The sequence below is a fragment of the Achromobacter sp. GD03932 genome (genome assembly GCF_029839485.1).
GTDB lineage: Bacteria > Pseudomonadota > Gammaproteobacteria > Burkholderiales > Burkholderiaceae_B > Achromobacter > Achromobacter bronchisepticus_A.
The window spans coordinates 1-51,395 of the sequence record NZ_JAOCAT010000042.1; the positions used below are offsets into that span (position 1 = coordinate 1).

Genomic DNA, 51,395 nt, shown 5'->3' on the forward strand with positions numbered 1-51,395 from the left:
GCGTCGAGACCACGACCGGCACCGAGCCGGCGGCTGGCGCACCCAGGAGACAAGCACAGTGATACGGCTACACGACGTCCGGCGTACCGGTCCGCGCACCGGCAACCTGCCCGAAATGCCCGCCCGACGGCCCTTGTTGCGTCCGGTTCTGCGTCATGTCGCGGCTTGCGTGGCGGCGGTGGCCGCACTGGCCGCACTGGCCGCGAGTCCTGCGGCCAGCGCGGAAACCTGGCCGGCGCGGCCGGTGACGCTGCTGGTCAATGGCGGCCCAGGAAGCCTGCCGGACCTGTTCGCGCGGCCCTTGGCCGAACGCCTGCACCGCTCCCTGGGCCAGCCCGTCGTGGTCGAAAACAAGCCGGGCGCTGGCGGCATGCTGGCAATGCAGCAGCTCAAATCCGCGCCGGCCGACGGCCACACGCTGGCCCTGGTCACCAATGCCCACCTGGTGTGGAATCCCTACATCTTCCCGGTCCTGACCTACGATCCGGCGCGCGACCTGCAGCCCGTCAGTCCGCTGGCGGTCATTCCCATGGCGCTGACGGTCAACGACAAGCTGCAAGCCCAGTCCCTGGACCAGCTGCTGGCGCTGGCGCGCCAGAAGCCCGGCCGCCTGAACTACGCGTCCTCGGGCAACGGCAGCCCGCCCCACGTGCTGTTCGAGATGCTGCGTGAACAGGCCGGCGTCGACATCCTGCACGTCCCGTTCAAGACCGGCACCGCCGCGCTGAATTCGGTGCTGGCGGGCGATACCGAAATCTATTTCGCCGGCACCGCGCTGGTCGAGCCCATGGTCAAGGACGGCCGCTTGCGCGCGCTGGCGATGAGCGAGACCGTGCCCGACGCCGCCTTCGGCAAGACGCCCACGCTGGCCGCCAGCAACTTCCGCGGCTTCGAAGGCGCGGTGTGGCTGGGCGTGGCTGCGCGCGCCGGCACGCCGGACGCCATCGTGCAGCGGCTCAACGAAGAAATCGGCCGCGCGCAGCAGGACGGCGCGCTCAAGCAGATGTACGCCAGCCACGGCTCCTTGCCGTACCATCTGGCGGCGGCGGCCTTCGCCCAGCGCGTTGCGGCCGAGCGGGACACTTCCGGTCCCGTGCTGCGCAAGCTGGGCATCAAGCCCGATTGAACCTCCTACTTCCAACCCTGGTATTCGGGGCTCCGCTTGCGGGGCCCGCAGCAGCTTATGAACCTGATCGAAGAGATTGTTGAAAACTCCCCGTCCATCCGCGACATCCGCAGGGACATCCATGCGCATCCGGAACTGGCGTTCGAAGAGAACCGCACCTCCGACCTGGTGGCGCAGCTGCTGGAAAGCTGGGGCATCCCGGTGCATCGCGGCTTCGGCAAGACCGGCTTGGTGGGTGTGATCCGCAACGGCGACTCCGGGCGCACGCTGGGACTGCGCGCCGACATGGACGCGCTGCCCATGCACGAGGTCAACCAGTTCAGCCACGCCAGCAAGCATCCTGGCGTGATGCACGCCTGCGGCCACGATGGCCATACCGCCATGCTGCTGGGCGCGGCCCAGCACCTGGCGCACCATCGCAACTTCGACGGCACCGTCTACCTGATCTTCCAGCCCGCCGAAGAGCGCGGCGGCGGCGCGCGCGAGATGATGCGCGACGGCTTGTTCGAGAAATTCCCCATGGAAGCGGTCTTCGGCATGCACAACATGCCGGGTATTCCCGTGGGCTGCTTCGCCTCGTCCGCGGGGCCGGTGCTGGCGTCCAACAGCGAATTCCATGTGACCGTGCGCGGCAAGGGCGGCCACGCGGCCATGCCGCACCTGTCCATCGATCCCATCCCTGCAGCGGCGCAGATGATCGAGGCCTTCCAGACCATCATCAGCCGCAACAAGAAACCGCTGGAGACGGCAGTCATCTCCGTGACCACGGTGCAGGCGGGCGGCGTGGTCAACGTCATCCCCGACACCTGCGAGCTGCGCGGCACCGTGCGCGCCTACACCCGCGAAACCCTGGACCTGATCGAGCGCCGCATGGGCGAGATCGCCGAGCACGTGGCCGGCATGTTCGGCGCGCAATGCGAATTCGTCTTCACGCGGCACTATCCCTCGACCATCAACCACGAGGCCGAGACCGCCTTCATGCGCAACGCGCTGACGCAGGTGGTGGGGCAGGAGCGCGTGCTGGTGCAGGCGCCCATCATGGCGGCCGAGGACTTCTCTTTCATGCTGGAAGAGGTGCCGGGCAGCTATTGCTTCATCGGCAACGGCGAAGGCGACCACCGCGAACCCGGCCATGGCGAAGGCCCGTGCCTGGTCCACAACACCAGCTACGACTTCAACGACGCGCTGCTGCCGATCGGCGCGAGCGCCTTCGTGAAGCTGGCTGAGAACTGGATGCCGCGCAAGTAGCGGCGCTACAGCCCCGGCGGCGGTCGCGCCGGGGCCATGCGGCCATCGGCTTCAGTTGCCGGAATCGGCCTGGACCGATAGTTCGTGGTTGCGTGTGCGCACCAGTAGCGCGCTGAGCGCAGCGGCCAGCCCCGCGATCAGGGCGCCCGCCAGGAAGGTCAGCTGATAGCCGCCATTCAGCGCCAGGGTCGGCGCCGCGCCAGCCGCCGCCAACCCGGCGCTGCGCGCTGCGGCCAGGCTGGCCAGCACCGCCAGCCCCAGGGCGCCGCCCATCATGAAAGCCGTGTTCACTACGCCCGAGGCCAGGCCGGACTGGCTGGGTTCCACATCGCTCATCGCGGCCAGCAGCATCGGGTTGAAGGCCACGCCCGCGCCCAGTCCCAGCAACAGCATGGCGGGCAGAACGTCGACAGCAAAGCTGCCGTCCGCCGGCGCGCGCGCGAACAACGCCAGCCCCAGCGCGGCAATGAACAGGCCTATGGCCAGCGGCGCGCGGATGCCAAAGCGCATCACCAGCTTGGCCGACAGTCCCAGCGAGAACGCCGCCATGATGAGGTTGGCCGGCAAGAAGGCCAAGCCGACTTCCATGGGGCTGTAGCCCAGCACCAGCTGCATGTACAGCGCCGACACGAAAAACCACGCAAACATCGCCGCGGCCCATAGCACGCCAACGATGTTGGCCGTGGCCACATTGCGCAGGCGGAACAGCCCCAGCGGCATCAGCGGCGATTCGACGCGCGCCTCGATGGTCAGGAACAGCACCATCAGCGCGGCCGCCGCGCCCAGCAGGGTCAGCGATTGCGTCGACGTCCAGCCGGCCTCGTTGCCATTGACCACCGCATACACGGCCAGCATCAGCGAGGCGGTGACGCTCAGCGCACCGGCCACGTCCAGCCGGGCGCCCGCGGCGGCAGGCGGCGCTGCCGGAATCAGCCGCAGGCACAGCGCATAGACCACCACCCCGATGGGCAGGTTGACCAGGAAGATCCAGTGCCAGGACAGCGCGCTGGTCAGCAGCCCGCCCAACAGCACGCCGATGCTGCCGCCGCCCGCGCAGACAAAGCCATACACGCCCATGGCGCGCGCCCGTTCGCCGGTTTCGGTGAATAGGTTCATGATGAGCGACAGCGACACCGCCGACACCACCGCGCCGCCCAGGCCCTGCGCGGCGCGCGCGGCGATCAGCAGGGTCTGGCCCTGGGCCAGCCCGCAGGCCAGCGACGCCACCGTGAAGACCACCAGGCCCGCCAGGAACATGCGGCGGTGGCCGAACAAGTCGCCCAGCCTGCCGCCCAGCAGCAGGAAACCGCCGAAGGTCAGCATGTAGGCATTCACCACCCAGACCAGCGAGGTCTCGGTGAAATGCAGGTCTTCGCGGATGGAGGGCAGGGCGACGTTCACGATGGTGGTGTCCAGCACGATCATCAACACGCCCAGGCAAAGCACCATCAGCGCCCACCAGCGTTGCTTGCCATGTATTCCGTGCGTCATCGAGTCTTGCTCCGTGAATGGCGGCAGTCGGGTGCGCCGCCTTGTTCCAGGTTCTTAGTGCGAAACGCGCCCGCCGCTGACCATCCAGCGCGTGCCATAGCGGTCTATCAGCGCGCCATAAGCCTCTACCCAGAAAGTCTTCTGCAAGGGCATGGTGATGCTGCCGCCTTCGGCCAGCAGGTCGAAGACGCGTTGCGCGTCCGAGACCGTGGGATAGGCCAGGGACAGCGCCACGCCCTGCTTGCCGGGATAGGGATGCCCGGCGGTGGCGTCGCTGCCCATCAGGGTCTGCTCGTCCAGGCCCAGGCGGGCGTGCATGATACGGCCCGCGTCCTCGTCCGACAAGACCGGCATGGCGGCGTCGGGCGGGGCGTCAGCATAGCGGATCATGGCCTCCATCCGTCCGCCCAGCACGCGCTCGTAGAAGTGCATGGCCTCGGCGCAATTGCCGTCAAAGCTGAGGTAGGCGGATAGTTGGGGCATGATGTCTCCAGGGTGACGGGCGGACAGTGCCAGGAGGGCGGCGCCGCTCTATGATGGAAGCCTGACCCCACGTAAAAAGGAGCCCGGCCATGCTGAAAGGAAGCTGCCATTGCGGACAGATCGCGTTCGAAGTCGATGGCGCACCGTCCCAGGTACTGGAATGCAATTGCTCGCACTGCAGCCGCAAAGGCTATCTGCTGTGGTTCGTGCCCCGCGCCAGCGTGCGCCTTGCCACGCCCGCCAGCGGCATGTCGACCTACCGGTTCAACAAGCACGTGATTTCACACCACTTCTGCGCCAATTGCGGCTGCGCGCCATTCGGTTTCGGCGTGGGCGCCAAGGGCGAAGAGACAGCAGCGGTGAACGTGCGCTGCCTGGAAAACGTGGATCTGAACGCCTGGCCCCGCATCCCGTACGACGGCCGCAGCGTCTGAGCGCCGCGGACCGCGCTACATCATAGGGCAAGGCCGCGCCGCGCGATATGGCGAGTGCGTGACATGTCTTTTCATCGATTTGAACTAGTTTCAGGGAAGCGCCGCATGAGCACCGTAAAACTGCTGTCCGACGAGGAAGTCCGCCAAAACCCGCAAGCCTGGGCCGTGTTCCAAGACATCCGCGCCACGCGCAAGTCGGACTTCGTCAACAACTTCTGGCGCGCCCTGGCCAACGATCCGCCGCAGCTGGAACGGGTCTGGGGCCAACTCAAGCAGGTCATGATGGCCGACGGCGAACTCTCGCCGCTGGTGCGCGAAATGATCTACATCGCCGTGTCCACCGCCAATGGCTGCTCCTACTGCATCCATTCCCACACCGCCGCCGCCCGCGCCAAAGGCATGACCGACGGCCAGCATGCCGAACTGCTGGGCGTGATCGGCATGGCCGCGCAAACCAACGCCATGGTCACCGCCATGCAGGTACCCGTCGACGAGGCATTCATCGTGAAATAGGAGGCCGCCATGTCTCTGATCCCGCTGTTTCCGCTATCCAACGCGCTGTTCCCCGCAGGCGTGCTGCACCTGCGCATCTTCGAGGTGCGCTACCTGGACATGATCCGCCGCTGCATCGCGGACGGCAGCGAATTCGGCGTGGTCGGCCTGTTGTCGGGCCAGGAGGTCCGCACCCCCGAAGGCGTGGAGACCCTGGCCCCCGTCGGCACCATGGCGCGCATCGCAGACTGGGACGCGCCCATGCCGGCCCTGCTGGAGCTGCGCTGCGTCGGCACCAGCCGCTTCCGGCTGCTTTCCAGCGAGGTGGCAAAATACGGCCTTTGGATGGGCCAGGCCGAGCCCATCCCCGACGACCCGCCCGCGCCCGTGCCGGCCGCCATGCAGCCCAGCGCCGACGCGCTGGGACGCCTGGTGGCCCAATGGCAGCAAGATGGCGTGTCCCCCGAAAGAATGCCCCTGGGCCCGCCGTTCCGGCTGGATGACAGCGGCTGGGTCGCCGACCGCTGGTGCGAACTGCTGCCGCTGCCGCCCGACGACAAAGCCGCCTTGCTCGCCATGACCGATCCGGTGGCGCGCCTGGCGGCGATTCAGGACGTGCTGCGGGGGCAGGGGCTGGCTTAGGACAGATGCCAGGGGCCGCGTATTGCTATGGCGTACCGGACCTGGGCGTAACCGTATTTGGACACCATGGAAATCAGGATAGACGAGGGCCTGCGCGCCTACATAGACCCCTTGACCGACGACGAGCGCGAAGCGCTGGAACGCAGCCTGCTCGCCGAAGGCTGTCGCGACGCCCTGGTGCTATGGGGCGACCTGCTGGTCGACGGCCACAATCGCCATGCCCTTTGCATGAAGCACGGCATCCCCTTCGAGACCCGCCAGAACACCTCGTTCAAATCCATCGAGGACGTGCACCTCTGGATGATCGAAAACCACCTGGGCCGGCGCAGCGTGTCGGATTTCCAGCGTGGGGTGCTGGCGTTGCGCAAGAAGGAAATCCTGCAGGCGCGCACCGCCTCGGCGCCCGCGCCTGACGATCCACCCTGGGATGAAGACTCCGGCGAACCGCCGCCATTGCCTGCCGCAGTCGTGTCGCAGGCGCTGAGCCGGCAGGCCCTGGCTCGGGCTGCGCGTATCAGCAGCAATACCTTGGGGCAGATCGAGAAGATACAGAAGGCTGCGGCGCCGGAATTGGTGCGGGCTGTCAAGGATGGGGCTATCTCCATCAATGCTGCGGCGGCGGTGGCGACGTTGCCGCCGGAGCGGCAGGCTGCGGCTGTGGCCGGCGGCAGGAAGGAATTGCAGCAGGCTGCCCGGGAAGTCCGCCAGGCCAAGGCGCCGCCGCCGCGGGAGGCTGTGCCGGATATTCCTATTGAGAATATTGCGGATTTGCCGGCGGAGGTGGCGCGGTTACGGGAGTTGCTGACTCGGCTGACGGATGAAAGGGATCAGTTGAAGAAGAAGGTGATGCATTTGACGGTGGCGCTGGCCGAGGCTAGGAATGCGTCAGGGGGAGGGGATGATTGAAGGCAGGAGCAATTGCCAAGGGCGAGCGTTGCTTCGTGTGGTCTGGCAACCTGGCGATGTAAGCCGTTGATGGACTTGCTCCAACCTTGCGAAATTTCTGCTTTCCGCCAAGAGCGGCGATTTCACGCTTGCGGGTCTATACTCGGCACCCGCCAATTTGCGTGATACGACAAGGCCAAATGAAAGCACGAGAAATGCTCATCGCTACGCTGGGAGCGTTGGTGTTGAGTCAACCATCGCCATCCTTCGCACAAAGCATCAACGGGAAGAATCTCTACACGCAGAGATGCGCGATGTGCCACGGCGCAGATATCAAGGGTACGGGGCCTTTGGCCAAGAAAAGCAATCCTCCCACGCCCGATCTCACAACTGCTGCGTTCAAGAAGCGGCTCAATGACTATCCGGGCGTCATCGTCTCATCGGTAATCCTTCGTCCGAACGGAGACCTGATTCCGAGAACGTTGAGGGAGAACGGCGTGAAGCTGGCACCGCACGCCTGGACCGTTCAGGATTTTCGCGATTTGAACAAATACATGAGCGATGTGATTGCAAAAAGCCGATGAGGGCGCGTTGGCCGTCTGACTGCGCGGCAACTTCGCGATCCGGATCAAAGCGAACAAGACGGTCCGTATCAGATTCGACGGACTGGATGAATTGCAGCGGGATGGGGGCTACCGCTACGCCGTCGTATCGCTTGGCAGGATCGGATTGCTCCTTCCGGGCTAGTTACTTACGACGCGATCACGAATAACCTAGATCCGATTTTAGGCAAGCGTCTAAAGGGAGGGGCTATGCTTGAACGTAGCTATCTCAGCAACCGCTACACCATCTCGGATCCCGATGCGCGGCTGAGGCGAGAAGACAATCTCATGGCTTTCGAAACGGCCAATGGAGAGATTCAAAAAATACCGCAAGGGATCGTCATACGTGTTGACGCGATTCAGCGCTTGCAGACGGGAGCAAAGAAGGTCGCGCTGTTTGCGCATGCCGTCCGAGAAAACGGCGAGCCACTTGGCTGGACCTCGACAAAGAACTTCGAAGGCTCGTTTATCAATGAGACCCTTGATCTGCTCAAACCCGGGGCTGGAAGCGGAAAGTTCGGTCCTAACGCCGCATGGTCGCATGGCGCCTACATTGGCCAGATCGACCTCGTCGAAATAGTCGATTCGACAATGGAGATTGAGCGTCTTTCTATTGATACCGTTACGCCATATCTGGAAATGGTAGGGAAGGCGAAGTCGTCAGGTGTAAACCTCACCATCAATAGCGGGTTCCGATCCTATCCGGAGCAGAAGATGCTGTGGGATGGGTATGTTAAGCGTCTTCCCGGATTCAATTTGGCTGCGAAGCCCGGCAACTCGAACCACCAGAACGGGATCGCCATCGATATCGCTGTCGCGGGCGCGGACGGCAACGAGGTCTATGAGTGGCTAAAACAAAACGCGCCTCGCTTTGGGTTCGTTCGCACTGTCAGCGGTGAGCCATGGCATTGGGAACACGATCCCATACGCGCTCAGCAGGCGGTTCAAAATGGGACCTACAAAATTCCATCTGTGACTGGCTGACAGGGCGAATCTCTTTGGAACTGCCCGTGAAGCCGTAAGCAGAGAAAGGTTCAAACTACGGGCGGTCCCGTCCTAGGTAGCTTCCAGCTTTGCAGTGCGCTTGCGTCGCAGCTCAACCACCTGTTCCGCGCCTACAGCCCGAGCCCGAGCCCGAGCCCGCAACTGCCCACAGCCCCCATCCACATCCTGCCCAGCGCTATTTCTCACCTTGGTCAGCACGCCACGGCTTTGCAGGGAGCGGACGATCTCGTGGATGCGCTCGGTTTCGGGGCGCTGGTAGTCATCCCCTTCAAGGCTATTGAAGGGGATGACGTTGAGTACCCCATATTTGCCTTTCAGCAGACGCACGACCGCATCGAGTTCGTCGTCGCCGTCGTTGATGCCCTTGAGCAGCGTCCACTGATACTGGATCGGATAGTCGGTGTCGCGAGCGTATCTCTCGCCCAGTTCGATCAGTTCTTCCGGCGCAATTTTCGGCGCGCGCGGCAGCAGGTGTGCGCGCAGTTCGGCCTTGGTCGTGTGCAGCGACAGCGCCAGCGCGGGCTTGACGCGTTGTTGCGGCAGGGCCTCGAACACGCGCAGGTCGCCCACGGTTGAGAACACGAGATTTTTGTGGCCGATATTGCCCTCGGTGCCGAGCAGGTCGATGGCTTCGAGCACGTTGTCGAGGTTGTGCGCCGGTTCACCCATGCCCATGAAGACGACTTTTTTCACTACGCGCTGACGCCGCGCCAGCACGACCTGGGCCAGGATTTCCATGCTCGTGACCTGGCGGATCAGGCCGCTCTTGCCGGTCATACAGAAGCGGCAGCCGACCGCGCAACCGACCTGGGTGGAGACGCAGAGTCCGTCGCGCGGCAACAGCACGCTTTCCACCATCTGCCCGTCGGCGAGTTCGACCAGCAAGCGCGAGCCGTCGTTGCCTGCGTGTTCGGAGCGGACGCGGGCGAGGGCGTCCAGCTCCGCCGTCAAAGCCGGGACGGCGTCACGTAGCGCGAGAGGCAGAAAGTGCTCGGCGCTCCGGCGTCGCGTGCCGGTGTCGAGCGCTTGCCCTTGCAGCCAGACGCGCACGAGGCGGCCACGGTGGACGGGCAGGGCGCCGAGAGCGGCGAGGCGTTGGTCGAAGTCGGAGTAGCGCATGGGGGGCGCATTTTACCCTGCCGCTGGAACGAGCTGTCGTAGGGTAGGTGGTCTCGTTGCCGACTACTGCCGAGATTTCGAAGGTCGGTAACTGCCGTTTGGTCTGCTACCGGCAAGTGGCAGTCCTCCACGGATTGCGTCACGTGGGAATCACACCCTGAGGATTTATCCGCGTCATTTCAACGTGCGCGTGCCGCTTTGGGTTTGATTTTGCGCTCGATCAAGTCGCACGTTGCACTTGACCTGGCTCGGGTTTCCCTGGTTAATGTCGCTGCCTATGATTTAGCGGCTCCAGCGCAGGATTATTTCCGTTTCTCCACGTCAAGGTTATGGTTGCATCCACTCTCGTTGCCATGCTGTGTGCACATCTATTGTGCTTTTCGGGCATGTTTTTGCTGATTAGCCGCCGCTTGCCCGGCAACAGGATGGGAATGGACTTTTTCGCCGCGGGCAATCTCCTGCTGGCGTTGGCCTATATCCTGCAACTGGTTGAAGGCGGACCCGCCTGGAGTGTGATGAGCGTCGTTAATCACACCCTCACGCTGGCTGCCCCGATCGCCTACTGGCTAGGCGCCATGCGCTTCTTTGGGCGTCAGGTCCGATTGTGGCGCACGTTGATCATTTTTTCCGTGGTCTATGGCATTGCGCAATGCCTGGTGCAATGGGGCGCAGGACCCACCGCGCGTTACGCAATGCTTGCGGCGATGGCGAGCGTGCTCTTCTTTGCAATGACCATAACCGTGATCTATGGCGTTCGCACTTTCGCGAAAGATCTGCACGGGGAGATGTTCTTCTTCGCGTTCCTGATAGGCGGAATCTGCATTCTGAATGCGCTGAAGTTCTTGAAAATCGTAGATGGCGGCCTGGATGCGCTGCATATGGATAGTCGATTTCAGATGATCTTCTACATCTACATGTCGACCCTGGCGACCATAGTCCCACCTTCCATTGTCTGGCTGGTACTGCGGCGGCTGACGGATAGTCTGCGCAATATGGCGGCGCGCGATCCCATGACGGACCTGCTCAATCGCAGGGGGCTTCAGGAGGCGCTGACCCGGTCTTTTAATTCTCGGAATGCCGGGGCGGCTCGATTGCTGCTGCTGGACGTCGACCATTTCAAGCGTATCAATGACACCTATGGGCATCAAGCTGGCGATGAAGTGATATGCCAAGTCGCGGACATACTTCGTTCCACGGTTCGCAACGGGGACTTGACGGGGCGTATTGGCGGGGAAGAGTTTGTGGCTGTTTTTCTGGAAGCTGATGGGGACCGTGTAATCCACTTGGCGGAACGTCTGCGTGCCTGCGTTGAGAACCGGGCAATCAAAGTGACGGGTTCCGACGATGTGCTGCGCTGCACGGTCACCATTGGAGTTTCACCACCGTTTCATGGTGTGCATGAGTTGGAGGATGCGCTTCGCGAGGCTGATGCCGCTCTGTACAGAGGAAAAGCAGCGGGACGTAATCGGATTGAATCAGTTGATGTCGTTATCAGTGGTTCGGTAAAAAGTCCTGAATCAGCGATCGCGTGAAATAAAAGTGCAGATAGAACTGAAACGAACTAGTCATTTTGTTTGGGGGCTGGGTCGTCTTCAAGCGGTTCAGATAAAATGTTTCTGATTTTCAAAATTAGGGGAATTGAATGGGGTGGGAATTAAATAATTTGGTGGTTGTGGTAGGGGGTGTAGGCGTGACGCTTGGGTACCTTATCTCTTGGCTCAATTCAAGGCGGCACTTAATCGAGGCGAATGCGTTAATGGAGAGAAAATCAGCAGAGCATGCGAAAATCGTATTGTCTGAGTATAAGGATTCCTCCGAATGGACTGCGCTACTTGATTTGCGCTTTAGGGATGGTCATCAAGCTGGCTCTGCTGAGGCAATCAACCAGTACAAGAAATCCGAAGGATATGAAGCTCTTTTTTCTCTGGAGCATTCCAAAGGGAGAGCGGCAGGCATTGATGAGGAGAGAAACCGTTGGCAACTAATTTATACTCCTATCGTTATCAGCGATGATGGATTTTTTAGCTACACGGTGGAAACTGGATATGAGATGCAGATATTTTATGCCGGCTTTCCAATCAATGATCCGTTAAGACGAATTACTGATTATCACAAAAAATCCAAAGATGAGAACATTAATAAGTTTTTTGGTATTGCGGAAAAGGCTGTTGATGTGGCGGTAGCAATTGCTTCAAAAAATAAAATTCCTGTCTCGATACAAAAGCCAAGACAAGAAAAAAAAGCTGAGTAGCCGAAGAAAAAGTGTCGGCCTAAAGGAAAATAGGTGTCCGACTACCATTTTGCTACCTAGGAACAGTGAAATTGCAGTCCGATACTTTTATTTATACGTAGAGACTGCGAAAGTTTATTCTGAAATCTCTTTTCTCAATTGATAAGAAGTCTGGGCGGTGGGCAGCATATTCGAGTGGCGGCTGTCTAGCCAGAATTCACATTCGTACTCTCGGCCAGTATCGCGCGTTCGATTCGAGGTCAGCGCACCGGGCGGGGGGTTAGAAATTATCTCTCTCTTGATGCACTTAATCAGAAACCCTGTTAGAAAGGAGAATTTAATGACCACAATGTGGATGGTACGAGCAAAAGGCGGTCTGCTGTACGAAGAGTTCCGCGACAAGGCCGTTGCCGCCATCGGTTGGGTCCGAATCGCTGAGGAAGCGAGCAAGGGTGCAACGCGGGAGCAGCTGGCCGACGCTTACCGACTAGTTTCACCGGGTACCAAGGAGGGAACTATCATCGCGGGCGTGTCGCAAGTGTATCGGTTCATCCATGAAATTAAGAACGATGACTGGGTGGTAACGTATTCGACCGAAAATCGGACGTATCTCGTAGGGCAGGTAAAAGGGCCGTGTGAGTACCACCCTGAATGGACAGATTTGAACATGGCATTGGCGCGACGGGTGGCTTGGTTGCAAAAAGAGGTAGATCGCGACTTGCTCCTTACTAGCAGTAAGAACAGTCTTGGCTCGGTTCTCACTATATTTAAGGTGCCGGAGTCGGCGCAGAATGAACTACTCGCAATCGCGAAAGGGGCGATCCAAATGCCTCAGCCGACAAAAGAGGAACTCGTTGAGGTTGAAGTCAACGACCCTCTGCAACAGACTGAGGTCATCGCATTTGAGCGCATCAAGGACCAAATCAACAGGCTCGATTGGGACGAAATACAAGAACTCGTTGCTGGGATCTTGCGGGCGATGGGTTACAAGACCCAAGTGTCCCCTGCAGGTCCTGACAGGGGGAAGGACATCCTCGCTTCCCCGGATGGATTCGGATTCCAACAGCCGCGTATCGTGGTGGAGGTAAAGCATCGCGATGGGAAGATGGGAAGTGCACAACTCCGAAGCTTCCTTGGCGGCAGGCATAAAGACGACCGAGGCCTTTACGTCAGCACCGGTGGGTTTACGAAGGATGCATTATATGAAGCTGACCGGGCGGCGGTTCCTCTCATGCTCTGGAGCTTGGACGAAATTGCGCGAGCACTGACGGACAACTATCAGGCCGCTGATACCAAAACCAAGCAACTGATGCCGCTGCGATACTTTTACATGCCGGCGTAGATTCGGTGCGGCGAGGCGAACTTCTCTGCAATTCGGACGCGAGAGCAGCGATGACGCCAATAGTGCGGAGCGGGATCTGCTTAGTTGCACGGTAGACATATTCCGCGCCAAGTGGATTCACCCCCCTCATCGATGTGAGGGCGGAGGTACGGCCGGAAACCGCTCATCGAGGATGGCGGGGCGTCGCGTTTCGAATTGGCTCGGTCGTGGTCGGCGACGCGCATTACCGCTTCTGCGCAAGACGAGACAAAAGCGGCCCGCCGTTATCGAATGGCAGGGAAGGGGTGGAAGCGGCCCGTCACCAGCGTCGGTTCGTGGCAACGAACGATCATTCGGAAGACATCGCGGAAACCGGTCATTCGCCAGCATTGACCTGCATAGCCAAAAGCCGCTAGGATCGTAGACATGACTAATCGCTCCAAATCCCTCTTTTCGCTGGTCCGTGCATGTTGTCAGAACGTGCCCGGGGGGAACTGCGCCTAGCAATTAGCTATACGTTGAATCAATCGCCTCTGGCCGCCCGTTGCAAAACCGGCGGCTTTTTTGTTTTTTGCCTGCACCCTTCGATACGGAGAGAGTTGATGCCACTTGCGTTGTATGACACCTGGTCGCGTACCGTGCGCCCGTTCACGCCTATCCACGCTGGCCACGTCGGCATGTATTGCTGCGGACCCACCGTCTACGACCACGCGCATATTGGCAATCTAAGAACTTATGTGTTTGAAGACATTCTGCGCAGGGTACTCATACGCAATGGCTACGAGGTCCGTCATGTCGTTAATATCACCGACGTCGGTCATCTGACTTCGGATGCCGACGAAGGCGAAGACAAGATGGAAAAAGGTAGCAGGCGGACCGGGGAGTCCGCCTATGCTATTGCTCAGCGCTACACCGAGGCCTTCGTTGCCGATTGGCATGCCCTCAACTTGCTGGAGCCGACGGTATGGTGCCGCGCGACCGATCATATCGCCGAACAGATCGCATTTATCGGCGAGTTGGACCGGTCCGGCTACGTGTATAGGACCGACGACGGTCTTTATTTCGACACAAGCAAGCAGGATGACTACGGCTTTCTGGCGCGGCTCGACCGTGCCGGTCTGCAAGCGGGCAAGCGCGTAGCACTTGGCGCGAAGCGGAACATCACGGATTTTGCGCTATGGAAGTTCAGCCCGGAGGGCGTAGCGCGGCAGATGGAATGGGATAGCCCATGGGGGCGTGGATTTCCGGGCTGGCATATTGAGTGCTCGGCCATGTCGGCGAAACATCTCGGCATCTGGTTCGACATCCACTGTGGCGGAGAAGACCATATCGCCGTGCATCACAGCAACGAAATTGCACAAACACAGGCAGCTTACGGCACTCGCCTTGCGAACTTCTGGATACACGGACATTTTCTGACGCTCAATGCCGACAGCAAGATGTCGAAATCGAGCGGGGATTTTGTGCGCTTGCAGACCTTGCGCAGTCGGAACATAGATCCGCTTGCCTACCGCTACCTGTGCATGACAGCTCACTACCGGAGCAAGCTGCATTTCAGTTGGGCGTCTCTTGGTGCAGCGCAGACCGCGTTGAACCGGCTGCGGCAGCTCTATTCCGGCTGGTCGGACGGTGGCCGCATCGATCCGGATTTCGCCGCGCGCTTCAACGCCGAATTGAATGATGACTTGAATCTGCCGAGGGCATTGGCCGTGCTATGGGAACTCGTCAAGAGCGAGCTCCCGCCTGCCACCTTGAAAGCGACTGTGGACAGCTTTGATTTGGTACTGGGCCTCGGGCTACGCGATTGGAGGCCAGTAGCGTCTGACATTCCGGAAAGTATCCGGGCGCTGCTCGGTGAACGCGCTCAAGCCCGAGAGGCAAAGAACTGGGCAAGAGCCGATGAGATACGGAAGGTGTTAAACGCCCGAGGCTGGAGAGTCGAGGATGGCAACGACGGGCAACGCCTGACTGAAATCGCCACGCCCCTCACCGATATCGCAAGCTAGTGGTGACAGCATGGGCGTCGCGTACTTAAATGGGTGTCAGACTACAATTCTCATCGAGGTTCGACCGCAGCCGCCGAAATCAAGAAAGGCCACGGAAACGCAAGCGGCTGCGGGGGCGATCATCCGACGATCGGAGCGGAAACCGATCACCCCCGGCGAGGGCGTTCAGGCGGTCAGGAAGCGCAAGACTTCGGCCCAATCGTTCGTCGACAGGGCGACGTCTTCGTAGTCGCCAGCTTCTTCGTCGTAGCGCGAAACGCAGAAGCGCTGGCTTCTGCCGGATTCGCGGTCGGCGTAGTTGGCGTAGTCGACATAGACTTTCAAGCTGCGCTCCTCGTTCTCGAATGAGGGAGCAGCGTCGATGTAGCTCGATGTATCGAAATACCCTTCGGGCAGGGGCGGCAGGGTTGCTATGTCGAAGTCGGGAAATTCGCGGCGCAGTCGTTCAAGGTTCATAAGGGAAGCAAGTGGAGGCTGGAGACCTGACATTTTACGTTGCTCCGTGTCAGTCGCCACGATGGCTCCCGAAACCGAGTTTGGAAATGACGTTTATGACCGTCCAGACAGAAGCCGTTACACGAAAATCTCGAACATGACAGGCAGAACTCTCAATCAATCAGAGCTCGACTTCTTCCATGGCGAAGGGTACTTACGATTGAGCGGTGCACATTCCAAGCGCTGTCTGACGCCGCTTCGGGAGCGCATTCTGCGAGAGCTATCGCGGCTCAAGGTCTGGGCCGGCGGAAAAAGTCTTGGCAGTTCACTGAACAATTTGTCGCCGTTTCAGCAGATCGCAAAGCTATCCTCGATGGTGAAGATTGCGGATCTGGATGAAACGCTGAACACGGCGGAAATTCGCAGCGCAATCGCTGACCTTACCGGCAGAGTCCCGCAATCCAGCCTGGGCACGCAGCCCTTGCTGTCGCTGCCTCATCAAGGACCATGGTCTCTGGGCAGCCTGAACTGGCACGTTGACCTGGCTGCGAAATCCGGCGCTGAGATCCCCGGCATCCAGGTGTTCTATCTGATCGACGACGTTGTTGAACACGGGGGCGCAACTTTAGCGCTGGCCCGTTCTCATCGCGTGGCGGGTGTAGCGGCTGGGAGGCTTCGTGGATCGTTGAAATCGCCAGGGGATCTCGAAGCTGTTCTCAGCACGTCCGACGTCAAGATCATCGAGATGTCGGGACGGGCTGGCGATGTTTTCTTGATGGATATGCGCGTGCTGCACACCCCATCCGTCAATTCGTCCAGCCGTATCAGGATGATGGCCACGACGCGTTTCGGTCTGCGCACGAGCAGATAGGGCGGGATCTGCTGGGAGTTGCGGCGTCAACCGCTCGTCTTTTGTGCCGGGAAAAATTGGTGTCAGACTACAATTTCGATGTTCATGCCCGCGTTCGGTTTTTGCATTACCAAAGACCAAGTCGGTGAGTTGACGGCGTGGCTAAATAAATCCGGCGATTTCGCAATGATCGCAAGCGACGGGCAGGGACGATGGCGTGCCGTGCAGCCCGTGACCTGGACCATTGGGAAACGCCTATGCCTCTGGCACACGCCCGATGGGCCCTTGCCACTCCTCCCGGCAGACCCACGCCAGAAAAAAGGTACCGTACCTGACCCCTGGCCCGGGTGGGCGGAATTGCGTTCGCGCGATCGCAGCCACTTGCCACCGGAATACCAAGCGGGGCAGTTGATGCCGAGGCCGACGCGGACATCACTTTCTCCTTCCGACAGTGGTGTTGGCGGAGGTGCGCAGTCCCAACGGCGGCGACCAAACGCCGAAGTGCGAATAAGGGATAACCCTATCCACCATCATCCACGAATAAAATTCCTACATAACCGGGAATTTATATCGTTTTGAGGAACACCCCCTGGGGCCTTGTAATGCGTGTTCGCTTAACGCTGTCCACGCATTTACCCCAGACTTATGAATCCCATCGGATACCGCATTCTTCCCCGTACCGGCCCGGCCGTCGCTGCTGACGTGCTGGCCGGTTTCGCAGCCATCGGCTCGGCCCAGATCAGCGATTGCATGAACCGCCTGTACGGCGTCAGCGGGCTGCGTCCGCTGCATGCCTGCAATCAGCGCACGGTGGGCCTGGCGCTGACCGTCAAGACCCGGCCGGGCGACAACCTGATGATCCACAAGGCGATTTCGCTGGGCGGCGCGGGCGACGTGATTGTTGTCGATGGCGCGGGCGATACCAGCAATGCGCTGGTGGGCGAGCTGATGATGATGGATGCGCAGTCGCGCGGCATTGAAGGTTTTGTGATCGATGGCGCGGTGCGCGATCTGGATGTGTTCGCGCAGGGCGAGTTCGGTTGCTATGCGCGGGCCGTGTCGCACAAGGGACCGTACAAGGATGGTCCGGGCGAGATCAATGTGCCGGTATCGGTGGGTGGCCAGGTGGTCAACCCGGGCGACGTGGTGGTGGGTGACGCGGATGGCGTGGTGGTGATTCCCGCCGAGCATGCGGCGGCCGTGCTGGCTTTGGCTCAGAAGAAGGAGTCCGACGAGGCGGTGGCGAAGGAAAAGCTGCGCGCCGGCACCTATACCAAGCCCTGGCTGGAGAAGACTTTGGCCGAGAAGACGGGAGCCGCGAAATGAGCCAGACCCCGAGCCAAACCCAAACCCCGCAGCCCACCAGCATCGTCGCTGACCGCATCAAGCGCATCAAACTTTCGCCCAGCGTCGCTGCGCGCGCCATCATCGCCGAACTGCGCGAACAGGGCCGTCGCATCATCGATCTGACCATCGGCGAGCCGGACTTCTCCACACCGGAGCACATCCGCCTGGCAGCCACCGCCGCCATGAACCGCGGCGAAACCAAGTATCCGCCGGCCCAGGGCACAGTGCCGCTGCGCCGCGCCGCCGCCCAGCATTTGCTGGAAGCGACGGGCGTCGATTATCCAGCGGGGCGCATCATCGTCAGCACGGGCGCCAAGCAGGTGATCTTCAACGGTCTGGCGGCGACGCTGAATGATGGCGACGAGGTGCTGATCCCGGCGCCGTTCTGGGTGTCGTACCCGGACATGGTGCTGGTCAATGGCGGCGTGCCGGTGGCGGTGGAGACTACGCCGGCGACGGGTTATAAGGTCACGCCCGAGGCGCTGGAGCGCGCGATTACGCCGCGCACCAAGTGGCTGATGATGAACGCGCCCAGCAATCCGACCGGCTCGGTCTACACTGCGGACGAGCTGCGCGGCCTGGCCGAGGTGCTGAAGCGCCATCCGCATGTATGGCTGATGACGGACGATATCTACGCCCGCCTGAATTTCACGGACGAGCCGACGGTGCATCCGCTGCAGGTCGCGCCGGAGCTGGCGGCGCGCACGCTGGTGGTCAATGGCGTGTCCAAGGCTTATGCCATGACGGGCTGGCGCATCGGTTACGGCGCGGGTCCTGACGAGTTGATCAAGGCGATGGCGATTCTGCAGTCGCAGAGCACGTCGGGCGCGTCGTCGGTGAGTCAGGCGGCCGCGCTTGAGGCCTTGTCGGGTCCGCAGGATTGCGTGGCCGAGTTTGCCCAGGTGTTCCGCCAGCGCCGCGATCTGGCGATTGCGGAATTGGCGGGTACGCCGGGCCTGGAGATCGTCGTGCCGCAGGGCGCGTTCTACGTGTTCCCGGACTGCTCGGGCCTGTTGGGCAAGAAGACGCCGGCGGGCGACGTGATCGCGACCGATACCGACCTGACGCACTATCTGCTGCGCGAAGCCGGCGTGGCCGTGATCGACGGCCATGCCTATGGCGCGCCGGGCACGTTCCGGCTGTCGTTCGCGGCGTCGCTGGACGATATCAAGCAGGGCTGCTCGGCCATCCGGGAAGCCTGCGCCAAGCTGGCCTGAGGGCAGGGCGGGCATTCCGTACACCACACAACCACACAACCACACAAGGGGAATCAAGCATGAAACGCCATACTCTTTTCGCTGCCTGCCTGGGCCTGGCTACGCTGGTCCTGGGCGCCTCGGCCCAGGCCGACCAGGTGGATGACATCAAGGCGCGCGGCGAGCTGATTTGCGGCACGCTGGGCACGTCGCAGCCGTTCAGCTTCCAGGACGCGGCGACGCGCCAGCTGGTGGGCTACGACGTGGATGTCTGCAAGCTGGTTGCGGACAAGCTGGGCGTGAAGATCAGCTACAAGCTGCTGTCGGTGGCGGCGCGGGTGCCGGAATTGAATGAAGGTCGGGTCGACATCCTGGCGGCCAACCTGGGTTTTTCGCCCGACCGCGCGCAGCAGATCGCTTTCAGCCACGCCTACTACGTGAGCCCGCAGAAGCTGCTGGTGCGCAAGGATTCGGGCCTGGAGACGGTGGAATCGCTGAACGGCCGCCGCATCGGCGCGACCAAGGGTTCCAGCTCGGAACGCGAGATCAAGCGCATCCTGGATAAGTCGCAGGTGATTGGCTATGGCGACAGCTCGGCCACTTATCTGGCCCTGCAGCAGAAGAAGGTGGACGCGCAGTTCGCTTCCGAATTGGTGTTGGTGCGCCTGGTGCTGCAAAGTCCGCCCACGGCGCCCGTCAGCGTGATCGCCAAGTCGGTGTTCGACGAGCCTTGGGGCCTGGGCGTGCGCAAGACGGAGCCGCGCTTCCTGGAAACGGTGAACCAGGCGCTGGACGAGGCCGAGGCCTCGGGCGTGGCCGCCAAGCTGTTCGACAAGTGGTTTGGTCCGGAGACGCCGTACAAGCTGGAGCGCGGCTTCAAGATCGGCCCGATCGCGGGCTGAGCAGGGTCCGGAAGTACCACCGCGAGTCCCACGTCACGGGTTCCGGCGCCGCATCCAGCGGGCGGCCGGAACCCGTGGCGTTTGGCCTGAGCCTCGCGATAGCAGGAGATTGATTGTTTTATGAGCCTACTTGACGCTTCCCAATACCAGCTGCTGCTGAGCGGCATGGCGGTGACCGTACAGCTGTTCCTGGTTGCCTGGGTCATGGCCTTTGCCATCGCGGTGACGCTGGTGGTGGTGCGCGCGACCAATCTGGCGCCTTGCCGCTGGCTGGTCGACGCCTATGTGGAATACCACCGCAACGTGCCGTTGCTGGTGCAGGTGTTGTTCTGGTACTTCGGCATGCCCGAGCTGCTGCCGGAAGGTTTCCGCATGTGGCTGTACCAGCACAACGCCGAGATGTCGCTGGCGGCGATTGCGCTGGCGCTGGGGTCGGCCGCTTATATCGCGGAGGACATCCGCAGCGGTTTGCGCGCCATTCCCTTTACGCAGTTCGAGGCTGCCCGCGCGCTGGGTGCGAGCTATCTGCAATGCATGCGTTTCGTGATCGTGCCGCAGGCGGTGCGGATTTCGATTCCCCCGCTAGTGGGGCGCGCGCTGCTGCTGTTCAAAAACACCAGCGTGGCCATGGCCATCGGCGTGATGGAGCTGACCTACCAGGCGCGCGAGATCGAAAACGAAACCTACCGCACCTTTGCCACCTTTGGCGCGGCCACGATCATGTACCTGCTGGGATCGTTCCTCATCATGCTGATTGGATCGCGCGTCTATGACCGCTATCGCCTGAACCGGGGAGGCCACGGTGCTTGATCTACTGTCTCAATACTGGCCCACGCTGCTGGTCGGCCAATATCCCAACGGGCCGCTGGGCGGCCTGGCGCTGACGCTGATCCTGGCCGCTTGCGGCCTGGCCCTGTCGCTGCCGCTGGCGCTGTTGATTGCGCTGGCCCGGGTCAGCCCCTACGGCTGGCTGCGTACGGCCAGCAAGGCGCTGGTCAACGTGGTGCGCGGCATGCCGCTGCTGATGCTGATCTTCTGGGCGTACTTCGTGGTGCCCAAGCTGACCGGCCAGGTGATCAGCGGCTTCTGGACGCTGATCTTCGCGCTGGTGGTCTATGAAAGCGCCTATCTGTCGGAAGTGATCCGCTCAGGCATCGAGGCGGTGCCGCGCGGCCAGATCGAGGCCTCGCGCTCGTTGGGCGTGGGCTACTGGACCACGATGCGCCGGGTAGTGCTGCCGCAGGCGCTGTTCAACGTGCTGCCCAGCATGACCAGCCAGTTCGTCTCCACCATCAAGGAGACGTCGCTGGGCTATGTCATCAGCGTCAACGAGCTGACCTTCGCGGCCAATCAGGTCAACAACCTGGTGCTGACCAAGCCGCTGCAGGTTTTCGGCATCCTGGCCATCATTTATTTCCTGGTGTGCTTCAGCCTGAGCCGCGGGCTGAGCTGGCTGGACCTGCGTATCCGCCGCTCGCGCGCCATGGCTTGAAGGAACAAAACATGATCAATCTTGAAAAAGTGAACAAGTGGTACGGCGCGCATCATGTGCTGAAGGACGTGGATCTTTCGGTGGCGCGCGGCGAGGTGCTGGTGGTCTGCGGCCCGTCGGGCTCGGGCAAGTCGACCATGATCCGCACCATCAACCGGCTGGAGCCGATCGAGAAGGGGCGCATCCTGATCGACGGCAAGGACATCTACGCCAAGGGTTCGGACCTGAACGCGCTGCGCCAGCAGATCGGTTTCGTGTTCCAGCAGTTCAATCTGTTTCCCCATATGAGCGTGCTGGAAAACGTGATTTTTGCGCCGGTCAGCATCCGCAAGCAGCCGCGCAAGGCGGCCGTCGAATTGGCGCGCGGCCTGCTGGCGCGGGTGGGTCTGGAGCACAAGATCGACGCCTATCCGGGTTCGCTGTCGGGCGGCCAGCAGCAGCGCGTGGCGATCGCCCGGGCGCTGGCCTTGCAGCCGCCAGTGATGCTGTTCGACGAACCGACCAGCGCGCTTGACCCGGAGATGGTGGGCGAGGTGCTGCAGGTGATGAAGGGCCTGGCCAAGGACGGCATGACCATGGTGTGCGTGACCCACGAAATGGGCTTTGCGCGCGACGTGTGCGACCGGGTGGTCTTCATGGACGCGGGCGAGATCCTGGAGATGGACACGCCCGAGCGCTTCTTCAGCGCGCCCTCGCATCCGCGGGCGCAGCGCTTCCTGGCCGACATCCTGCATCCGCGCGGCTGAGGCGGGGGCGGCGGGCGTTGCCATGATGGTAAGGTGAGGGTTTCCATGCGCTTCGCATCGACCGCCGCGATGTACACCCTCAAACAGCTAGAGGCTTTCTACTGGAGTTCCCAGCTGGGCAGCTTCAGCGCGTCTTCCCGCAAATTGCACACCACCCAGTCGGCGGTCGCCAAACGGGTGGGCGAACTGGAAGCCTTCGCCGGCGCGCCGCTGTTCGAGCGCCGCGCCAAGAAGCTGATCATGACCGCGCAGGGCCGCAAGCTGTACGAGCTGGCGCGCGAGATGCTGGACCTGAATAGCCGCATCGTGCAGAACATGGCCGATCCGGCCAGCTTCGAAGGCGTGGTGCGGCTGGGCGTGACGGAACTGGTGGGCATGACCTGGCTGGCGCGGCTGATCAGCCAGATCAGCCTGCGCTATCCGCGCGTGCAGCTGATGCCGGAGATCGACGGCGGCATCACGCTGTACGAAAGGTTGGAGCAGGATGAACTGGACCTGGCCATCATGCCCGGCCCGTTCTGGGGCTACCAATACGATTGCGTGCACCTGGGCGCGGTCACCAACGTCTGGATGGCCAGCCCGGCCCTGGACATCGATTTTTCCGCGAAGCTGACGCCGCAGGACCTGGCGCCGTATCCGGTGATTTCGCAACCCACCAATTCGGCCTTGTCGCATCTGTACGATGCCTGGTTCGCGGAACAGGGCCTGCCGGTCAAGCGCGTGCTGACCTGTAATAGTTTGGGGATGATGGCGCAGCTGACGATGCTGGGCCTGGGCATCAGCTATCTGCCGGGTGCGTATTTCGCGCCGCTGGTGGAGCGCGGCGCGCTATGCCAGCTGGACGTGCAGCCCGACCTGCCCACGATCAATTACTACGCGGTGCACAAGAAGAACATCGTCAACCCGGTGGTGGCCCGGGTGATCGATATTGCGCGCGAGGAATGCGCTTTCGAGGTGGCGGGGGCATTCCTGCCCCATGTGCCGCCGGCGGTCGGGCCGCCGCAGGCGTAGCGCGGGGCCGGCGTTGCACCGGCCCCGCCTTTGGTCATCAACCGCAGCGAATCGCGGTCATGACGTCCTTATCATCCACGATCAAATTCAAGCGCGTAGCGTTGTACTCCATCGTGACCAACTGCCCTGGACGCAGCATGCGCGCAGTGCTGCTGCCGCTGCGGGTACGCAGGTCTTCCATCACGGACGCAGTGGCTTTCTGGCCGATCTGGGATTGCAGCGAAGATGCGTCGCAGGTCTTGCCGCCGCCCATGGACGACGAAGAACCGTAGGACGACCCGCCATAGCTGGTTCCGGCGTCAGCAGCGGACGAGGAGCTGGAGGAGCTGGACGCTGCCGGCGCGCTGGATGAGCGCGGGGCGCCGGTGTTGGCGCACGCGGTCAGGCTGGCGACCAGCAGGAAAGGGATCAGCTTTCGGATCATGTAACGCTCCTTACAACAACACGTCTGAAAAAAGCCATGATAGACCAGCGCGGGCGCGCTGTGACCGACGCCGGGCAGGGCCGCAAGCGCCATTCCTGAGCGCGGCTTCGATGATCCAAATTTTGCATTGACACTAAAGTTTCATGGGAATATATTTCTGAAACCATAGTTTCATAGACGGGATCATCATGACTTCGGTGTTGCAGGAGCGCATCCTCGCGCTGCAGGACAGCTTCACGGACAGCGAGCAGCGGTTGGCCAGCGTGACCCTGGAGTGCCTGGGCAATATCGCGGCCTATTCGGGCGCCGAGCTGGCGCAGAAGGCGGGCGTGTCCAAGGCGACGGCGGGGCGGTTCTTCCGGCGCCTGGGCTACGAGAACTTCAACGAGGTGCGGGCGCAGGCGCGCGACGAGGCCGACCGTGGGTCTCCGCTGTACGAGATGGCGGGCGTGCGTCCGCCGGACGCGACGGGGGATGCGTTGGCGGAGCATCTGGCCACGGACTTGCAGAACCTGGCGCAGACCTTCGAGCGCCTGGACAGCCGCGACGTGGAGCGGGCCATCGAGCTGTTCGCTGGCGCTCGCCGCATCTGCATTGCGGGCTTTCGCAATGGGCGGGTGCTGGCGCAGTACGCCTGGGCCTTGCTGACGCAGCTGCGCGACGGGGTCGCGCTGGTGCCGGGCGCGGGTTTGAACCTGGCGGAGGATCTGGCTGATCTGGGGCCTGACGACGTGCTGCTGGTGATGGATTTCCGGCGTCGCGTCACGCTGCTCAAGCCCATTGTCGAACATGCGAACCGGGTGGGCGCGAAGGTCGTGGTGTTGACCGATCCCACCGCCACCGAATTGCCCGCGCGCTCGGACCTGGTGCTGCGATGCGTGAACAGCGGCGCGGCCGTGTTCGATTCCTACGTCGCGGCCACCAGCGTCATCAATCATCTGTGCTCGGCCCTGGCCCGAAAACTCGGGGCGGCCGCGCGCGAACGTCTGCAGAACATAGAACGCCTGCACGAACACTACGGCGACTTGCATCGCTGAATTCCAAGAGGAGACTGACTTGAACCATCCCATTCCGAACGTCCGGCTGCAGTACGCGCCCAATCCGGCCTTCGAACCCGCCGCGCCTTACGGCCAACGGCAGCTGGACGTGCTGGGCGGCCAGGCCTATGCGCAGGCCGAGGCGCAGATCCGCCGCTGGCCCGGCTATCAGCCTACGCCGTTGCGCGATCTGTCGGGCCTGGCGCGCGCCGTGGGCGTGGCGGGCATCCGGTACAAGGACGAGGGCGGCCGCTTCGGGCTGGGCAGCTTCAAGGCCTTGGGCGGCGCCTATGCCGTCAGCCGCCAATTGCTGCGGGAATTGGCGGTCAAGCTGGGGCGCGACGATCTGTCGGTGGACGACTTGCTGTCCGGCCGCTACCGGGAGCTGACGCAGGCCATGACGGTGACCTGCGCGACGGACGGCAACCACGGCCGTTCGGTGGCCTGGGGCGCGCAACGCTTCGGTTGCCAGTGCGTGATCTACATCCACGCGACGGTCAGCGAAGGCCGCAAGCGGGCGATCGAGCAATACGGCGCGCAGGTCGTGCGTACGCCGGGGAACTACGACGACTCGGTGCGCCAGGCGGCGCAAGACGCGGCGCGGCTTGGGCGATATGTGGTCTCGGATACGTCGTATCCCGGCTATATGGAGGTGCCCAAGGACGTGATGCAGGGGTACGCCGTGATGGCGGACGAGGCCTTGCGCCAGTTGCGCGAGGCGGGCGATGGCGAATTGCCGACGCACGTGTTCCTGCAGGGCGGCGTGGGCGGGCTGGCCGCCGCGGTCTGCGCGCATTTCTGGGAGCAATTGGGCGAGCGCCGTCCGCGTTTCATCGTGGTTGAGCCGGACAAGGCGGCCTGCCTGTACGAGAGCGCCCGCGCCGGCAAGCCGGTGGCGGTGCACGGCGATCTGGATACCGTAATGGCCGGGCTGGCCTGCGGGGAAGTGTCGCTGCTGGCGTGGGAGGTGCTGCATCCCGGCGCGCAGGCTTTCCTGACGGTTGACGACGAGGCGGCGCTGGAGACGGTGCGTTTGCTGGCAAGCGGCAAGTATGGCGACGCGCCCATCGTCGCGGGCGAGTCGGCCGTGGCGGGGCTGACCGGCTGCCTGGCGGCGCTGGCCGATCCGGCGGTGCGCGATGCGCTGGGCCTGGACGCTGACAGCCGCGTGCTGGTGTTCGGCAGCGAAGGGGCGACCGACCCGGAACTGTATCAACGCATCGTCGGCCGGAGCGCCGCCGAAGTCGAAGCCGAGGCCATGGCATGACTGGCGTCACGCTTGAGGCCGGCCGCGAGGCCGTGCGGATCGATGGCGCCCGCCTGTTGCGCCGCATCGCCGATCTGGCGCAGGTCGGCGCCATCGAGGGCGGCGGCGTGTGCCGCCTGGCGCTGACGGACGCGGACCGGCAGGGACGCGACCTGGTGGTGCAGTGGATGCGCGAACTGGGCCTGGCCGTGACGGTGGACGGCATCGGCAATGTGGTGGGCCTGCGGGCCGGGCGCAAGGCCGGTCCGCCCGTGATGACGGGGTCGCACATCGACACGGTGCGCACCGGCGGCCGCTATGACGGCAACCTGGGGGTGCTGGCGGGGCTGGAAGTGGTGGCGGCGTTGAACGACGCGGGCGTGGTCACTGAAAGGCCGATAGCGGTGGCGTTCTTCACCAACGAGGAAGGCGCGCGCTTTGCGCCGGACATGATGGGCAGCCTGGTGTTCCAGGGCGACCTGGCGCTGGAGGACGCGCTGGCCACGGTCGGCATAGACGGCACCTCGGTGGGTGAGAACCTGGCCCGCATCGGCTATGCCGGGACGGCCCCGGTAGGCAATAACCAGGTGCATGCCTTTGTCGAACTGCATGTGGAGCAGGGGCCGGTGCTGGAACATGAGGGCTACACCATCGGCGCGGTGACGGGCGTGCAGGGCATCCACTGGATCGAGTTCACCGTGCGCGGGGTGTCCAACCATGCCGGCACCACGCCGATGGCGTTGCGCCATGACGCCGGCATCGTGGCGGCGCGCATCGCGTGCTTTGCGCGGGATCTGACCGTCGAGTTCGGGGCGGGCCAGTTGGCGACTGTGGGGCAGGTGAATCTGTTTCCCAACCTGATCAACGTCATCCCCAACCGCGCGACCTTCACGCTGGACCTGCGCAACACCGACGGCGCGGCCTTGCAGGAGGCGATCGCACGCTGCATGACGTATGCGGCGCAGGTTGCTGCGGATGAAGGGGTGGAGCTGAGCCATCGGGTGCTGGCCGATTTTGCGCCGGTGGCGTTCGACGAGGCCATCGTCGGCCGGGTCGAGGACATCGCCCGCAGCCGCGGGCACCGCGTGCGGCGGCTGCCCAGCGGCGCCGGGCACGATGCCCAGATGCTGGCGCGCATGTGCCCGACGGGCATGGTGTTCGTGCCCAGCGTGGGCGGGCTGTCGCACAACGTCGCCGAATTCACGCAGGACCAGGATATCGAGGCGGGCGCCGGCGTGTTGCTGGAACTGATGCTCGAACTCGCAGAACAATGAAACCGTAGGAGACTGAACATGTCACGCATCATCAATGTCGCGGCCGCGCAGTTGGGGCCGATCCAGCGCAGCGACACGCGTCGCGACGTCATCGAGCGCCTGCTCGCGCATCTGCGCCAGGCCCATGCCATGGGCTGCCAGCTGGTGGTTTTCCCGGAGCTGGCGCTGACGACTTTCTTTCCGCGCTGGTACATGGAAGATCCGGCCGAGATCGACGCGTTCTATGAAAGCGAGATGCCCGGTCCGCAGACCCGGGTGCTGTTCGAGACCGCGCGCAAGCTGGGCATAGGCTTTTACCTGGGCTATGCGGAGCTGGCGGTGGAGCAGGGCGTCAAGCGCCGCTTCAACACGTCGATCCTGGTGAACCAGAACGGCGACATCATCGGCAAGTACCGCAAGGTGCATTTGCCCGGGCATGCCGAGCACGAGCCGTGGCGCGCTTTCCAGCACCTGGAAAAGCACTACTTCGAGCCGGGCGACTCGTTCGACGTCTGGCGCGGCTTTGGCGGCGTGATGGGCATGGCCTTGTGCAATGACCGCCGCTGGTCCGAGACCTATCGGGTCATGGGCTTGCAAGGCGCGGAAATGATCCTGCTGGGCTACAACACGCCGGTGCACAACCCGCCGGCGCCCGAGCACGACGACCTGTCCATGTTCCACAACCATCTGGTGATGCAGGCGGGCGCCTATCAGAACGGTACCTGGGTGGTGGGCGTGGCCAAGGCCGGCAAGGAAGAGGGCTGCGAGATGATAGGCGGCAGCTGCATCATCGCGCCGTCGGGCGAGATCGTCGCCGCCTGCTCGACCAAGGGCGATGAGCTGGCGATCGCGCGCTGCGACCTGGATCTGTGCCTGTCCTACAAGAGCACGACTTTCAATTTCGACCGCCACCGGCGTCCCGAGGCTTACGGCCTGATCACGGAACGCAGAGGCGCGGTGGAACCTGCGCCGGAGGCGGCGGTAACCGCCTGACCTGCGGCGCGGCCAGCGCGGACGGTCGATAGACCGTCCGCATAACCGGCCCGGACGTTCCCTTCCCATAAAAAACAGCATGCGGGCGCCCCGAGCGCCTGCAGGGGAGCGTTCGGCCTAAAAAAATACAGACCCCAAGGTGAAAATATGGACCAGTCAGTCGAGAGCATTGCGGCGCCTCCGGTTGCCGCAGACAAGGATCCCCTGGCGGCGCGGGATGATGCGCTGTATCGGAAGGTGGCGTGGCGGCTGCTGCCGTTCTTGATGGTGTGCTACATCGCGGCGTTCCTGGACCGGGTGAACGTCGGCTTTGCCAAGCTGCAGATGCTGGACGACCTGAAGTTCAGCGAAACGGTGTACGGCCTGGGCGCGGGCATTTTCTTCATCGGCTATTTCCTGTTCGAGGTGCCGAGCAATGTGCTGATGCACCGCATCGGCGCGAAGAAGACGCTGGCGCGCATCATGATCCTGTGGGGCATCATCTCGGCCGCCATGGCCCTGACGCAGACGCCGACGCAGTTCTACATCCTGCGCTTCCTGCTGGGGGCGGCCGAGGCCGGGTTCTATCCCGGCATCATCCTGTACCTGACCTATTGGTTTCCGTCGAACCGGCGCGGGCAGATCGTGGCGGTGTTCATGACGGCGGTGCCGTTTGCCGGCATCCTGGGCGGGCCGCTGTCGGGCTGGGTGATGGAGGCGTTCCATGACACGCACGGCATGGCCGGCTGGCAGTGGATGTTCATCATCGAGGCGATTCCTTCGGTGCTGCTGGGCCTGGCGGTGTTCTGGTACCTGGATGACCGCATCGACGACGCGCGCTGGCTGTCGCCCGCGGAGAAGTCGCGGCTGGGCCAGAACCTGCAGAGCGAGAAGACCGCCAAGACCGAGCACGTGTCCATGCTGACCTTGCTCAAGGACAGGCGCGTCGTGCATATGGCGCTGATCTGCTATTGCACGGTGTCCAGCTTGTCGGGCCTGGCGTTCTGGATTCCGTCGGTAATCCGTTCGACCGGCGTGGTGTCGCTGCTGGACATCGGCCTGTTGACGGCGGTGCCGAACGTCTGCGCGGTGATCTCGATGGTGCTGGTGTGCCGCCATTCGGACGCGGTGCGGGAGCGCCGCTGGCACATGATCGTGCCGTTTCTGGTGGGCGGGACGGGCCTGGCGCTGAGCACGCTGTTCAGCCATAACCCGATGCTGGCCGTGGCCATGCTGTCGGTGGCGGCCGCCGGCTGCATGGTGTGCTCGCCCTTGTTCTGGAGCCTGCCGACGGCGTTCCTGGAAGGCAAGAGCGCGGCGGCGGGCATAGCCGGGATCAATTCCTTCGCCGGCTTGGCGGCCTTTGTCAGCCCGTATGCGATCGGCTGGATCAAGGACCTGACCGGCTCGACGGATTGGGGCATGTACTTCCTGGCCAGCTTCACGCTGATCGGGGCGGTGCTGGTGTACCGCGTGCCGAAGAGCCTGGTCAACCGCTAGGCGGCTTCTCTACATCGGCGGGCGCGCCGCGCCCGCCACTTTCAGACAGGAATGATGATGACTCTGGACGTAGTTGCGTTGACCCAGGCCATGGTGCGTATTCCCAGCCTTTCCGGCAAGGAAGGCGAGATGGCGGCGCTGATGGCCGCGACGATGCGCGAGGCGGGTTTCAGTTCGGTCACGACCGATGGCAATGGCTCGGTGCTGGGGCTGATCGGCCCCGCGGACGCGGACGTGGCCTTGCTGTTCGACGGACACATGGACGTGGTGCCGGTGGCGGGCGACTGGCGCTTCGATCCGTTCGGCGCCGAGATCCGGGATGGCCGGCTGTATGGGCGCGGCAGCACCGACATGAAGGGCGGCATCGCGGCGGCGATCTGCGGCGTGGCGCAGGCGGCGCGGGACGGCTTGAAGCGCCGCGTGGCGGTGTCGGCCAGCGTGCTGGAGGAAGTCATCGAAGGGCATGCGCTGGCTTCGGTGCTGGACATCTGCACGCCGCAGGCGGTCGTCATCTGCGAGCCCTCCAAGCTGCAGATCAAGGCCGGCCAGAAGGGGCGGGTGGAACTGCTGCTGACTTTCCACGGTAAGCCGGCGCACGCGGCGACGCCGCATATCGGTGTCAATCCCCTGCACGCGGCGGCCCGGGCGCTGAACGCGCTGGAGAGCCTGTCGCTGCCGCATGACGAGGTGCTGGGCCAAGCGCTGCTGGTGCCGACGGACATCGTGTCGCATCCCTATCCGTCGATCTCCATGATTCCGATTTCGACGACGATACGCTTTGACCGGCGTACCGTGTCGGGCGAACGCCTGGAGGATGTGCTGGCGCAGATCCGCGCGCATCTGGCGGCCCATGGCTTGTCCGATTTCACCCTGCAGGTCAGCGAGGATCAAGTGGCGACCTATACCGGGCAGCACGCCACGCCGCCGCGCTGGTTGCCGGCTTGGCGTTGCGATGCGGAGGCCGGGTTATTGCAGGCTGCGCGCGCGGCCGTCAGCGCCAGCGGCCGGGATCCGGTGGTGGGCAGTTGGGCGTTCTGCACCAATGGCTCGGAATCGGCCGGACGCCGCGGCATTCCGACGATAGGGTTGGGGCCGGGCAACGAGGAAGATGCGCACACGATCGACGAGTCCATCGCGTTGGAGCAGTTGGAAGGCGCGCGCGACATCTACCGGAATCTGGTGCGCGCCGTCTGCGGTTAGGGCGTTTGCATGCCGGGCAGGCGCGCCAGCCGGTCATTGAGGAAGTCGATCAACAGCCGTGCCCGCAGCGACTGGTAGCGGCGCGACGGGTAGATGAGGAAAGCCTCCTGCGGCGTGGCGCTCCATTTGGGCAGGACGCGCAGCAGTTCACCGCTGGCGATCAGGTCCTGCACCAGCCAGGCAGGGCAGAGTCCGATGCCGGCGCCCATGGCCAGGCTTTCGCGGATGGCCAGGGCGTTGTTGACACGGAAGCGCCCTTGGGTCTGGACCGTGGCGAGGGTGGCGCCCTGGTGCAGTTCCAGGGTGTCGCCGGCAGCCAGCCAGGCAAAGCGCACGTACTCGTGCGCGGCCAGATCGCGGGGCGCGCGGGGCTTGCCGCGCTGTGCCAGGTAGGAGGGGGCGGCCACCAGGTAGCGCGGCGACATGGCCGCCTTGCGGGCGATGGCGTTGGGCGGCAGGTTGCCGCCCAGGCGCAGCGCCACGTCCACGCCTTCTTCCACCAGGTCCACGAACCGGTCGTTCAGGATCAGTTCGACCTGGATGTCGGGATATTCGTCCAGGAATTCGCGGACCAGCGCGTTCAGGCGGAACTGGCCCAGCGCCACGGGCGCGTTGATGCGCAGGAAACCGGCGGGCTTTTCGGTCTGGCCGCGGGCGTCGGCGACGGCCTCGGAGTATTCCTCCAGCACGCGGGTGGCGCGTTCGTAGAAGCGTTTGCCTTGTTCGGTGGGCACGACGCGCGTGGTGCTGCGTTCCAGCAGCCGCACGTTCAGGTCCTTTTCCAGCGCGGCGACGATCTTGCTCAGGGCAGGCTGGCTCAGCGCTTGTTCGCGGGCGACGGCCGACAGGGTGCCCAGCTCCACGGCGCGGACGAAGGCCCGCATGGCGCGCAGGGTGTCCATGGTCATTCCTTTTTGGAAGAAGTGGTATGCAGTTTAGGGTTCTACCGGTGGAATTGAGAAGAACCTATCGTGACGTCACTTTCTCTTTTTCTGGAGTCGTCATGAATCGCTTCAATCTTCATTCCCTGGTTTCGGCCGTTGCGTTGGCCGGCGGCCTTGCGGTCCTGGCCCCGTCCGCCGCCATCGCGGCGCGGCCTTCTGTTCAAGCCGATGCCGCGCGTTCCAACTGGGTCAGTTCCTGGTTCGCCAGCCCGCAACCGCTGTGGGAGGATTCCTTCGTGCTGCCCACGGAAATGCCGGCCGAATTGCGCGGCCAGACTCTGCGCCAGACCTTGATGCTCAGCGTGGGCGGACCGCGCTTGCGGGTGGTGTTGTCCAACCGCTATGGCACGCAGCCCCTGGAGATCGGGGCGGCCAGCGTGGCGCTGGCCTCGGGCCAGTCCAAGATCCGTCCGGCGTCCAGCCGCGGGCTGGCCTTTGGCGGTCGGCCGAGCGTGACGGTGGCGCCGGGGGCGCAGGTGGTCAGCGATCCCGTGGACCTGCCGGTATCCGCGCTGGCCGAACTGGCCGTCAGCCTTTACTTCCCCCAGGCGACGCCGGTGACGACCTTCCATTGGGGGGCGCAGCAGACCGGCGCCCTGGTCCGGGGCGATGCCACGGTGGCGGCGGAGCTGCCTGATGCGCAGGCGCTGCAAGGCCGGGCCTTCCTGGCGGGGATCTGGGTCGAAAGCCCGTCGCGCGCGCCGGTGGTGGTGGCGTTTGGGGATTCCCTGACCGATGGCAACGGCTCGACGCCGGGGGCCAACCGCCGCTGGCCGGATTTCCTGGCGCGCCGCCTGGCCCCGCAGGGCATGGGCGTGGCCAATGCAGGCATTTCGGGCGCGCGGGTCTGGGGCGACAAGATGGGGGTGAACGCGATGGCGCGCTTCGATGCCGACGTGCTGTCGCAGCCGGGCGTGCGCACGGTGGTGATGATGATGGGCATCAATGACATCGGCTGGCCGGACAGCGGCTTCGCGCCGGCGGACGCGCCCATGACGGCCGCAAGATTGACCGAGGGCTACCGGCAGCTGGCGGAGGCCGCCCGCCTGCGCGGCGTGCGCATCGTGGGCGGCACCATTGCGCCGTATGAAGGTTCGCTGCATGGCACGCCGTTGTCGGGCCACTACAACCCGGCCAAGGACGCGGTGCGGCGGGAGGTGAACCGCTGGATCCGCGAAAGCGGCGTGTTCGACGCGGTGGTGGATTTTGACGCGGTGCTGCGCGATCCGGCGCATCCGGCGCGGCTGCTGCCCGCGTATGACTCGGGCGACAACCTGCATCCCAACGATGCCGGCTACCAGGCCATGGCGCAGGCCTTGGATATGGCCACGCTGTTCGGCGATTGAGAAGCGTCCGGGACGGTTAGTGGAAATTGCGGCTCTGGGTGTTCAAGTCGCCCAGCAGCTCGGACAGGTCCACCAGCCGTTGCGCGATCAGGTGGCGCACGCCGTCCACGCTTTGCCAGGACCCGTAGACGCCCAGCAGCGAGGCCCCCAGCAATTCGCGGCGCTGGCGTTCGATGAGTTCCGTACGCACGACCACGTTGACGGGACCGGTCTCGTCTTCCAGGGTGACGAAGATCACCCCCTTGGCAGTCTGCGGGCGCTGGCGCACGGTGACGATGCCGCAGGCGCGCGCGACGCGCTTGTCGGGGTAGCCGTTGAGCACCGAGGCGGGCTGGAAGTTGCGCGCCGCGAGCTGGGGGCGCAGCAAGGCCACGGGGTGGCTGCGCAGCGTCAGGCCCACGCTGCGGTAGTCGGCCGCCACGGTCTGGCCTTCGGAAGGGGCGGACAATTGCGGCGCCTGGGTTTCCTGGATGGCGGCGTCGCGCAGCAGGTCGCGGCTCTGCACGCTGGCGGCCGCTTCCCAGCTGGCCTGGCGGCGATGGCCGGCCAGGGTGCGCAGGGCGTCGCCGGCCGCCAGCGCGTTGAGGTCATGGCGGGTGAGCGCGGCGCGGCGGGCCAGGTCGCCGGTGTCGGCAAAGGGCGCGGCGGCGCGCGCGTCTTCGATGCGCCGGGCGGCGTCCTCGCGCATGCCCTGGATCAGGCTCAGCCCCAGCCTGACGGCGGGGCGGGAGCCGTCGGTGGCGGGCGCGTGCGGATGCGCGGTCCGGCGGGCGCCGGGGTGGCCTTCGGGCAGGGTTTCCAGGGCCGAGTTCCAGCCGCTGACCGTCACGTCCGGCGGCAGCACGCAAACGCCGTGGCGGCGGGCGTCCTGCACCAGTTGCGCGGGGGCGTAGAAGCCCATGGGCTGGGAGTTGAGCAGGGCGGCCAGGAAGGCTTCGGGCTCGTGCCGCTTGAGCCACGAACTGGCGTACGCCAGCAGCGCGAAGCTGGCGGCATGGCTTTCGGGGAAACCGTATTCGCCGAAGCCTTCGATCTGGCGGAACAGCGCCTCGGCGAAATCCAGTTTGTAGCCGTGGGCCAGCAGGCCGCCGACCAGCTTGGTACGGTACTTGTCCACGCCGCCCTTGCGCTTCCAGGCTGCCATGGAGCGGCGCAACTGGTCGGATTCGCCCGGCGTGAAGCCCGCGGCCACCACGGCGATCTGCATGACCTGTTCCTGGAAGATGGGCACGCCCATGGTGCGGCTGAGCACGCCGCGCACTTTTTCGCTGGGATAGGTTTCGGGCTCCTTGCCCTGGCGGCGGCGCAGGTAGGGATGGACCATGCCGCCCTGGATCGGGCCTGGGCGCACGATGGCCACCTGCACCACCAGGTCGTAGTATTCGCGCGGACGCAGGCGCGGCAGCATGGTCATCTGGGCGCGGGATTCGATCTGGAACACGCCTACGGTGTCGGCGTCGCAGATCATGTCGTAGGTGGGCGCGTCGCTGGGGGGAATGTCCTGCAGCCGCAAGGGCTGGCCGCGGCGCTGGCCGGCCAGTTCCAGCGTGCGACGCAGTGCCGACAGCATGCCCAGCGCCAGCACGTCCACTTTCAGCAGGCCCAGCGCGTCCAGGTCGTCCTTGTCCCATTGCACGACGCTGCGGTCCGCCATGGCGGCGTTTTCGATGGGCACCAGGCGCGACAGCTTGCCGCGTGAAATCACGAAGCCGCCGGGATGCTGCGACAGGTGGCGCGGAAAGCCCATCAGGGTCTGCGCCAGCGCCGCCCACTGCCGCGCCACCTGCGATTCGGGGTCCAGTCCGCAGGCGCCCAGCGTGCGCAGCATTTCTTTCTTGCCGTCCCACCATTGGTGGGCGCGCGCCACGGCGTCGATGACGCCCGCGTCCACGCCCAGCGCGCAGCCGGTATCGCGCAGCACGCTGCGCGGCCGGTAGGAAATGACCACGGCGGTGAGCGCGGCGCGTTCGCGGCCGTATTTGCGGTAGATGTACTGGATGACTTCTTCGCGGCGCTGGTGCTCGAAGTCCACGTCGATGTCGGGCGGCTCGTTGCGTTCCTTGCTGATGAAGCGTTCGAACAGGTTGTTGCCGCGCACCGGATCCACTTCGGTGATGCCCAGGCAGTAGCAGACCGCGGAGTTGGCGGCGGACCCGCGGCCCTGGCACAGAATGCCTTCGCCGCGGGCGTACTGGACGATGTCGTAGACCGTGAGGAAATAGGCTTCGTAGTGCAGGTCGGTGATCAGCGCCAGCTCTTTTTCGATCTGCGTGGTGACGCTGTCCGGCGTGCCGGAAGGAAAGCGGCGGGCGGCCCCGGCCAGGGTTTCCTGGCGCAGATAGGTGGCCGGCGTGTGGCCGCGCGGAATGATCTCGTCCGGGTATTCGTAGCGCAGCTCGTCCAATGAGAAGGCGCAGCGGCGGGCTATGGCCAGCGTCTGGGCCAGCGCTTGCGGCGGGTACAGGTTGGCCAGGCGCATGCGCGTGCGCAGGTGCTGTTCGGCGTTGCCGGACAGTTCGTAGCCGCACTGCGATACGGGCTGGCGGGTGCGAATGCCGGTCAGCGTGTCGTGCAGCGGTTTGCGCGAGCGCAGGTGCATCTGCACCTGGCCCAGCGCCACGATGGGCAGTTCCGCGGCCTGCGCGGCGTGTTCGACCGCGGCGCGGTGCAGGTCGTCGCGCGAGCGGTGCAGCAGGGTCAGTCCGACCCAGGCGCGGTGGGGGAAGACGCGCGCCAGCCAGCGCGCCTGCTCGGCCATGCGGTCGGCGTCGGTGCCGTAGGCGGGGCTCAGGATGGCCAGGCATTCGGGCAGGTGGCGCAGATGGGCGTGGCCCGCGGGCGGGTGGGTAAGGTCTTCGGGCGCCAGCTGGTATTCGCCCTTGGGGGCGCGGGTGCGGGCCAGGGTGATCAGTTCGGACAGGTTGCCGTAGCCCTCGCGCGTCTGCGCCAGCAGGGTCAGGCCCAGCGGCGCGGCGTCGGGCGCGGCGCGCAGTTGGAAGGTGGCGCCGATGATGAGCGGCAGCTTGCGGGTCTTGGCTTCGACGTGGGCGCGGACCACGCCCGCCAGCGAGCATTCGTCGGTGATGGCGAGCGCGGCGTAGCCCAGTTCGGCGGCGCGTTCGACCAGTTCCTCGGGGTGCGAAGCGCCCTGCAGGAAAGAGAAATTGGACTGGCATTGCAGCTCGGCGTAACCGGGCAGCTGCGCCAGGAGGCCGGGGGTGTCGTCGTCCATGCGCATGACGCTTCAGGCGTAGAGCCCATGCAGGAACCAGCGGGCGTGCTCGTCGTCGCGCTCGCGGTAGATCCAGTAGCGCGCGGCGGCGGCGTCCTCGGCGACGAAATAGTCGCGCACCGTCAGGGCCGGGTCCCACCAGCCGCTTTCGATGCGTTCGGGGCCGCGCATCAGGCGCAGCGCCTGGCCGCCGTATTGCGGCCGGTGGCCGGAAAGCTTCAAGGGGAGCGGCGGGTCCAGCAGCCAGAAGGGGCGGTCCAGCAGGGCGGGCAGGGGCGCGGGACGTTGGGGCGGCGACAGCGCGTCGCCCCAGGCGTTGGCGGCCTCGGGGCGGTGGTCGGGAACCGGGTGGGCGTGGCGCACCTGGTCGCGGCCCAGCCGCGCCACCAGCAGGTCCAGCAGCCGGGCATGGTCGGCGGGCGTGCCGCCGGGCTCGGGGAACAAGGTAGTGCTGGCGGCGGGCTGTTCCACCGTGTCGGGCGCCAGCAGCGCCACGGCGATCACGGGCGCTTCCAGCGTGAAGCGGGCCAGCTTTTCCCGCAGCAGGTGGAGGATCTGCGGCGCCTGCCAGACCGGCTGGGCCAGGGCCAGTTCCAGTTCGGTGGGCGGCCGGGCGTGGCGGCCGCGTTCGTGTTCCATGCTGAGCACCACGCGGCGCACCGCCAGTTGCCGGGCGCTGAGCCAGCCGCCCAGCTGTTCGGCCAGCCGGCGCGCCACCGCCAGCACCGCGTCGGTGTGCTCGACGTAGTCGGTGAGTTCGATGCGGCGCGAGAACTGGTGCGGCGGCTCGATCCAGCGGTGGAGCTCGGGCGCCAGGCCGTAGGCGGCGTCCAGGGCCTGCAGCAGTTCGGGCGCGCTGCGCCGCTGCAGGCCCGCGCGCGGCAGGGCGCGCAGGTCCGCCAGGGTATGGCAGCCGATGTCGTCGAGCCAGTCGCGGCGGGCCTGCGCCTGCGGCAGCAGGGCCAGCGGCAGTGCGTCCAGCCGCCGGGTCAGCGTGGGCAGCGTCAGGGTGCGCCGGGGTGCGCGCCGGCCGGGGCTGCGCGCCAGCAGCCAGGCGCCGGCGGCGGTCGGCGCCATGCCTAGCGAGACGCGCAGGTCCAGGGCGCGCAAGGTGGCGGCGACCCGCCGGTGCAGCGCCTTCGGACCGCGGAAGAGCATCAGGCTGGCGCTTACGTTCAGCAGCAACGTGTCGCCGTCGGCCAGGGCGATTTCGGGTGTGTATTGCAGCAGCGCCAGCGCCGCGCCCTGCAAGGCTTCGGACTCGGCCAGGACATCGCGGGGCAGCAGCTCGACCTCGGGGGCGATGGCGGCCGCGCCCGCGCGGCGCATGCCCGGCTTGACCCCGGCGCGGCGGGCGGCGGGCGTCAGGGCGGCGACGCGTTCCTGTTCCAGGACCGCGAACGCCTGCCCCTCAAGCGGCCAGTGCGGGCGCAGTGCGTCCAGCGGCAGGCAGCGCAGGAAGGCGGCGATCCAGAGGCGCATGGCGGGGAGAAACAGGTGTGGTGGCGCCCGGTTCCAGGCCCACGTATAGCGGCGTATCGCAGGCGGGCCCGCGGCGCTTCAGGATGTGGACGGACAAGCCGCCCGCGGCCGGCGCGAGCGCCAGCCGCAAGGGCGCGGGCGTGGCGTTTTGCGCCGCGCTGCTGGGGCGCACCGCGATGAACAGCAGGTCGCTGGCCTGGGCGGCCAGGTGCAGGCGGCGCAGGGATTCGGGGCGCACATGGGGCAGCCAGCAGATCAGGGCGCCGCAGCTGCCGTTCTTCAGGATCTGTTCGGCGGCCCAAAGCGCGTCCACGGGTTTTTCCGGCGCCACCCAGAGCAATTGGCGCGGATCCAGCCGCCAGCTCATCCAGCTGGCGATGTGGGGCGCGTGCGGCGGCTGCACCAGCGCGATGGCGCGGCGGGTTTCCAGCTGGGCCAGCGCCGGACGCAGCAGGCGGATTTCGCCGATGCCGGGGTGCGGCACCAGCAGTTCGGTCAGCGAACCCAGCGGCCAGCCGCCGTCCGGCAGCTCGGGCGAAAGCGCGGCATGCCCGGTGGGCAGGGTGCGGGCGGCGCCTTGAGCCAACTGGGTGGCGCGCCACAACGCGGGATGGATACGTTCTGGGGACTGCATGGCGATCGGTTCCGGCTTGCGGGGACCCGGGGTAGTGGCCGATGCGTCATTATAGCTGTATATATATACAGTATTTAAAAGGGGCAGAGCGCGCCGCGAATAGTTTTGCGCCGGTAACGCGGTAGCCCAAAAGAAAACCCGCCCGTACACCTTTCGATGCAGAGGAGCGGGCCGTGTTGAACACGATTTTAGCCGCTTCAGGCAGGCGGATCGCAATCAAGCGCGGGCGTTCTGCGCAGTAGATACCGAGGCCTCCACACCCGCCGCGCGATCCAGATCCAACCCATAAAACCGCATATCCTCGTACCGGATCCAGTGCGACTTGCGCACCAGCCGGTGGCCGATCCACAAGGCCAGGAACAGCGGGATCGCCAGGTAGGTGGAGATCACGCCGATCCAGTCGATGCGGTCTTGCAGGAAGGCCTGGTAGTTCTGGCCCAGCGTGACCGCCAGGCACAGGACGAAGGCCAGCAGCGGGCCGAAGGGGAACAGGCCGGCCTTGTAGGGCAGGTCGGCGGTGTCGTAGCCGTGCTTCACATAGCCCTGGCGGAAGCGGTAATGGCTGACCGCGATGCTCAGCCAGACGATGAATTCGGTCATGCCGGCGAAGTTCAGCAGCCAGATGTAGACGGCCTTGGGGCTGTACACCAGGCTGAACAGGCACAGGCAGGCCAGCAGCGCGGTGGCCATCAGCGCGTACAGCGGCACGCCGCCGCGGGTGACGCGCCGGAACAGGGCGGGCGCCTGGCCCTCCACCGCCATGTTGAACAGCATCCGCGTCGCCGCGTACATGCCGGAATTGCCGGCCGACAGCACCGAGGTCAGGATCACGGCGTTCATCACGGTAGCCGCCGACAGCAGCCCCGCGTGCTGGAACACCAGCGTGAAGGGGCTGACCGCGATGTCTTCCACTTCGTTGCGCAGCAGCTGCGGGTCGGTATAGGGCAGCAGCAGGCCGATGATCAGGATGGCCAGCACGTAGAACAGCAGGATGCGCCAGAACACGTGGTTGATCGCGCGCGGCACGTTGCGGCGGGGATTCTCGGATTCGCCGGCGGCCACGGCCACCAGTTCGGTGCCCTGGAACGAATAGGCCACCACCATCGCCACGCCCACCCAGGTGGCCGCATTGCCCACGAAGGGCGCGTCGCCGACCGACCAGTTGACCAGGCCCACGGGCGTGCCGCTGTGGATGATGCCCACCAGCATCGCCAGCCCGACGCCGATGAAGCACAGCACGGCCACGACCTTGATGATGGCGAACCAGTACTCGGCTTCGCCGAAGCTGCGCGCCGAGAAGGCATTCAGCCCGAAGGTCAGGGCCAGGAAGGCCACGCTCCATATCCAGCCGGGCGTATCGGGGAACCAATAGGCCATGACCAGTTGCGCGGCCACCACGTCCACCGCCACCACCGTGGCCCAGCTGATCCAGAAGTTCCAGCCCAGCGCGAAGCCGAAGCCGCCGTCGACGTAGCGCGAGGCATAGGTGCAGAAGGAACCCGATACCGGCATGAAGGTGGCCAGTTCGCCCAGGCTGGTCATGATGAAGTAGACCATCAGGCCGATGGCCAGGTAGACCAGCAGCGCGCCGCCCGGGCCGGCCTGGGCGATGGCGGCGCCGGAGGCCACGAACAGGCCGGTGCCGATGGCCCCGCCCAACGCTATCATCGTGAGGTGGCGCGCCTTGAGCACGCGATGCAGCTGGTTCTGGCCGGCAGGCGTGGCGCCGGATTCTGTTGTCGGAGTTTGCATTACTGGGGTAGGAAGTTGCCGCGGCGGCGGACCATCAGGCACGGGCGTGCGGGCCTGCCCGCCAGGCAATGCCGCGCAAGCCAGCCGGTCCGTGGCGGTGCGGCAAAGGTTGCTTCAAGGCGCGCATTTTACAATGCGGCTATTCCGGGGCCGTTCGGCGGCCCCAGCCAGCACGGAGCAGTTTCATGGCGTCTTCCACTTCTATCGAGTTTCTTCCCAACGCCGGCGTCGACGTGCGCCAGCTGTTTATCCTGCTGCACGGCGTGGGCGGCACCCCCGACGACATGGAGCCGTTGGCAAAAGCGGTGCGCGCGGCGTTCCCCAGCGCGGCGGTGCTGGTGCCCCAGGGGTTCGAGCCCTACGACGGCGGCGGCGACGGCCGGCAGTGGTTCTCGGTGCGCGGCGTGACCGAGGAAAACCGCCCGGAACGCGTGGCGCGGGCCTTGCCGCCCCTGGAAAACTATGTGCGCGAGGCGCAGGCGCGTTTCGGCCTGCTGCAGTCGGACACGGCGCTGGCGGGCTTTTCGCAGGGCGCCATCATGGCGCTGGAACTGGTGCAGGCGCACGACGGCATCGCCGGCCGCGTCATCGCCTTCTCGGGCCGCTACGCCCAGATGCCCAAGCTCGCGCCGCAGTTCACCACGCTGCACCTGCTGCACGGCGCCGCCGATCCGATCATGAACGTGGAGCTCATCCAGGCCGCCCAGGCGCGCCTGACCGAGCTGCACGGCGACTCGACCATCGACATCGCGACCCAGGTGGGGCACGCATTGCACCCGGCGCTGATCGAGCGCGCCATCGTGCGCTTGAAGACCTGCGTGCCGTTGCGCAGCTGGGAGGCCGCGCTGGGTCTTAACCAGACGCCGCCCGACGGCACCCCGGTGCATTGATCATTTTTCCCAGCCGCCGCCCAGCGCCAGGAACAGCGCGATCTGGTCGCTGCTGAGGTCGGCCTGCGAAGCCGCCAGCGCGCTTTCGTTGCTGGCCAGCGTGCGCTCGGCATCCAGCACGGTCAGGTAGTCGGTCTTGCCGTACTGGAACAGGCGGCTTGCCTGCGAGGCGGCCTCGGCGCTCTGGTCGCGCGCGGCGCGCAAGGCGGTGTCGCGATCCAGTTGGCGCGCGTAGACCACCAGCGCGCTCTCCGTTTCCCGCAGGGCATTCAGCACGGTGGCGTCGAAACGCGCCGCCGCGGCCTTGGTGCTGGCCTGCGCCTCGGCGATGCGGGCCTGCGCGGCGCCGGTGTTGGGTATGGTCCAGGAGATCAGCGGACCGACGCTCCAGCTGAAGGTGCCGCGGTCGCCGAACATGGCAGCCGGGCCGCCCGAGGCCGCCGACAAGCCCAGCGAGATCTTCGGATACAGGTCCGCGGTAGCCACGCCGATGCGCGCGGTGGCCGCGGCCAGCGTGCGTTCGGCCTGGCGGATGTCGGGACGGCGGCGCAGCAGTTCGGCGCCGTCGCCCACGGGGATGGTTTCGGTCAGGCGCGGAGCCTGGGCGCATTGCAGCAGCGCGGGCGGGATTTCGCCCGGCGTCTGGCCGGTCAGCGCCGCCAGGCGGTACAGCGCGGTGCGCTGCTGGGCCTGGAACGGCGGCAGGTTGGCCTGCAGCTGTTCAAGCTGGCTGCGGGCGCGGGTCACGTCCAGCGTGGTGCCGCGGCCGGCGCGTTGCAGCCGGTCCACCGCGTCCAGCGATTGCTTCTGCACCTGCACCGAATGCTGGGCCGAAGCCAGCTGCATGCCGGCCGCGCACATATTGGCGTAGGCCCGGGCGGTCTCGGCGGCCACGGTGACGCGGGTGGCGTCATAGGCGGCCTGCGCGGCCTGCTCGTCGCCGCTGGCCGCTTCCACGGCGCGGCGGATCTGGCCGAACAGGTCCAGCTGGTATGCCACGCTGGCGCCCATGGAGTAGGACCAGCGGTTGGGCGGATCGATGCCGGGCTGCAGTTCCTGCAGGCCGGACACGTGGCCGAAAGTGGGCGAGGCATTGACGCCGATGGACGGCTGCTGCTGCGCCTGCGCTTCGCGCACGGCGGCCTGGGCGCGTTCCAGGTTGGCGCTGGCCACGCGCAGGTCGGTGTTGGCGGCCAGGGCTTTTTCCACCAGACCATCCAGCACGGGATCGTCGTACAGGCGCCACCAGTGGCCAGGCACCGCATCCTGCCGGAACGCCGCCTCGCGCGCCTGCGTGAAGGGCGCCTGCGCGCTCTGCCGCTCGGCCGCCGATCCGGCGGGCACCTGGTAGTCCGGGCCCACGGCGGCGCATCCGGCCAGCGCAAGGGCCAGCGTAAGAGGCAGGAGGTATCTGGTGTTCATGGCGGTTACGGCTGTGCGTCGATAAGAGAGTAGGGGTGGAAGAAAGGAACGATCAGGACGGCTGGCGCGCCCCGGCCTGCGAGTGGGACGGGCCGGAATCCACCGACACGGTGGCGGTTTGTCCCGCCACCAGGCGCACGCCTGCGGGCACGTCGTCGATCTTCACGCGCACCGGGATGCGCTGCGCCAGGCGGACCCAGTTGAACGTGGGATTGACGTTGGGCAGCAGGTTGGCGCCGGTGCTGCGGTCGCGGTCGGCGATGCCCATGGCAATGCTCTCCACGTGGCCGCGGATATGGTGCGAATCGCCCATCAGCGTCACGGTGACGGGGTCGCCTTCGTGGATACCAGGCAGCTTGGTTTCCTCGAAATAGCCTTCGACGTAGAACGAACTGGAATCCACCAGCGCCATCACGCCGCGGCCAGCGGTGGCGTAGGAACCCGCGCGCAGGTCCAGGTTGGTGATGCGGCCGTCATTCACCGCCAGCACGCGGCTGCGTTCCAGGTTCAGGCGTGCGGTATTGAGCTGCACTTCGGCCTGGGCCAGCGCGGCTTCGGTCTGCTGCAGCTTGGTCTGGCTTTGTTCCAGCGCCTCGGCGGCCACCAGTTGGCCCAAAGAGCGGTTGCGCTTGGCGTCGCGCACGGCCTGGTCGCGCGCCACTTGCGCGGAACGCACCGAGGCCTGGGCCTGGTCGTAGGCCAGCTGGAAGCGCGCGCGGTCGATTTCGAACAGCACGTCGCCGGCCTTCACGTCCTGGTTGTCGTGCACCGGCACGCTGGTCACCAGGCCGGAGACATCGGGCGCGACCTGCACCACATAGGCCTTGACGCGGCCGTCGCGGGTCCAGGGTTCGACTTCATAGTGCACCCAGAGCTGCCAGCCGGCGTAGGCGGCCGCGGCGACGACGACGGCGGTCACCGCGAACTTGCCGATGGCTGCGGGGCGCAGGGCGTTGGGGAGTTTCATGCTTATCTCTGGAGTAAATAGGGGGAAATGAGGGATACGCCGTACAGCAGCACCACGAACAGCGCCAGGTCGAACAGCGCGGGGTGCCACACCAGGCGGTACAGCCCGGCGCGGGCCAGCACGCGTCGCACTGCCCAGGCCACGCCCAGGGTCACCACGCCGAGCACCAGCAGCCAGGGGAAATAGACGCCGTAGAGATTGAATTCGCCGATCATGATGCTTGGCCCTCCAAGGTGGGATGGGCGGGTTGGTAGTCGGGCGCGTCGGGGAAGAAGGCGCGGCGCAGGCCCACCAGCGCGACCACGGCGCGGTCGCGGGCGGCGGCGCCCGGGGGCGTGGCCGTCACGCTGGCCAGCGCACGGTCGATCTGCGCCAGGAACTCGGGCGTCTTTTCGCCGACCTGCCAGGCCGAGCGCGCGTGGAAGAATTTCGCCAGTCCGTCCAGCACTGGCTGGATGGCGGGTTCCGCCATGGGCAGGTGACGCCGGGCGCGCTGCAGTTCGGTGATGTCGCGGCCCACGCGCAGGTCTTTCAGCGCGTCGGCGGCGACCAGGTCGTCGGGCCGCTGGGCCAGCGCCAGACGCGGCTGCAACAGGCCAATGCGGTCCAGCATGCGGGCGGCGTAGGTGTGGCGCGAAGGCGCGCGCGGCGAGCTTGCCAGGGTTTCCAGTTCCTTCCAGTTGGCGGCCTGGATGCGGCGTGCGCTCCAGTCGGCGCTGACGGTGCGGAAGATGGCGGCGATGATGGCCGCGGTGGCAACGCCCATGCACTGCGCGACCTGCGTGTCGATGAAGGACACGATGTCGGCGGTGTTGGTGTCCTGCAGCGCCATGGTGCCCAGGAAGCCGAACAGCATCGCCATGGCCTTGCCGGCGGTGGCGGGCCGGGCAATGAAGATGCCCAGCACGAAGGTGGTGGGCAGCATGGCCAGGGCCAGCATCTCGAACGAATGCAGGGCGGGCATGATGCCCAGCAGGTACAGCGCCGACAGCGGAATCGAATACACCGTGTAGGTCAGGAACTGCATGATGCCGGGGACCGGATTGTCCTGCGACGCGAAGAAGCAGCTGAAGATGGCGGCCATGAGCGCGGCGGTGGCGCCGTTGCTCCAGGCCGTGCCGATCCAGAAGGCGCAGCAGACCGAAATGGCCACGCCGGCGGCCAGGGCCGACAGCAGCGCCATGCCGCGGTCGCGGTGCAGCGCGGTGTTGGGCGCGGGATTGGAGCGCGGCGCGCGTAGCGGCGCGCCCGCCAGGCCTGCGCGGATCTCGCGGCGCAGCGCCAGGCATTCGTCATAGGTGTCGACCAGTTCGCGCAAGCGCGTCATCAGGCTGGCCAGCAGCACCTCGCGCCAGCTGGAGCGGCTGTCGATGTCGGGCGTGAGGCGGGTGGCGGCGGCGCGCAGTTGGACCGCGGTCTCGTGGGTGGCCTGGGCGCCGGCGTTGATCCATTCGGAGATGTCGGCGAGCAAGGCCGTGACGGCTTCCGGCAGTGGCTGGCCGCCGGCCTGCAGGGCGCGCATGCGGTCTTCCACGGCGGACACGGTGGGCGTCAATGCCGCGATCTGGTCCTGCATGGCGCGCACCGCGCCCGAGGTCCAGCGCAGGTTGCTGGTGTCGAAAGGCACGTGGGTGGACATCAGGCGCAGCTGCGTGATGTCGTTGGCCAGCACGCGGCGGTCGCGGTCCTTCTGTTCGGTGGCCTGGCCGCTGAGCGTGTCGTGCATCCAGTTGCGGGCGTCGCGCACGGCCTTGTCCAGCATCAGCGTCAGGGCCGGGGCCAGGCCGCGCGGCAGCACGATGCTGTGGATCAAGGTGGCGCAGACGATGCCCAGGCTGATTTCCTCGACGCGGGCGAGGGCGGTGTCGAACACCTGGGCGGGGGCGGTCACGCTGGGAAAGCCGATCATGGCGGCGGTATAGCCCGCCAGCATGAAGAGGTACGAACGCGGCGTGCGGTCCAACACCGACAGGTACAGGCAGGCGCCCACCCACAGCACCATGGCGGCGGTCATGACCACCGGGGAATTCGATAGCCGCGGCACCAGGTAGACGGTGGCGGCCGAGCCGAAGAAGGTGCCGGCCAGGCGGTACAGCGCCTTGGAGCGCACCGCGCCCGACCAGGGTTGGGCCACGACGTAGGCCGTGGTCATGGCCCAGAACGGACGCGGCAACCCCATGCTGTAGGCCAGGTAGAGCGCCATGATGGCGCTCAGGTAGCTCTTGAGCGAGAAGATGGATTCGCGGACGTTGGGGAGTTTCACGCTTGTTCGTCCTGTGGCTGGGTGCCGGCGCCGCCGCGGCCCAGGGTGACTTTCAGGCTGTCGAAGACCCGCAGGCAGGCTTGCAGGTCGGCTTCGCTCACGCCCCGGAACAGGCGGCGGCGCAAATCGACCAGCACATCCTCGACCTTGGCGCGCAGCGCCTGGCCGGCGTCGGTCAGGTGCAGGGTCTTGGCGCGGCGGTCGTGCGGGTCTTCGCGGCGTTCCATCAGGCCTGCGGCGACCAGGTGGTCCAGCACCCGCACCAGCGAGGGGCCTTCCACGCCCAGCGCCTCGGCCAGCGCGCCTTGGCGCACGCCGTCTCCCAGGCGGCCGGCCAGGATCACGGGCCAGGCGGTGGCCTGGGACAGGCCGTAGTCGGCCAAGGCCTTGTCGGCGGCGCCGCGATAGGCGCGCGACAGGACCATCAGGGCGGAGGTGGTGGCCATGAGCTGGGAGTCGGTGGGCGTGTTCATGGAATAGATTGTATCCTATCTATTAGCTTACTAATAATTGAAAATGGCGATTATCTCCATGGATTTTCTCAATCGGGAAAATAGAGGACGGTTGTTCCAGCTATGGAAAACCAGGGACAGCGTTCTGGGATTCTCGGCGTCGCGGGGAGCGACGCGGGCGCGGCGGCGGCGGCCGCGCCCCGGCGTTCAGCCGTTGCAGTCCGCCCAGCAGTTGGGCGTTTCGTACAGGCGCACGCGGGTCAGGCGCAGTTCGGCGCCATAGTGGCCGTGATAGTGCGGGGCCAGGGTCTGGAAGACGATGGCGGCCAGGTTTTCGGCCGTCGGGATGCGGTCCAGCACCACGGTCTTGTGGCCGGGCAGGCTGTCCAGGAAGCCGCGCACGGCGGCGTCGCCCTCGTACACCAGGAAGGCATGGTCCCAGACGTCCACGATGTGGGTCTTGGCGATGTGCTTGATCTCGGAGAAATCCATCAGCATGCCGTTGTCGGATTCGCCGGGCGCCTGCACCACGTCGCCGGTCAGGGTGATCTCCAGCACGTAGCGGTGGCCGTGCAGGTTGCGGCACTGGCTGCGGTGGTCGGGAATGCGGTGGCCGGCGTCGAATTCCAGCCTGCGGGTCACGGAAATCATGGCGCGCTCCGCAGGGGGCTAGGGTGAATCATGGAATGCCTATGTATTTGTGGGTCTGCAGGCTGAGCCGCCATTGCGGATGCTGCATACAGTACTGGACGGCCTGTTCGGTGTTGGCCGCGCGCGCGGGGCCGTCCATGGGTTGCAGGAAGAAGTGGTCGAAGTCCAGGTGCGCGAAGGCTTCGGGCTGCGCGTTGGCTTGCGGATAGACCAACTTGAGCTCGTCGCCGCGCTCGAGGACCACGGGCGCGGTGCCCTTGGGGCTGACGCAGATCCAGTCGATGCCGGCCGGCGGCTTGATGGTGCCGTTGGTTTCGATGGCCACCGTGAAGCCGCGCGCGTGCACCGCGGTCAAGAGCGGCGCGTCCAGTTGCAGCAGCGGTTCGCCGCCGGTGAAGACCACGTAGCGGTCGTTGGCGCCGGGGCCCCAGGCCGCGGCGATGGCGTCGGCCAGCAGTTCGGGCGTGGCGAACTTGCCGCCGCCGTCGCCGTCGGTGCCGATGAAGTCGGTGTCGCAGAAGGTGCAGGCGGCGCTGGCGCGGTCGCTTTCGCGGCCGGTCCAGAGGTTGCAGCCGGCAAAGCGGCAGAAGACCGCCGCACGGCCTGCGTGGGCGCCTTCGCCCTGCAGTGTCTTGAAGATTTCTTTGGCGGAGTAAGTCATGGTGGTGCCGGCGGTCGGATAAGGCCGGACCCCGGATAAATCAGGCAAAAGCGCATTATTTTACTTTGCGCGGCGCATCTATACTTGCGGGCTATGTTTCACGTCCAAGATTCCATCTACCTGGATGAACGCGATCTCGCGTTCACCATGATCCGCGCCCAGGGCGCGGGCGGCCAGAACGTCAACAAGGTGTCCAGCGCCGTGCACCTGCGTTTCGACGTGCGAGCCTCCAGCCTGCCCGAGGAAATCAAGGAAGCGCTATGCGCCCTTAGCGATCACCGCGTCTCCAAGGACGGGGTCATCGTCATCAAGTCGCAGACGTTCCGCAGCCAGGAAAAGAACCGCGCCGAAGCCATCGAGCGCCTGATCGCCATGGTGCGCGCGGCGGCGCGCACCGACAAGCCGCGCCGCCCGACCAAGCCCACCCGCGCCTCGCAACGCCGGCGCGTGCAGCGCAAGGTGCTGCACGGCGAGGTCAAGCGCTTGCGGGGGCGGGTCCAGGGGGATTGAGGGGGGCCCGCGTGAGGGCGGCCCGCGGCCCGGCCTGGGCGCGGCTGTGCAGGCGCTGCCGGAACAGGTCCGCCATGGTGGCCGCCGCCAGCGACAGTGGCGTTCCCCGCAGCGTCATGATGCCGATGCTGGCGACCGGCATGGGCGCCTCCGTGCGGATCTGGCTGGCTTCGGCGCCGTAGGGCGGGATCTCGAGCATGCCCGCCGGGCAGACGATCAACGCGTCGCTGCGGACCATCAGGTTCCACATTACGCCGAACGTATCGCAATCGATGACGCGTTCGGGCGATTGCAGGCCGTTTGCGCGCAAGCCTTGCAGAAAAGCGTCGGTGTGGCTGCCGCCCGAGGTGTTGAGCAGCCATTCGCAGCCCGCGATGTCTTGCCAACGCGTGGCGCCCGCCAGCGGATGACCGCGGCGGCAGGCGACCATGAATTCCAGCGGCCGCAGTTCCTCGAAATCGAATTCCTGCCCGCCATGGTTCCCGGCCATGCCGGATGCCAACGCGAAATCCAATGAGCCGTTGCGCAATGCCGGCAGCACGGCGGCCAGCAGGCCTTCCGAGACCTTGAGCTTGGCCGCGGGCATGCTCTGCCTGAAATCGTTCAGCACGTCGGGCAGCACGCTCAGCATCACCATGGGCGTCACGCCCACCGCCACCCGCGCCTGGGCGCCGCTGAGCAGTTGGCGGATGTCCTGGCGTGCCAACGAGAGCTGGGCCTGGGCAAGCTGCGCCCGCACCGTCAGGTGTACGCCGCACTCGGTGACCTCGATGCCCTGGGGGCTGCGCGTGAGCAGCGGCGCTTCCAGTTCCGTTTCCAGTTCCTTGATGGCCTTGGTCACGGCGGCCTGGCTCAGGTGCAGGCTGCGCGCCGCAGCCCGGATGCTGCGCAATTCGGCGACCTTCAGCCAGGCCCGCAGATGGTGGTCTTTCATATGCCTTCCCCGATGGTGACAACTGCTAGTTGTCACCTTAACAAAGAAATAGCCTTATGCGCAGCGCGGGCGATCTCTAAGCTTCACGACGACCAGACCATGCAGTCCCGTACTTCAGGAGCAAGCCATGCAGATCTTTCCCCGTCGTGTACGCCAGACCCTTTCACTGTGTTTTGCCTTGCTGGGCGCGGCAGGCGCCGGCGCGGCGCAGGCGGATTGGCCCCAACGGCCGGTCAAGCTCATCGTGCCGTATGTGGCGGGGTCCGGTCCGGACGTGGTGCTGCGCCCGATCGCGGACGCCCTGGGGCGCGAACTCGGCCAGCCGGTGATCGTCGACAACCGCGGCGGGGCGGGGGGCATCGTCGGCACCCAGGCGCTGGCCGCGGCGGCGCCGGACGGCTACACCATCGGTTTCGGCAACCTGGTCACGCTGGCGATCAACAAGAGCATGTATTCGAAGCTGCCTTACGACCCGCAACGCAGCCTTGCGCCCATCAGCCTGGCCATCAGCAATGCCCTGGTGCTGATCGCCCGCAACGACTTCCCGGCAAGCAATGTGCAGGGCCTGGTCGACTATGCCAGGCAGCATCCGGGCAAGGTCAGCGTCGGCTCGTTGGGCGTGGGATCGAGCGCCCATCTGGCCGGAGAAATGCTCAAGAGCGAGACGGGCACGACCATGCTGCACGTCCCGTACAAGAGCGGCCAACAGGCGGTGGGCGACATCGTGGGCGGGCAGCTTGACGTGATGATCGACAACGTCGCGGGCGTGCTGCCCTTCATCCGCTCCGGCCAGGTCAAGGTGCTGGGGGCGACCAGCCTGGCGCGCGTGCCTGTCCTCTCGGACGTGCCCACCCTCGACGAATCCGGCTTGAAGGGCTTCGAAGTGGTGTCCTGGGGCGGCATCGTCGCGCCCGCCGGTACGCCCAAGCCCATCATCGACAAGCTCAATCGCGCCATCGCCAAGGCGCTGCAGGACCCGGCGGTGCTCAAGCTCAACGAAACGCTGTCCGTCGACGCGACGCCGTCCACGCCTGAACAGTTCGCCAACCTCATCGCCACCGAGATCCCGCGCTGGGGGGAGATGGTCAAGCGCTCCGGCGCGTCGGCCGACTGAGCGCGTTCAGCACCCGCGTTCAACACCATAGGGAGCCATCATGACGAACGAACTCTGGCGCTGGAGCGCCGTCGACCTGGCCCAGGCCATCCGCAAGCGGGAAGTTTCCAGCCGGGAAGCGGTGCAGAACTGCCTGCAACGGGCGGAACGGCTCAACCCCATCTTCAACCCGCTCACCGAGATCTGCGCCGACCAGGCCCTGCTGGCGGCCGACGTCGCCGACGCCGCGGTGCGCGCGGGCGCGCCGCTAGGCATCCTGCACGGCGTGCCGGTGACGATCAAGGCCAATGCAGATCTGGCCGGATCGGCCACCACCAATGGCGTCGTCGCGTATCGGGACCTCATCGCAAGCGAGAACAATCCCGCCGTCGACAACTGGCTCAAGGCCGGCGCCGTGGTGATCGGCCGCAGCAACGTTCCGGCATTCTCCTGGCGCTGGTTTTCGGACAACGACCTGCATGGCCGCACCGTCAATCCGTTCGACGCCGCGCGCACGCCGGGCGGCTCCAGCGGCGGCGCGGCCGTCGCCGCAGCCCTGGGCATGGGGCCGCTGGCGCACGGCAGCGACCAGGGCGGATCGATCCGCTACCCGGCCTACGCCTGCGGCGTGGCGGGGCTGCGGCCGTCGCAAGGCCGGGTGCCGGCCTACAACGCCAGCCAGAAGTCGGAGCGCCCGGTGGCTTCCCAACTGGCCGCGACCCAGGGTCCCTTGGCACGGAACATCGCCGACCTGAGACTCGGGCTGGAGGCCATGTCGGCGGGCGATTCCCGCGATCCGTGGTGGGTGCCTGCGCCGCTGGACCTGCGCCAGCCCGGGGACTGCCGGCGGGTGGCGCTGTTCTGCGGCACCTCGGCCTTCAAGCCCGATCCCGCCGTGCTGGACGCCTTGCTGCGCGCCGCAAAGTACCTGGAAGACGCGGGCTACATCATCGAAACGGCAGCGCCGCCCCGTTTCGAGGAAGCGGCCGAGCTATGGCGCAACGTATTGATGAACGAAGCGTCCGGCTCCATGGGCCGCGAAATCGAGCGCGCCGGCGACGCTGCGATACAGCGCGCGTATCGCAGCATGCTGGCGCACACCGCGCCGCTGGACAAGGACGGCCTGGTCCAGGCGCTGGCGCTGCGCACCACGATACTGCGGGAATGGGGCGGGTTCTTCGACCGCTATCCGCTCGTGCTCATGCCGGTGTCGTTCGAGCTTCCATTCGCCATTGACCAGGATCAGCAAGGCGACGCAGCCATGGGCGACATGCTGCGCGCGCAGAGCCCGCTGGTCTCGACCGCGATACTGGGCTTGCCCGGCCTGTCGGTCCCTGTGGGCCTGGCGGACGGCGTGCCGATGGGCGTCCAGCTGGTGGCGGGGCGGTTCCGGGAAGACTTGTGCCTGGCCGCGGGCGAAGCCATCGAGGCGCGCGCGGGGTGGTCGGTGCAGGATAGGCTCTTGGC

General features: G+C 65.4%; 49 protein-coding genes. 31 read left to right on the forward strand and 18 right to left on the reverse strand.

Going from position 1 to position 51,395, the window contains the following annotated elements:
• Positions 1-58 precede the first annotated feature (58 nt).
• Both N5C88_RS28215 and N5C88_RS28220 read left to right on the forward strand, forming a co-directional pair.
• Positions 59-1,126, forward strand: a complete 1,068-nt coding sequence (locus N5C88_RS28215) for a tripartite tricarboxylate transporter substrate-binding protein (RefSeq protein WP_280016669.1) — start codon at positions 59-61, stop codon at positions 1,124-1,126.
• 57 nt (positions 1,127-1,183) lie between these two features.
• Positions 1,184-2,374, forward strand: coding sequence for a M20 aminoacylase family protein (locus tag N5C88_RS28220; protein ID WP_118934251.1), 1,191 nt, complete (start codon positions 1,184-1,186; stop codon positions 2,372-2,374).
• 51 nt (positions 2,375-2,425) lie between these two features.
• Here the strand turns inward: N5C88_RS28220 and N5C88_RS28225 are convergent, their stop codons facing one another.
• A complete protein-coding gene (locus N5C88_RS28225) occupies positions 2,426-3,865 on the reverse strand; it encodes an MFS transporter (RefSeq protein WP_280016670.1) in 1,440 nt (479 codons plus the stop codon).
• Positions 3,866-3,919: 54 nt separating this feature from the next.
• Positions 3,920-4,348 carry a VOC family protein gene (locus N5C88_RS28230; protein ID WP_059380401.1) on the reverse strand — a complete coding sequence of 143 codons (429 nt, stop codon included), beginning with the start codon at positions 4,346-4,348 and terminating at the stop codon, positions 3,920-3,922.
• An 89-nt stretch (positions 4,349-4,437) separates the two neighbouring features.
• Here N5C88_RS28230 and N5C88_RS28235 point away from each other — a divergent pair, with 89 nt between their 5' ends.
• The 6 genes from N5C88_RS28235 (at position 4,438) to N5C88_RS28260 (ending at position 8,387) form a co-directional block, all read left to right on the forward strand.
• Entirely contained in the window at positions 4,438-4,782 is a 345-nt protein-coding gene (locus tag N5C88_RS28235) for a GFA family protein (RefSeq protein WP_118934253.1), read from the forward strand.
• 105 nt (positions 4,783-4,887) lie between these two features.
• Positions 4,888-5,295, forward strand: coding sequence for a carboxymuconolactone decarboxylase family protein (locus N5C88_RS28240; protein ID WP_059380399.1), 408 nt, complete (start codon positions 4,888-4,890; stop codon positions 5,293-5,295).
• Positions 5,296-5,304: 9 nt separating this feature from the next.
• Positions 5,305-5,916, forward strand: a complete 612-nt coding sequence (locus tag N5C88_RS28245) for an LON peptidase substrate-binding domain-containing protein (RefSeq protein ID WP_059380398.1) — start codon at positions 5,305-5,307, stop codon at positions 5,914-5,916.
• A 66-nt stretch (positions 5,917-5,982) separates the two neighbouring features.
• A complete protein-coding gene (locus N5C88_RS28250) occupies positions 5,983-6,822 on the forward strand; it encodes a hypothetical protein (protein ID WP_059380397.1) in 840 nt (279 codons plus the stop codon).
• A gap of 179 nt (positions 6,823-7,001) precedes the next feature.
• Positions 7,002-7,385, forward strand: coding sequence for a cytochrome c (locus N5C88_RS28255; protein ID WP_280016671.1), 384 nt, complete (start codon positions 7,002-7,004; stop codon positions 7,383-7,385).
• Positions 7,386-7,613: 228 nt separating this feature from the next.
• Positions 7,614-8,387, forward strand: coding sequence for a M15 family metallopeptidase (locus tag N5C88_RS28260; RefSeq protein WP_280016672.1), 774 nt, complete (start codon positions 7,614-7,616; stop codon positions 8,385-8,387).
• A gap of 72 nt (positions 8,388-8,459) precedes the next feature.
• Here N5C88_RS28260 and N5C88_RS28265 read toward each other — a convergent pair whose 3' ends face one another.
• Positions 8,460-9,527, reverse strand: coding sequence for an RNA methyltransferase (locus tag N5C88_RS28265; RefSeq protein WP_280016673.1), 1,068 nt, complete (start codon positions 9,525-9,527; stop codon positions 8,460-8,462).
• Between the two features lie 329 nt (positions 9,528-9,856).
• Between N5C88_RS28265 and N5C88_RS28270 the strand changes: the two genes are divergently transcribed.
• The 4 genes from N5C88_RS28270 (at position 9,857) to cysS (ending at position 15,084) form a co-directional block, all read left to right on the forward strand.
• The gene (locus N5C88_RS28270) at positions 9,857-11,059 is read left to right on the forward strand and encodes a GGDEF domain-containing protein (RefSeq protein WP_280016674.1); all 1,203 of its coding nucleotides are present in this window, start codon (positions 9,857-9,859) and stop codon (positions 11,057-11,059) included.
• Between the two features lie 110 nt (positions 11,060-11,169).
• Positions 11,170-11,778, forward strand: a complete 609-nt coding sequence (locus N5C88_RS28275; RefSeq protein ID WP_280016675.1) for a hypothetical protein — start codon at positions 11,170-11,172, stop codon at positions 11,776-11,778.
• 319 nt (positions 11,779-12,097) lie between these two features.
• Positions 12,098-13,099, forward strand: coding sequence for a restriction endonuclease (locus tag N5C88_RS28280; RefSeq protein WP_280016676.1), 1,002 nt, complete (start codon positions 12,098-12,100; stop codon positions 13,097-13,099).
• Between the two features lie 581 nt (positions 13,100-13,680).
• Positions 13,681-15,084: a cysteine--tRNA ligase gene (cysS, locus tag N5C88_RS28285; RefSeq protein ID WP_280016677.1), complete on the forward strand. Its 1,404-nt coding sequence runs from the start codon at positions 13,681-13,683 to the stop codon at positions 15,082-15,084.
• Between the two features lie 165 nt (positions 15,085-15,249).
• On the opposite strand, the gene N5C88_RS28290 is transcribed toward cysS, so the two are convergent.
• On the reverse strand, positions 15,250-15,540 hold the full coding sequence (locus tag N5C88_RS28290) for a hypothetical protein (RefSeq protein ID WP_059380392.1): 291 nt from the start codon (positions 15,538-15,540) through the stop codon (positions 15,250-15,252).
• 61 nt (positions 15,541-15,601) lie between these two features.
• Here N5C88_RS28290 and N5C88_RS28295 point away from each other — a divergent pair, with 61 nt between their 5' ends.
• The 8 genes from N5C88_RS28295 (at position 15,602) to N5C88_RS28330 (ending at position 23,063) form a co-directional block, all read left to right on the forward strand.
• Positions 15,602-16,390 carry a phytanoyl-CoA dioxygenase family protein gene (locus N5C88_RS28295; RefSeq protein WP_280016678.1) on the forward strand — a complete coding sequence of 263 codons (789 nt, stop codon included), beginning with the start codon at positions 15,602-15,604 and terminating at the stop codon, positions 16,388-16,390.
• A 624-nt stretch (positions 16,391-17,014) separates the two neighbouring features.
• On the forward strand, positions 17,015-17,695 hold the full coding sequence (locus tag N5C88_RS28300; RefSeq protein ID WP_118934265.1) for an RraA family protein: 681 nt from the start codon (positions 17,015-17,017) through the stop codon (positions 17,693-17,695).
• Complete coding sequence (locus tag N5C88_RS28305; RefSeq protein WP_118934266.1) at positions 17,692-18,933, forward strand: aminotransferase class I/II-fold pyridoxal phosphate-dependent enzyme; 1,242 nt, start codon at positions 17,692-17,694, stop codon at positions 18,931-18,933. The genes N5C88_RS28300 and N5C88_RS28305 overlap by 4 nt, the downstream gene beginning before the upstream one ends.
• A 59-nt stretch (positions 18,934-18,992) precedes the next feature.
• The gene (locus tag N5C88_RS28310) at positions 18,993-19,814 is read left to right on the forward strand and encodes an ABC transporter substrate-binding protein (RefSeq protein ID WP_165867950.1); all 822 of its coding nucleotides are present in this window, start codon (positions 18,993-18,995) and stop codon (positions 19,812-19,814) included.
• 120 nt (positions 19,815-19,934) lie between these two features.
• Positions 19,935-20,624, forward strand: coding sequence for an amino acid ABC transporter permease (locus N5C88_RS28315; RefSeq protein WP_118934268.1), 690 nt, complete (start codon positions 19,935-19,937; stop codon positions 20,622-20,624).
• Positions 20,617-21,306: an amino acid ABC transporter permease gene (locus N5C88_RS28320; protein WP_013394168.1), complete on the forward strand. Its 690-nt coding sequence runs from the start codon at positions 20,617-20,619 to the stop codon at positions 21,304-21,306. The genes N5C88_RS28315 and N5C88_RS28320 overlap by 8 nt, the downstream gene beginning before the upstream one ends.
• Positions 21,307-21,317: 11 nt before the next feature.
• A complete protein-coding gene (locus N5C88_RS28325) occupies positions 21,318-22,052 on the forward strand; it encodes an amino acid ABC transporter ATP-binding protein (protein ID WP_118934270.1) in 735 nt (244 codons plus the stop codon).
• 45 nt (positions 22,053-22,097) lie between these two features.
• A complete protein-coding gene (locus tag N5C88_RS28330; RefSeq protein WP_280016679.1) occupies positions 22,098-23,063 on the forward strand; it encodes a LysR family transcriptional regulator in 966 nt (321 codons plus the stop codon).
• Between the two features lie 37 nt (positions 23,064-23,100).
• On the opposite strand, the gene N5C88_RS28335 is transcribed toward N5C88_RS28330, so the two are convergent.
• Positions 23,101-23,487, reverse strand: coding sequence for an I78 family peptidase inhibitor (locus N5C88_RS28335; protein WP_059380390.1), 387 nt, complete (start codon positions 23,485-23,487; stop codon positions 23,101-23,103).
• A 188-nt stretch (positions 23,488-23,675) separates the two neighbouring features.
• Here N5C88_RS28335 and N5C88_RS28340 point away from each other — a divergent pair, with 188 nt between their 5' ends.
• The 6 genes from N5C88_RS28340 (at position 23,676) to N5C88_RS28365 (ending at position 30,695) form a co-directional block, all read left to right on the forward strand.
• Positions 23,676-24,524 carry a MurR/RpiR family transcriptional regulator gene (locus N5C88_RS28340; RefSeq protein WP_082400960.1) on the forward strand — a complete coding sequence of 283 codons (849 nt, stop codon included), beginning with the start codon at positions 23,676-23,678 and terminating at the stop codon, positions 24,522-24,524.
• A 19-nt stretch (positions 24,525-24,543) separates the two neighbouring features.
• A complete protein-coding gene (locus tag N5C88_RS28345; RefSeq protein WP_280016680.1) occupies positions 24,544-25,791 on the forward strand; it encodes a diaminopropionate ammonia-lyase in 1,248 nt (415 codons plus the stop codon).
• Positions 25,788-27,044, forward strand: coding sequence for a M20 family metallo-hydrolase (locus N5C88_RS28350; protein ID WP_280016681.1), 1,257 nt, complete (start codon positions 25,788-25,790; stop codon positions 27,042-27,044). Before N5C88_RS28345 ends, N5C88_RS28350 begins: the two co-directional genes overlap by 4 nt.
• Positions 27,045-27,062: 18 nt before the next feature.
• Positions 27,063-28,016: an N-carbamoyl-D-amino-acid hydrolase gene (locus N5C88_RS28355; RefSeq protein ID WP_280016682.1), complete on the forward strand. Its 954-nt coding sequence runs from the start codon at positions 27,063-27,065 to the stop codon at positions 28,014-28,016.
• A gap of 147 nt (positions 28,017-28,163) precedes the next feature.
• On the forward strand, positions 28,164-29,495 hold the full coding sequence (locus N5C88_RS28360; RefSeq protein WP_088140813.1) for an MFS transporter: 1,332 nt from the start codon (positions 28,164-28,166) through the stop codon (positions 29,493-29,495).
• A gap of 51 nt (positions 29,496-29,546) precedes the next feature.
• Positions 29,547-30,695: a YgeY family selenium metabolism-linked hydrolase gene (locus tag N5C88_RS28365; RefSeq protein WP_280016683.1), complete on the forward strand. Its 1,149-nt coding sequence runs from the start codon at positions 29,547-29,549 to the stop codon at positions 30,693-30,695.
• Here the strand turns inward: N5C88_RS28365 and N5C88_RS28370 are convergent.
• Positions 30,692-31,597, reverse strand: coding sequence for a LysR family transcriptional regulator (locus N5C88_RS28370; protein ID WP_280016684.1), 906 nt, complete (start codon positions 31,595-31,597; stop codon positions 30,692-30,694). The genes N5C88_RS28365 and N5C88_RS28370 overlap by 4 nt on opposite strands.
• A gap of 101 nt (positions 31,598-31,698) precedes the next feature.
• Here N5C88_RS28370 and N5C88_RS28375 point away from each other — a divergent pair, with 101 nt between their 5' ends.
• On the forward strand, positions 31,699-32,985 hold the full coding sequence (locus N5C88_RS28375; RefSeq protein ID WP_280016685.1) for an SGNH/GDSL hydrolase family protein: 1,287 nt from the start codon (positions 31,699-31,701) through the stop codon (positions 32,983-32,985).
• Between the two features lie 16 nt (positions 32,986-33,001).
• Here the strand turns inward: N5C88_RS28375 and N5C88_RS28380 are convergent, their stop codons facing one another.
• From N5C88_RS28380 to N5C88_RS28395, 4 genes are all read right to left on the reverse strand, one after another.
• Complete coding sequence (locus N5C88_RS28380) at positions 33,002-36,223, reverse strand: error-prone DNA polymerase (protein ID WP_280016686.1); 3,222 nt, start codon at positions 36,221-36,223, stop codon at positions 33,002-33,004.
• A 6-nt stretch (positions 36,224-36,229) separates the two neighbouring features.
• Positions 36,230-37,699 carry a DNA polymerase Y family protein gene (locus tag N5C88_RS28385; RefSeq protein WP_059380010.1) on the reverse strand — a complete coding sequence of 490 codons (1,470 nt, stop codon included), beginning with the start codon at positions 37,697-37,699 and terminating at the stop codon, positions 36,230-36,232.
• Complete coding sequence (gene imuA / locus N5C88_RS28390; RefSeq protein WP_059380011.1) at positions 37,629-38,333, reverse strand: translesion DNA synthesis-associated protein ImuA; 705 nt, start codon at positions 38,331-38,333, stop codon at positions 37,629-37,631. The genes N5C88_RS28385 and imuA overlap by 71 nt, the downstream gene beginning before the upstream one ends.
• A 216-nt stretch (positions 38,334-38,549) precedes the next feature.
• A complete protein-coding gene (locus N5C88_RS28395; RefSeq protein WP_280016687.1) occupies positions 38,550-40,085 on the reverse strand; it encodes an amino acid permease in 1,536 nt (511 codons plus the stop codon).
• Positions 40,086-40,270: 185 nt separating this feature from the next.
• On the opposite strand from N5C88_RS28395, the gene ypfH reads away from it, so the two are divergent.
• Positions 40,271-40,975 carry an esterase gene (ypfH, locus tag N5C88_RS28400; protein WP_118932087.1) on the forward strand — a complete coding sequence of 235 codons (705 nt, stop codon included), beginning with the start codon at positions 40,271-40,273 and terminating at the stop codon, positions 40,973-40,975.
• Here ypfH and N5C88_RS28405 read toward each other — a convergent pair whose 3' ends face one another.
• The 7 genes from N5C88_RS28405 to queE all read right to left on the reverse strand — a co-directional run bounded on the left by N5C88_RS28405 (position 40,976) and on the right by queE (position 47,391).
• Entirely contained in the window at positions 40,976-42,397 is a 1,422-nt protein-coding gene (locus tag N5C88_RS28405; protein WP_059380014.1) for an efflux transporter outer membrane subunit, read from the reverse strand.
• Between the two features lie 52 nt (positions 42,398-42,449).
• Positions 42,450-43,364, reverse strand: a complete 915-nt coding sequence (locus tag N5C88_RS28410; RefSeq protein WP_280016688.1) for an HlyD family secretion protein — start codon at positions 43,362-43,364, stop codon at positions 42,450-42,452.
• A gap of 2 nt (positions 43,365-43,366) precedes the next feature.
• Positions 43,367-43,579, reverse strand: a complete 213-nt coding sequence (locus tag N5C88_RS28415) for a DUF1656 domain-containing protein (RefSeq protein WP_013394149.1) — start codon at positions 43,577-43,579, stop codon at positions 43,367-43,369.
• Positions 43,576-45,627 (reverse strand): FUSC family protein, encoded by a 2,052-nt coding sequence (locus N5C88_RS28420; protein WP_059380016.1) that lies wholly within the window; start codon positions 45,625-45,627, stop codon positions 43,576-43,578. Before N5C88_RS28420 ends, N5C88_RS28415 begins: the two co-directional genes overlap by 4 nt.
• Positions 45,624-46,100 carry a MarR family transcriptional regulator gene (locus N5C88_RS28425; protein ID WP_059380017.1) on the reverse strand — a complete coding sequence of 159 codons (477 nt, stop codon included), beginning with the start codon at positions 46,098-46,100 and terminating at the stop codon, positions 45,624-45,626. Before N5C88_RS28425 ends, N5C88_RS28420 begins: the two co-directional genes overlap by 4 nt.
• 186 nt (positions 46,101-46,286) lie before the next feature.
• A complete protein-coding gene (gene queD, locus N5C88_RS28430) occupies positions 46,287-46,730 on the reverse strand; it encodes a 6-carboxytetrahydropterin synthase QueD (RefSeq protein WP_013394146.1) in 444 nt (147 codons plus the stop codon).
• Positions 46,731-46,758: 28 nt separating this feature from the next.
• On the reverse strand, positions 46,759-47,391 hold the full coding sequence (gene queE, locus N5C88_RS28435; protein WP_059380018.1) for a 7-carboxy-7-deazaguanine synthase: 633 nt from the start codon (positions 47,389-47,391) through the stop codon (positions 46,759-46,761).
• 93 nt (positions 47,392-47,484) lie between these two features.
• Between queE and arfB the strand changes: the two genes are divergently transcribed.
• A complete protein-coding gene (gene arfB, locus N5C88_RS28440; protein ID WP_059380019.1) occupies positions 47,485-47,901 on the forward strand; it encodes an alternative ribosome rescue aminoacyl-tRNA hydrolase ArfB in 417 nt (138 codons plus the stop codon).
• Here arfB and N5C88_RS28445 read toward each other — a convergent pair.
• Positions 47,867-48,835 (reverse strand): LysR substrate-binding domain-containing protein, encoded by a 969-nt coding sequence (locus N5C88_RS28445; protein ID WP_280016689.1) that lies wholly within the window; start codon positions 48,833-48,835, stop codon positions 47,867-47,869. The genes arfB and N5C88_RS28445 overlap by 35 nt on opposite strands.
• Positions 48,836-48,962: 127 nt before the next feature.
• Between N5C88_RS28445 and N5C88_RS28450 the strand changes: the two genes are divergently transcribed.
• On the forward strand, positions 48,963-49,949 hold the full coding sequence (locus tag N5C88_RS28450) for a tripartite tricarboxylate transporter substrate binding protein (RefSeq protein WP_059380020.1): 987 nt from the start codon (positions 48,963-48,965) through the stop codon (positions 49,947-49,949).
• A 40-nt stretch (positions 49,950-49,989) separates the two neighbouring features.
• The coding region (locus N5C88_RS28455; protein WP_280016690.1) for an amidase family protein at positions 49,990-51,395 on the forward strand (1,406 nt) is incomplete at its 3' end.

What these genes read in the sequence shown, in the direction of transcription:
- N5C88_RS28220 (WP_118934251.1), top strand. Translation starts at nt 1,184, where the DNA reads ATGAACCTGATCGAAGAGATTGTTGAAAACTCCCCGTCCATCCGCGAC.
- N5C88_RS28225 (WP_280016670.1), bottom strand. Translation starts at nt 3,865, where the DNA reads ATGACGCACGGAATACATGGCAAGCAACGCTGGTGGGCGCTGATGGTG.
- N5C88_RS28230 (WP_059380401.1), bottom strand. Translation starts at nt 4,348, where the DNA reads ATGCCCCAACTATCCGCCTACCTCAGCTTTGACGGCAATTGCGCCGAG.
- N5C88_RS28235 (WP_118934253.1), top strand. Translation starts at nt 4,438, where the DNA reads ATGCTGAAAGGAAGCTGCCATTGCGGACAGATCGCGTTCGAAGTCGAT.
- N5C88_RS28240 (WP_059380399.1), top strand. Translation starts at nt 4,888, where the DNA reads ATGAGCACCGTAAAACTGCTGTCCGACGAGGAAGTCCGCCAAAACCCG.
- N5C88_RS28245 (WP_059380398.1), top strand. Translation starts at nt 5,305, where the DNA reads ATGTCTCTGATCCCGCTGTTTCCGCTATCCAACGCGCTGTTCCCCGCA.
- N5C88_RS28250 (WP_059380397.1), top strand. Translation starts at nt 5,983, where the DNA reads ATGGAAATCAGGATAGACGAGGGCCTGCGCGCCTACATAGACCCCTTG.
- N5C88_RS28255 (WP_280016671.1), top strand. Translation starts at nt 7,002, where the DNA reads ATGAAAGCACGAGAAATGCTCATCGCTACGCTGGGAGCGTTGGTGTTG.
- N5C88_RS28260 (WP_280016672.1), top strand. Translation starts at nt 7,614, where the DNA reads ATGCTTGAACGTAGCTATCTCAGCAACCGCTACACCATCTCGGATCCC.
- N5C88_RS28265 (WP_280016673.1), bottom strand. Translation starts at nt 9,527, where the DNA reads ATGCGCTACTCCGACTTCGACCAACGCCTCGCCGCTCTCGGCGCCCTG.
- N5C88_RS28270 (WP_280016674.1), top strand. Translation starts at nt 9,857, where the DNA reads ATGGTTGCATCCACTCTCGTTGCCATGCTGTGTGCACATCTATTGTGC.
- N5C88_RS28275 (WP_280016675.1), top strand. Translation starts at nt 11,170, where the DNA reads ATGGGGTGGGAATTAAATAATTTGGTGGTTGTGGTAGGGGGTGTAGGC.
- N5C88_RS28280 (WP_280016676.1), top strand. Translation starts at nt 12,098, where the DNA reads ATGACCACAATGTGGATGGTACGAGCAAAAGGCGGTCTGCTGTACGAA.
- cysS (WP_280016677.1), top strand. Translation starts at nt 13,681, where the DNA reads ATGCCACTTGCGTTGTATGACACCTGGTCGCGTACCGTGCGCCCGTTC.
- N5C88_RS28290 (WP_059380392.1), bottom strand. Translation starts at nt 15,540, where the DNA reads ATGAACCTTGAACGACTGCGCCGCGAATTTCCCGACTTCGACATAGCA.
- N5C88_RS28295 (WP_280016678.1), top strand. Translation starts at nt 15,602, where the DNA reads ATGGCTCCCGAAACCGAGTTTGGAAATGACGTTTATGACCGTCCAGAC.
- N5C88_RS28300 (WP_118934265.1), top strand. Translation starts at nt 17,015, where the DNA reads ATGAATCCCATCGGATACCGCATTCTTCCCCGTACCGGCCCGGCCGTC.
- N5C88_RS28305 (WP_118934266.1), top strand. Translation starts at nt 17,692, where the DNA reads ATGAGCCAGACCCCGAGCCAAACCCAAACCCCGCAGCCCACCAGCATC.
- N5C88_RS28310 (WP_165867950.1), top strand. Translation starts at nt 18,993, where the DNA reads ATGAAACGCCATACTCTTTTCGCTGCCTGCCTGGGCCTGGCTACGCTG.
- N5C88_RS28315 (WP_118934268.1), top strand. Translation starts at nt 19,935, where the DNA reads ATGAGCCTACTTGACGCTTCCCAATACCAGCTGCTGCTGAGCGGCATG.
- N5C88_RS28325 (WP_118934270.1), top strand. Translation starts at nt 21,318, where the DNA reads ATGATCAATCTTGAAAAAGTGAACAAGTGGTACGGCGCGCATCATGTG.
- N5C88_RS28330 (WP_280016679.1), top strand. Translation starts at nt 22,098, where the DNA reads ATGCGCTTCGCATCGACCGCCGCGATGTACACCCTCAAACAGCTAGAG.
- N5C88_RS28335 (WP_059380390.1), bottom strand. Translation starts at nt 23,487, where the DNA reads ATGATCCGAAAGCTGATCCCTTTCCTGCTGGTCGCCAGCCTGACCGCG.
- N5C88_RS28340 (WP_082400960.1), top strand. Translation starts at nt 23,676, where the DNA reads ATGACTTCGGTGTTGCAGGAGCGCATCCTCGCGCTGCAGGACAGCTTC.
- N5C88_RS28350 (WP_280016681.1), top strand. Translation starts at nt 25,788, where the DNA reads ATGACTGGCGTCACGCTTGAGGCCGGCCGCGAGGCCGTGCGGATCGAT.
- N5C88_RS28355 (WP_280016682.1), top strand. Translation starts at nt 27,063, where the DNA reads ATGTCACGCATCATCAATGTCGCGGCCGCGCAGTTGGGGCCGATCCAG.
- N5C88_RS28360 (WP_088140813.1), top strand. Translation starts at nt 28,164, where the DNA reads ATGGACCAGTCAGTCGAGAGCATTGCGGCGCCTCCGGTTGCCGCAGAC.
- N5C88_RS28365 (WP_280016683.1), top strand. Translation starts at nt 29,547, where the DNA reads ATGATGATGACTCTGGACGTAGTTGCGTTGACCCAGGCCATGGTGCGT.
- N5C88_RS28370 (WP_280016684.1), bottom strand. Translation starts at nt 31,597, where the DNA reads ATGGACACCCTGCGCGCCATGCGGGCCTTCGTCCGCGCCGTGGAGCTG.
- N5C88_RS28375 (WP_280016685.1), top strand. Translation starts at nt 31,699, where the DNA reads ATGAATCGCTTCAATCTTCATTCCCTGGTTTCGGCCGTTGCGTTGGCC.
- N5C88_RS28380 (WP_280016686.1), bottom strand. Translation starts at nt 36,223, where the DNA reads ATGCGCATGGACGACGACACCCCCGGCCTCCTGGCGCAGCTGCCCGGT.
- N5C88_RS28385 (WP_059380010.1), bottom strand. Translation starts at nt 37,699, where the DNA reads ATGCGCCTCTGGATCGCCGCCTTCCTGCGCTGCCTGCCGCTGGACGCA.
- imuA (WP_059380011.1), bottom strand. Translation starts at nt 38,333, where the DNA reads ATGCAGTCCCCAGAACGTATCCATCCCGCGTTGTGGCGCGCCACCCAG.
- N5C88_RS28395 (WP_280016687.1), bottom strand. Translation starts at nt 40,085, where the DNA reads ATGCAAACTCCGACAACAGAATCCGGCGCCACGCCTGCCGGCCAGAAC.
- ypfH (WP_118932087.1), top strand. Translation starts at nt 40,271, where the DNA reads ATGGCGTCTTCCACTTCTATCGAGTTTCTTCCCAACGCCGGCGTCGAC.
- N5C88_RS28405 (WP_059380014.1), bottom strand. Translation starts at nt 42,397, where the DNA reads ATGAACACCAGATACCTCCTGCCTCTTACGCTGGCCCTTGCGCTGGCC.
- N5C88_RS28410 (WP_280016688.1), bottom strand. Translation starts at nt 43,364, where the DNA reads ATGAAACTCCCCAACGCCCTGCGCCCCGCAGCCATCGGCAAGTTCGCG.
- N5C88_RS28415 (WP_013394149.1), bottom strand. Translation starts at nt 43,579, where the DNA reads ATGATCGGCGAATTCAATCTCTACGGCGTCTATTTCCCCTGGCTGCTG.
- N5C88_RS28425 (WP_059380017.1), bottom strand. Translation starts at nt 46,100, where the DNA reads ATGAACACGCCCACCGACTCCCAGCTCATGGCCACCACCTCCGCCCTG.
- queD (WP_013394146.1), bottom strand. Translation starts at nt 46,730, where the DNA reads ATGATTTCCGTGACCCGCAGGCTGGAATTCGACGCCGGCCACCGCATT.
- queE (WP_059380018.1), bottom strand. Translation starts at nt 47,391, where the DNA reads ATGACTTACTCCGCCAAAGAAATCTTCAAGACACTGCAGGGCGAAGGC.
- arfB (WP_059380019.1), top strand. Translation starts at nt 47,485, where the DNA reads ATGTTTCACGTCCAAGATTCCATCTACCTGGATGAACGCGATCTCGCG.
- N5C88_RS28445 (WP_280016689.1), bottom strand. Translation starts at nt 48,835, where the DNA reads ATGAAAGACCACCATCTGCGGGCCTGGCTGAAGGTCGCCGAATTGCGC.
- N5C88_RS28450 (WP_059380020.1), top strand. Translation starts at nt 48,963, where the DNA reads ATGCAGATCTTTCCCCGTCGTGTACGCCAGACCCTTTCACTGTGTTTT.